The following is a 56185-nucleotide window of genomic DNA, read 5'->3' as shown; positions in this document are numbered from 1 at the left end:
TTGCGAACGCACATCGGCCTCGACCGTGGAGGCAGCTGCAAGCACCCGCGCGCCGGAACCGTCGATGATCTGGGCGTAGATATGGGAATTGGAACGGAACACAGTCAGACGAACCGCCTTCAGTTCCGCGATTTTGGCTCGGGTTTTACGAGCACGACGCAGACGAACCACTTTCTTGTTCATATCGAACCGCCCTTACTTCTTCTTGGTTTCCTTGAGCACGACCACTTCGTCCGAATAACGGACGCCCTTGCCCTTGTAGGGTTCGGGAGCGCGGTATGCACGCACTTCGGCCGCCACCTGGCCAACTTGCTGCTTGTCGATGCCCTTGATGACGATCTCGGTCTGGGAAGGCGTTTCGACCTTCACGCCCGCCGGCATCTGATGCACGACAGGATGCGAGAAACCGAGCGTCAGGTTGAGCTTGTCGCCCTGCGCCTGAGCACGATAACCCACGCCGACGAGGGTCAGCTTGCGCTCGAAGCCCTTGGTCACGCCGGTAACCATGTTGTTCACCAGCGCACGGACGGTACCCGACATCGCACGGCCATTCGCCGCGCCGGCAACCGCCGCGAAAAGCAGCGCATCGCCATCGCGTTGCACGGACACGGCATTGCCGATGTATTGCTTTACGGTACCCAGCGGCCCCTTCACGGAGACTTCGCCGCCCGCGACCGTCACATCGACGCCGCCGGGGATTGCCACCGGATTTTTAGCTACACGAGACATGAGACCCCCTTAAGCGACGTAACAGATGACTTCGCCGCCCACGCGTCCGGCGCGCGCCGCACGGTCGGTCATGACGCCACGCGGCGTGGAAACAATCGCCACACCCAGGCCGTTCATGACGCGCGGAAGATCGTCACTGCCCTTATAAACACGCAGACCGGGACGGCTGACGCGCTCGATGCGCTCGATGACCGGACGACCGGCGTAGTACTTCAGCACCACGTCCAGCTGCGCCTTGCCTTCGGCATCACGCACTGCATAACCGTCGATATAACCTTCATCCTGCAGCACCTTGGCGATCGCGACTTTCAGCTTTGAGCTGGGCATCGACACGCTCTGCTTCTGAGCCTGCTGGCCATTGCGGATGCGGGTCAGCATATCGGCGATCGGATCGGACATACTCATTCGATAATCTCCTTACCAGCTCGCCTTGGTCATGCCCGGCACTTCGCCGCGGAACGCGAGATCGCGCAGCTTGTTCCGGCAAAGACCGAACTTACGGAAAACGCCCCGCGGACGCCCCGTCAGGGCGCAGCGATTGCGCTCGCGAACCGGGCTTGCATTGCGCGGAAGCTGCTGCAGCTTCAGACGAGCAGCCATGCGCTCTTCTTCAGGCAACTTGAAATCGTTGATCTGAGCGATCAGCGCGGCACGCTTGGCGGCGAACTTCTCGACCGTCTTGCGGCGCTTCTCTTCTCTATTGATCAGAGCCAGTTTTGCCATAACACCCTCAATTCTTGAACGGGAACTTGAACGCCGCGAGCAGAGCTCGAGCTTCCTGATCGGTCTTGGCCGTCGTCGTGATGCTGATATTCATCCCCCGCAGCGCATCGATCTTGTCGTACTCGATTTCCGGGAAAATGATCTGTTCCTTGACGCCCAGGTTGTAATTGCCGCGACCATCGAAGCCTTTGCCGGCGATCCCGCGGAAGTCGCGGATACGCGGCATCGCGATCGTCACGAGACGATCGAGGAACTCGAACATCTTCTCGCCGCGCAGTGTCACCATGCAGCCGATCGGATAACCGTCACGAATCTTGAAACCCGCGATCGACTTGCGTGCCTTCGTAACGACCGCCTTCTGACCAGCGATCTTCTGCATGTCGCCAACGGCATGCTCGAGGATCTTCTTGTCGCCGACCGCCTCACCGACACCCATGTTCAGCGTGATCTTCGTGATGCGAGGCACCTCCATCACGGACTTGTACCCGAACTGCTTGAGCAACTCGGGAGCAATCGTTTCTTTGTAGTACTGCTGCAAGCGCGCCATCACCGCTCCTTACGCGTCGACCAGTTCGCCATTCGACTTGAAGAAGCGCACCTTGCGACCATCCTCAAGCACCCGGATACCCACGCGGTCGCCCTTTTGGGCCGCGGGGTTGAACAAAGCGACGTTCGAGATATGGAGCGGCATTTCCTTTTCGACGATACCCCCCACCTCACCCTTGAGCGGGTTCGGACGCACGTGCTTCTTCGCGCGATTCACACCCTCGACCACGAGGTGCTCATCACCAACCCGACGCAGCACGACACCGCGACGACCGCGGTCCTTGCCTGCCAGGACAACAACCTCATCACCTTTGCGGATCTTGTTCATCTCGACAACTCCTTAGAGCACTTCAGGCGCCAGCGAGACGATCTTCATGAACCGCTCGGTACGCAGCTCGCGCGTCACCGGCCCGAAGATACGGGTGCCAATCGGCTCGAGCTTGTTATTCAGCAACACAGCGGCATTGCCGTCGAACTTGACAAGCGAACCGTCGGGACGGCGCACGCCTTTCGCGGTACGCACCACAACGGCACTGTAGATGTCGCCTTTCTTGACGCGACCGCGCGGCGCTGCATCCTTCACGGTTACCTTGATGATGTCGCCAATGCTGGCATAGCGACGCTTCGAGCCACCAAGCACCTTGATGCACATCACCGAACGCGCACCCGTGTTATCGGCGACGTCCAGAATGGACTGCATTTGAATCATGAATTTATCTCCAACTTGCCCCGCTACAGCGGTCAGTCTTGGAACCCGTACGGGTAAGGAGCCCCGAAGAGCGAAAAGCAAAGAAAGAAAATTATAACAGCTTGGCAGTCACCTGCCAAGCTGTCCGCTGATAAACCGTACTTTTATCAGATAACGCGTGCTTTTTCGAGCACCTTTGCGACGCGCCACGACTTGGTCTTTGAAATCGGACGGCATTCCTCGATCTCAACCAGGTCGCCAGCAGCGGCGATGCCACCCTCGACGTGTGCGTGATACTTCGCCGAACGCGTAATCACCTTGCCGTACAGTTCGTGCTTGACGCGACGCTCGACCAGCACGGTCACCGTGTTCTGCATCTTGTCGCTGACGACACGACCAACAAGGGCGCGGCGCACTTTTTCGATTTGTTCGCTCATTTCTGCCCTGCCTTTTCACGCAGAAGGGTACGCACGCGAGCGATGTCGCGACGAACCTTTCCGAGTTGGCTCGTATTGCCGAGCTGCTGAGTAGCCAGCTGCATGCGCAGCGAGAACTGCGCCTTCAGCAGCTCAAGCAGTTCCTGATTCAATTCACCGGCGCTCTTTGCGCGGAGTTCACTCGCTTTCATGATTACCCCAACTGACGGTGAACAAACACGGTCTCGAGCGGCAGCTTCGCAGCAGCGAGGCGGAACGCTTCGCGCGCCAGCGCTTCGTCGACACCATCCATCTCGTACAGCACCTTGCCCGGCTGGATCTCGGCGACCCAGTATTCCGGGTTACCCTTACCGTTACCCATGCGGACTTCGGCAGGCTTCTTCGAGATCGGCTTGTCCGGGAAGATCCGGATCCAGATGCGGCCGCCACGCTTGATGTGACGGGTCATCGCACGGCGGGCCGACTCGATCTGGCGCGCGGTAAGACGACCGCGGCCGATAGCCTTGAGACCGTACTCGCCGAAGCTGACTTTCGCACCGCGCGTCGCAACGCCGGTGTTGCGGCCCTTCTGCTCCTTACGATATTTCCTTCTCGTCGGCTGCAGCATCATTCACCCCTGCTTTCTTGCGGCTGCTTGGCCTGGCCTTCAGCTCCACCCCTGCGAGCAGGACGGCGGCCGGGACGGCCCTCGCCACCTTCGGCACCACGCGGAGCACCGCGACGGCCACGGCGAGCCTCGTTTTCGTTCTCGACGACGACCGGACGCTCATTGCGGCCGAGCATCTCGCCCTTATAGACCCAAACCTTGATGCCGATGATGCCGTAGGTCGTGCTCGCTTCCGACACACCATAGTCGATGTCGGCACGCAGCGTGTGCAGCGGCACACGACCTTCGCGGTACCACTCGGTGCGGGCGATTTCCGCGCCGTTCAGGCGACCCGCGCTCATGATCTTGATGCCCTGGGCACCCAGACGCATCGCGTTCTGCATCGCGCGCTTCATGGCGCGACGGAACATGATGCGCTTCTCGAGCTGCTGGGCGATGGAATCGGCGATCAGCTTGGCGTCGACCTCCGGCTTGCGAACTTCCTCGATATTGACGTGCACCGGCACGCCCATGATCTTCTGCAGTTCGCGCTTCAGCAGTTCGATGTCCTCGCCTTTCTTGCCGATCACGACACCCGGACGCGCACTGAACAAGGTGATCCGGGCGTTCTTGGCCGGACGCTCGATGACAATGCGGCCGACGGACGCGTGCGCGAGCTTCTTCTTCAGGAAGTCACGGACCTTGATGTCCTCGTGCAGCATCTTGGAGTAGTCGCGGCTCCCGGCGAACCAGCGCGAACTCCAGTCACGGGTGACCGCAAGACGGAATCCGGTCGGATGAATTTTCTGACCCATAATTACCCCTTATTCCCCGACGGTCACGTAGACATGGCAGGTCGGCTTCAGGATGCGGTTGCCGCGCCCTTTCGCGCGCGCCGTGAAGCGCTTCAGCGACGTACCTTCCTCGACGTAGATCGTCTTCACCTTCAGGGTGTCGATGTCTGCGCCATCGTTGTGTTCGGCATTGGCGATCGCCGACTCGACGACCTTGCGGATGATCTGCGCGCCTTTCTTCGGCGAGAAGGCGAGAATATTCAGGGCCTGATCAACCGGCTTGCCCCGCACCTGGTCGGCCACCAGACGGCCCTTCTGGGCCGACAGGCGAACGCCACGGAGGATTGCTTTGGTTTCCATGGTGGCTCCTTACCTCTTTGCCTTCTTGCTCGCGGCGTGACCCTTGAACGTACGGGTCAGCGCAAACTCGCCGAGTTTGTGACCGACCATGTTCTCGGACACGAACACCGGAACGTGCTGGCGGCCGTTATGCACCGCGATCGTCAGACCGACAAAGTCGGGCAGCACCGTCGAACGGCGCGACCACGTCTTGATCGGACGCTTGTCGTTGCTCGCCCGGACGGCGTCGACCTTCTTGAGGAGGTGCGCGTCGACAAACGGGCCTTTTTTAATAGAACGTGCCATCTGTTACCCCTTAACGCTTGTGACGACGCTGCACGATCATGGTATCGGTGCGCTTGTTGCTGCGCGTGCGATAGCCCTTGGCCGGCTGGCCCCACGGGCTGCGCGGCACACCACCCTCGCCGGTGCGGCCTTCGCCGCCGCCGTGCGGGTGATCGACCGGGTTCATCGCCACACCGCGAACGGTCGGACGAATACCACGCCAGCGATTCGCGCCGGCTTTGCCGATCTTGCGCAGACCATGCTCTTCATTGCCCACCACGCCGATCGCGGCACGGCATTCGACGTGCACGCGACGGACTTCGCCGGAGCGCAGACGAATCTGGGCATAGGCGCCTTCACGCGCCAGGAGCTGCACCGAAGTACCGGCCGCACGCGCAATCTGCGCACCCTTGCCCGGCATCATTTCGACGCAGTGGATCGTCGAACCGACCGGAATATTGCGGATCGGCAGGACGTTGCCCGGCTTGATCGGAGCTTCGGCGCCGCTCATGACCGGCTGACCGACTTCCAGACCCTTCGGGGCGATGATGTACGCACGCTCGCCGTCCGCATAGCAGATCAGGGCGATGTTTGCCGAACGGTTCGGGTCGTACTCGATGCGCTCGACACGCGCGACGATCCCGTCCTTGTTGCGGCGAAAATCCACCAGGCGATAGTGCTGCTTGTGACCACCGCCCTTGTGACGGACGGTGATGTGACCGTTGTTGTTACGGCCGGCATTCTTCGACTGCTTTTCGACCAGGGATGCGACCGGACGGCCCTTGTACAGGTCGGCGTTCACAACCTTGACCATCGCGCGACGGCCGGCAGACGTGGGCTTGAGTTTTACCAGTGCCATGACTATTACTCCCCGGCCGCGAAGTTGATTTCCTGGCCCGGCTTCAGGCACACAAAGGCTTTCTTCCAGCCCTTGCGACGCCCCATCGTCTTGCCGAAGCGCTTGACTTTGCCCTTCACGTTCGCGATCTGGACCGACTTGACCTCGACCTTGAACAGCAGCTCGACCGCAGCCTTCACTTCAGGCTTCGTTGCGCACGACGCAACCTTGAACACGACCTGCTCGTTCTTGTCGGCAACATACGTTGCCTTTTCGGAGATCTGGGGCGCGAGCAGCACCTGCATCAGACGCTCTTGGCTAAATCCGCTCATTGCCAGGCCTCCTCCATCTTGGCCAGCGCACCCTTGGTCACGATCACGCGATCGTAGTGCACCAGGGACACCGGATCCGTCTCACTGACCTCGAGCACCAGCACCTTGTGCAGGTTGCGCGACGACAGGAACAGGTTCTCGTCGAACTGATCCGTGATCACGAGCACGGAGTCCAGCCCCATACCTTTCAGCTTCTGCGACAGAAGCTTGGTTTTCGGCGCTTCGACGCTGAAATTCTCGACCACCGCCAGACGATCCTCGCGAGCGAGCTGCGACAGGATCGACGCGACGCCAGCACGATACATCTTGCGATTCAGTTTCTGGGTGAAGTTCTCGTCCGGCGAATTCGCGAAGATCCGACCACCACCACGCCACAGCGGACTCGACGCCCTACCGGCACGCGCGCGACCGGTACCCTTCTGGCGCCACGGCTTGCGGGTCGACTTGGCAATTTCGGAGCGACCCTTCTGCGCACGGTCGCCCGAGCGCGCGTTCGCCATGTAGGCAACGACGACCTGGTGAATCAGCGCCTCGTTGTAGTCGCGCCCGAACAGCGCATCAGAAGCCTGCAGCGTCGCCGCCTGCACACCCTGATCGTTCAATAGTTTAAGTTCCATCACGTCCTCGCTCAGCCACGGGCCTTGACCGCGGGACGAACGATCACGTCGCCACCCTTGGACCCAGGAACAGCCCCCTTGACCAGGAGCAACTGACGCTCAACATCGACACGAACCACCTCGAGGCTCTGCGTCGTGCGGGTCACGTTGCCATACTGACCAGCCATCCGCTTACCCGGAAAAACACGACCCGGGTCCTGCGCCATACCGATCGAGCCCGGCGCGTTGTGCGACACCGAGTTACCGTGCGACGCGCGGTTCGACGAGAAGTTGTGACGCTTGATGACACCCGAAAAGCCCTTGCCGATCGACGTACCGGTCACATCGACCTTCTGCCCGACCGCAAAGAGCTCCACGCTGATCACGTCACCCGCCTTGAGACTGGCCAACTGCGCCGGCTCGACGGTGAATTCGCGGAGGGTGTGACCGGCTTCGACGCCAGCCTTGGCGAGATGCCCGGCGAGCGCTTTGTTGACGCGACTCGCACGGCGCTTGCCGAAAGCCACCTGAACCGCGGCATAGCCGTCGTTTTCAGGCGTCTTGACTTGGGTAACGCGGTTGTTGGCAACATCAAGCACCGTCACCGGGACGCTACGACCGTCCTCAGCGAAAATGCGAGTCATGCCAACCTTGCGTCCTACAAGGCCTAGACTCATTTTCTTCTCCTGATCCCCGGTTACGATTGACCGGGCCCTATCACATGAATTGCGCCAAAAGACGCAAAGGCCGGATTATACCGGCCTCTTTGAAACTTCCGCAAGCGCGGGAGATTACTGCAGCTTGATCTCGACGTCGACACCCGCAGGCAGATCCAGCTTCATCAGTGCGTCGACCGTCTTGTCGGTCGGATCGATGATGTCCATCAGACGCTGGTGGGTGCGAATTTCGAACTGGTCGCGCGAGGTCTTGTTGACGTGCGGCGAACGCAGAAGGTCGAAGCGCTCGATGCGGGTGGGCAGCGGCACGGGGCCACGAACGACAGCACCGGTACGCTTGGCGGTATCGACGATCTCGAGGGCCGACTGATCGATCAGACGGTAGTCGAATGCCTTCAGACGGATACGAATCTTCTGGTTTTGCATGTTGCAGTCCTTAAAAGAGCAAAAAACCCCGGGGCGAGTGACCCCGGGGAGATTAGTCGAAACGATTACTCGATGATCTTGGCGACGACACCGGCGCCGACGGTACGACCACCTTCGCGGATCGCGAAGCGCAGACCTTCTTCCATGGCGATCGGTGCCAGCAGCTTCACCGTGATCGACACGTTGTCGCCCGGCATGACCATCTCGGTGCCTTCCGGCAGCGCGATCGAACCAGTCACGTCGGTCGTACGGAAGTAGAACTGCGGACGGTAGTTGTTGAAGAACGGGGTGTGACGACCACCCTCTTCCTTCGACAGCACGTACACTTCACCCGTGAAGTGGGTGTGCGGCTTGATCGAACCCGGCTTGCACAGGACCTGACCACGCTCGACGTCTTCACGCTTGGTGCCGCGCAGCAGCACGCCGACGTTGTCGCCCGCCTGCCCCTGGTCAAGCAGCTTGCGGAACATTTCGACGCCGGTGCAGATGGTCTTGACCGTGGGCTTGATGCCGACGATTTCGACTTCTTCACCAACCTTGACGATGCCACGCTCGACACGACCGGTCACGACGGTGCCGCGGCCCGAGATCGAGAACACGTCTTCGATCGGCAGCAGGAAGGGCTTGTCGATCGCACGCTCCGGGGTCGGGATGTACGAGTCGAGCGCATCGGCCAGCGCCATGATCGCACCTTCGCCCAGGTCGCTCTTGTCGCCTTCGATCGCCTTCAGCGCCGAGCCCTTGACGATGGGAATGTCGTCGCCAGGGAAGTCGTACTTCGACAACAGTTCGCGCACTTCCATCTCGACGAGCTCGAGCAGCTCGGCATCGTCGACCATGTCGCACTTGTTCATGAACACGATGATGTACGGCACGCCGACCTGACGGGCGAGCAGGATGTGCTCGCGGGTCTGCGGCATCGGGCCGTCGGCGGCCGACACGACCAGGATCGCGCCGTCCATCTGCGCGGCGCCGGTGATCATGTTCTTCACATAGTCGGCGTGGCCCGGGCAGTCGACGTGGGCGTAGTGACGGGTCGCGGTTTCGTACTCGACGTGCGCGGTGTTGATCGTGATGCCGCGCGCCTTTTCTTCCGGCGCCGCGTCGATCTGGTCGTAGGCCTTCGCCTCGCCGCCGAACTTCGTCGACAGGATCGTCGTGATCGCCGCGGTCAGGGTCGTCTTGCCATGGTCAACGTGGCCGATCGTCCCAACGTTTACGTGCGGTTTCGTCCGCTCAAACTTGCCTTTTGCCATTGTGAGAATCCTCGCTTGAGTTCTATTACTTGCTACGATTGCTGATCACCGCCTCCGCAACGCTCTTCGGCGCCTCGGAGTAGTGCTTGAATTCCATCGAGTACGTTGCGCGACCCTGCGTAAGCGAACGCAGCTGCGTCGCGTAGCCGAACATCTCGGCCAGCGGCACTTCGGCCTTCACTTCCTTCATGCCGCCAGGCAGGTCGTCCATACCCTGAACGATGCCGCGACGACCGGAAAGGTCGCCCATGACGTTACCCATGTAATCCTCGGGCGTCTCGACAACCACCGCCATCATCGGCTCGAGCAGCACCGGACTAGCCTTGCGCATCGCGTCCTTGAACGCCATCGACGCGGCCATCTTGAACGCGTTTTCGTTCGAGTCAACATCGTGGTACGAGCCGTCGAACAGGGTGACCTTCACGTCGACCACCGGGAAGCCAGCCAGCACGCCGTTCGGCAACGTTTCTTGAAGACCCTTGTCGACCGCCGGGATGTATTCGCGCGGAACCACACCGCCCTTGATCGCATCCACGAATTCGTAGCCCTTGCCGGCTTCGTTCGGCTCGAGCTTGATCCACACGTGACCGAACTGGCCGCGACCGCCGGACTGCTTGACGAACTTGCCTTCCTGCTCGACCGCCTTGCGGATCGCTTCGCGGTAGGCAACCTGCGGGGCACCGACGTTCGCCTCGACGTTGAATTCGCGCTTCATGCGGTCGACGATGATCTCGAGGTGCAGCTCGCCCATACCCGAGATGATCGTCTGACCGGATTCCTCGTCGGTACGCACGCGGAAGGACGGATCCTCGGCAGCCAGGCGACCCAGTGCGATACCCATCTTTTCCTGGTCGCTCTTGGTCTTCGGCTCGACGGCCACGTGAATCACCGGATCCGGGAAGACCATGCGCTCGAGGATGATCGGCGCGCTCGGATCGCACAGCGTCTCGCCCGTGGTCACTTCCTTCAGACCCACGCAAGCAGCGATGTCACCCGCGAGAACCTCCTTGATCTCCTGACGCTCGTTGGCGTGCATCTGGAGAATGCGGCCGATGCGCTCCTTCTTGTTCTTGACCGAGTTCAGCACGGTTTCGCCCGACTGCAGAACGCCGGAGTAGACGCGCACGAAGGTCAGCTGGCCGACAAACGGGTCGGTCATCAGCTTGAATGCGAGCGCCGAGAACTTTTCTGCATCATCGGCCTTGCGCGACACCGGCTGATCGTCGTCGTCCACACCGGCGACCGGCGGGATATCGACCGGGGACGGCAGCAATTCGATGACGGCGTCGAGCATGCGCTGCACACCCTTGTTCTTGAACGCAGTGCCGCATAGCATCGGCTGGATTTCGCACGCGATGGTGCGAAGACGCAGACCGGCGTTGATCTTCTCGATCGGCAGATCACCGTTCTCGAGATATTCATTCATCAGATCTTCGCTGGCTTCGGCCGCGGCCTCGACCATCTTCTCACGCCACTCGGCAGCATCGGCCTGCAGTTCGGCGGGAATATCGCGATACTCGAACTTCATGCCCTGGCTGGCTTCGTCCCAGTAGATCGCCTTCATCCGGGCGAGATCGACCACACCCGCGAAGGACTCCTCAGCACCGATCGGAATCACGATCGGCACCGGGTTCGCCTTGAGGCGGGTACGCATCTGCTCGTACACCTTGAAGAAGTTCGCGCCCTGACGGTCCATCTTGTTCACGAACGCAAGACGAGGCACCTTGTACTTGGTCGCCTGACGCCACACGGTTTCCGATTGCGGCTGAACGCCGCCGACCGCGCAGTAGACCATGCAGGCACCATCAAGCACGCGCATCGAACGCTCGACCTCGATCGTGAAGTCGACGTGCCCCGGGGTGTCGATGATGTTGAAGCGATGCTCGGGGAACGACAGATCCATTCCCTTCCAGAAGCAGGTCGTTGCGGCCGAGGTAATCGTGATACCCCGCTCCTGCTCCTGCTCCATCCAGTCCATGGTCGCCGCGCCATCATGGACTTCACCGATCTTGTGGTTAACACCGGTGTAAAAAAGAATGCGCTCGGTCGTCGTTGTCTTGCCGGCGTCGATGTGAGCCGAGATACCGATGTTGCGGTAGCGCTCAATGGGAGTCTTGCGAGCCACGGTTTATCCTGCCTTCCAGAATTCGCGCAGGGCGCGAAAGTCCAAGTGTCGTATTACAAAACAATCGAGCCCTTGCCAGGGCCCGATTAACCGCCGCCTTAAACTTCTCAGAAGCGGTAGTGCGAGAAGGCCTTGTTTGCCTCGGCCATGCGATGCACTTCTTCGCGCTTCTTCATCGCAGAGCCGCGACCTTCCGCAGCCTCGAGGAGCTCACCAGCCAGACGCTGGGCCATCGACTTCTCGGCGCGCTTGCGGGCGGCTTCGCGCAGCCAGCGCATCGACAGCGCCATTCGGCGCGACGGACGCACTTCGACAGGAACCTGGTAGTTCGCGCCACCGACGCGGCGACTCTTGACCTCGACCACCGGCTTGACGTTCGCAACGGCCGACGAGAAGACCTCGAGCGGATCCTTGCCAGCCTTGCCCGAGATATGTTCGAACGCGCCATAGACGATACGCTCGGCAACGGACTTCTTGCCGGACTGCATGATCACGTTGATGAACTTGGAAACATCCTGCGAACCGAACTTCGGATCCGGCAGAATTTCACGCTTGGGTACTTCGCGACGACGGGGCATGACAACCTCTAGCTATTTCTGAATGCCGACAATTAGGATTTCTTCGGACGCTTCGCGCCGTACTTCGAACGCGACTGCTTACGATCCTTGACACCCTGAAGGTCAAGTGAGCCGCGCACGATGTGATAGCGCACACCCGGCAAGTCCTTCACACGACCACCGCGGATCAGGACCACGGAGTGCTCCTGAAGGTTGTGACCCTCACCACCGATGTAGGAGATCACTTCGAAACCGTTGGTCAGACGAACCTTGGCCACCTTACGCAGCGCGGAGTTCGGCTTCTTCGGCGTCGTGGTGTAGACGCGGGTGCAGACGCCTCGCTTCTGCGGGCAGGCGTCGAGCGCCGGCACTTTGCTCTTTACGACTGCAAGTTGCCGGGGCTTGCGGACGAGCTGATTAATTGTTGGCATAGCTTGAGAATTTTCCATTATACCGAGGCAGCCCCAAAGGCCGCCCCGGGCGGTTGATTCCGGCTGAGGCTGACTACGATTGGTCAGTCCACAAAAAGAGGCCGGATGTTATCCCGACAGGCCAGCGAAAGTCAACCGGCCTGCACATCTTGCGAGACGCCATCGGACACTTCCGACGGTTGTTCCTGCATCGCCGCCCATGCATGCTCGGCTGCGAGATCCTCGCCCGCCGACTGCGCACGGCGGTTGCGGTGGTACGCCATGCCGGTACCGGCGGGAATGAGCCGGCCGACGATGACGTTTTCCTTGAGCCCGCGCAGTTCGTCGCGCTTGCCCATGATGGCCGCTTCGGTCAGCACGCGCGTCGTTTCCTGGAAGGAGGCGGCGGAGATGAACGAATCGGTCGACAACGATGCCTTCGTGATACCCAGCAGGATGTTCTGATAGTGGCCCGCCAGCTTGCCGTCGGCTTCGACACGGTCGTTCTCGTCGAGCACTTCCGAACGCTCGACCTGCTCCTCGCGGATGAACTTGGTGTCGCCCGCGTCGGTGATGACCACGCGGCGCAGCATCTGGCGGACGATCACCTCGATGTGCTTGTCGTTGATCTTCACGCCCTGCAGGCGGTACACGTCCTGGACCTCGTCGATGATGTAGCGCGCGAGCGCCTCGATGCCCTGCAGACGGAGGATATCGTGCGGATCAGCCGGGCCATCGACGATCAGTTCGCCCTTATTCACGACCTGGCCGTCGTGCACCATCACGTGCTTGTCCTTCGGAATCAGGAACTCGTGAGCGGTACCGTCGGCTTCCGTGATCACCAGGCGCTGCTTGCCCTTGGTGTCCTTGCCGAACGAAACCGTGCCGGTGTACTCGGCCAACACGCCCGCATCCTTGGGCGGACGCGCTTCGAAGAGTTCCGCAACGCGCGGCAGACCGCCGGTAATGTCGCGGGTCTTCGCGGATTCCTGCGGGATACGCGCGAGGATGTCGCCAACGGAGACAATCTGGCCGTCCTTGACAGTGATCAGCGAGCCGACCTGGAAGGTGATCGCCACCGAATGGTCGGTGCCGGCGATCTTCACTTCCTCGCCGTTCTCGTCGAGCAGCTTGACCTGCGGACGCACACCCTTCGAGGACGAACCGGCCTTGCGCTTGCCATCGATGACGACCAGGGTCGACAGACCGGTCACTTCGTCGATCTGCTTGGCAACGGTCGCGCCTTCCTCGACGTTCTCGAACTTCACGGTACCGGAGTATTCCGTGACGATCGGACGGGTGTGCGGATCCCAAGTCGCGAGCATGACGCCGGCCTTGATGGCGGCACCGTCATCGACCAGCAGGGTCGCACCGTAGGGAAGCTTGTGGCGCTCGCGCTCACGGCCCATGTCGTCGGCAACGACGATCTCCGCCGAGCGGGCGATGATGACCTTCTCCCCCTTGGCGTTCGAGACGTAGCGCATATTGCCGGCAAAGCGGATGGTACCGGCGGATTTCGACTCGACACCGCTCGCGGCGGCGGCTCGCGACGCCGCGCCACCGACGTGGAAGGTCCGCATGGTGAGCTGCGTCCCCGGTTCGCCGATCGACTGCGCGGCGATGACGCCGACCGCTTCACCGACGTTGACCAGGTTGCCGCGGCCGAGATCGCGCCCGTAGCACTTGCCGCACAGGCCGTAGCGGGTCTCGCAGGTCAGCGCCGTGCGCACCTTGACCTCGTCGATGCCGAGGCTTTCGATCAGATCGACGGCGTTCTCGTCGAGCAGCGTGCCAGCCTCGATGACCGTTTCCTGCGAATCGGGGTTGACGATGTCCTCGGCGCAGACGCGGCCAAGAATGCGCTCGCGCAGCGGTTCGATGACTTCACCGCCCTCGATCAACGCCTTCATCACGAAGCCGTCACGCGTGCCGCAGTCGTCTTCGGTGACGACCAGATCCTGGGTCACGTCGACCAGACGGCGGGTGAGGTAACCGGAGTTCGCGGTCTTCAGCGCGGTGTCGGCCAGACCCTTACGGGCGCCGTGCGTCGAGATGAAGTACTGCAGAACGTTCAGGCCTTCACGGAAGTTCGTGGTGATCGGGGTCTCGATGATGGAGCCGTCCGGCTTCGCCATCAGGCCGCGCATGCCGGCGAGCTGACGGATCTGGGCGGCGGAACCGCGCGCACCGGAGTCGGCCATCATGTAGATGGAGTTGAAGGACTCCTGCTTGACTTTCTCGCCCTTGCGGTTGACGACGTCTTCCTGGCCGAGCTGGTCCATCATCGCCTTCGCGACCTGATCCCCAGCACGCCCCCAGATGTCGACGACCTTGTTGTAGCGTTCGCCGTCGGTCACCAGACCCGAGGTGTACTGGCGGGCAATCTCCTTCACTTCCTGTTCGGCCGCGTGGATCAGCGTGTCCTTCAGGCTCGGGACGAGCATGTCCTTGACCGCGATCGAGATACCGGCGCGGGTTGCCAGACGGAAGCCGAACTGCATCAGCTTGTCGGCAAAGACGACCGTTTCCTTCAGGCCGCAGCGACGGAACGACGCATTGATCAGCTTCGAGATTTCCTTCTTCTTCAGCGGCTTGTCGATGACGCTGAAGGGCAGCCCCGGCGGCAGGATCTCGGACAGCATCGCGCGGCCCGCAGTCGTGTTGTAGCGGGTGATCTTCTCACGGCGCTCGCCGTCGGCCCCCACCTCGATTTCCTTCAGGCGGACCGAGACGCGGGCGTGCAGCGACAGCTGCTTCGATTCGTAGGCGCGCTTGAGTTCGCCTACGTCTGAGAGCGCCATGCCTTCACCCACTACGTTCACGCCTTCGCGCGTCGCGTAGTACAGGCCCAGGACGATGTCCTGCGACGGGACAATGATCGGCTCGCCGTTCGCAGGCGACAGCACGTTGTTCGACGCGAGCATCAGCGTCCGCGCTTCCATCTGCGCTTCGAGCGACAGCGGCACGTGGACGGCCATCTGGTCACCGTCGAAGTCGGCGTTGAACGCGACGCAGACGAGCGGGTGCAGCTGGATCGCCTTGCCTTCGATCAGGACCGGCTCGAATGCCTGGATACCGAGGCGGTGCAGCGTCGGCGCGCGGTTCAGCATCACCGGATGTTCGCGGATGACCTCTTCGAGGATGTCCCACACCACCGGTTCCTGGCTCTCGACCATCTTCTTCGCCTGCTTGATGGTCGTGGCCAGACCCATCAGCTCGAGCTTGTTGAAGATGAAGGGCTTGAAGAGTTCGAGCGCCATCAGCTTCGGCAGGCCGCACTGATGGAGCTTCAGCTGCGGACCGACGACGATGACCGAACGGCCCGAGTAGTCGACGCGCTTACCGAGCAGGTTCTGACGGAAGCGGCCGCCCTTACCCTTGATCATGTCGGCGAGCGACTTCAGCGGACGCTTGTTGGCGCCGGTCATCGCCTTGCCGCGGCGGCCGTTGTCGAGCAGCGAGTCGACGGCTTCCTGCAGCATCCGCTTTTCGTTGCGGACGATGATTTCCGGGGCCTTCAGCTCCAACAGGCGCTTGAGGCGGTTGTTGCGGTTGATGACGCGGCGGTACAGGTCGTTGAGGTCCGAGGTCGCAAAGCGGCCGCCGTCCAGCGGCACCAGCGGACGCAGGTCCGGCGGCAGCACCGGCAGCACTTCGAGGATCATCCACTCCGGCTTGATGCCCGACTGCTGGAAGGCCTCAAGCACCTTCAGGCGCTTCGAAAATTTCTTGATCTTCGCTTCGGAATTGGTCGTTTCAAGGTCGCCGCGCAACTTCTCGATCTCGAGCTGGATGTCGAGCGTGCGCAGCAGGCCGCGGATGCCCTCGGCACCCATCAGCGCGTCGAATTCGTCGCCGTACTCCTCGACCTTCGCGAGGTAGTCGTCCTCGGTCAGCAGCTGGCCGCGGTTGAGCGGAGTCATACCCGGCTCGACGACGACGAAGGCTTCGAAGTACAGCACGCGCTCGATGTCGCGCAGGGTCATGTCGAGCACCATGCCGAGACGGCTCGGCAGGCTCTTCAGGAACCAGATGTGGGCGGTCGGGCTGGCGAGTTCAATGTGCGCCATGCGCTCACGGCGCACTTTCGACAGCGTCACTTCGACGCCGCACTTCTCGCAGATCACGCCGCGATGCTTGAGGCGCTTGTACTTGCCGCACAGACATTCGTAATCCTTCACCGGCCCGAAGATCTTGGCGCAGAAGAGGCCGTCGCGCTCGGGCTTGAAGGTGCGGTAGTTGATGGTCTCGGGCTTCTTGACCTCGCCGTAGGACCACGAGCGGATCTTGTCCGGCGACGCGAGGCCGATCGTGATCGCGTCGAACTGGTCTTCGTTCGGCAGGGTTTGCTTGAACAGGTCAGCGAGCAGGCTTTTCATTAATCACTCCGTCCGGGTGGCTTTATGGGCATTCACCCGGTTCAGTACGTGTCCAGATCGATGTCGATCGCGAGCGAACGGATTTCCTTCACCAGCACGTTGAAGGACTCGGGCATGCCCGCGTCGATCTTGTGCTCGCCCTTGACGATGCTTTCGTACACCTTCGTACGGCCGGTCACGTCGTCGGACTTCACGGTGAGCATTTCCTGCAGTGTGTAGGCGGCGCCGTAGGCCTCGAGCGCCCACACTTCCATTTCGCCGAAGCGCTGGCCGCCGAATTGCGCCTTGCCGCCCAGCGGCTGCTGCGTCACGAGCGAGTACGGGCCGGTGGAACGCGCGTGCATCTTGTCGTCCACGAGGTGGTGCAGCTTGAGCACGTGCTTGTAGCCGACGGTGACCTTGCGATCGAAGGCTTCTCCGGTACGGCCGTCGAACAGCGTGACCTGACCGCCGGACTCGATGCCGGCCAGCGCGAACATGGCCTCGATCTCCTCTTCCTTCGCACCGTCGAACACCGGCGTCGCGAACGGCACACCCTTGCGCAGGTTCGACGCCAGTTCGACCACTTCCTGATCGTTGAGGCTGTCGAGCGCCTCCGGTCGGCCCTTCGTGTTGTAGATCTGCTCGAGCAGGTCCCGGATCTCGGCGGCGGCGGCATTCGACCGGACCATCTCGCCGATCTTGTTGCCGAGCGCCTTCGCCGCCCAGCCCAGATGTGTCTCGAGGATCTGGCCGATGTTCATACGCGACGGAACGCCCAGCGGGTTCAGCACGATGTCGACCGGGGTGCCGTCTGCCATATGCGGCATGTCCTCGATCGGAACGATGCGGGACACAACACCCTTGTTGCCGTGACGACCCGCCATCTTGTCGCCAGGCTGCAGGCGGCGCTTCACCGCGAGGTAGACCTTCACCATCTTCTGCACGCCCGGGGGCAGTTCGTCCCCCTGGGTGAGCTTCTTCTTCTTGATCTCGAAGGCCTGCTCGAAGTCCTTGCGCGTCTTCTCCAGACCTTCGCGCACCGCTTCGAGCTGCGCCGCCAGCTCCTCGTCCGCCATGCGGATGTCGAACCAGTGGTAGAACTCGAGCGAATCGAGGTATTCGCCGGTGATCTCGGCGCCCTTCGCCAGCTTCTTCGGGCCGCCATTGGCCTTCTGGCCGGTGATCAGACGACGGATACGTGCGAACGCGTCGCGTTCGACGATGCGCATCTGGTCGGCGAGGTCGGTCTTGAAGCTGCGCAGCATGTCGTCAATGATCGACTGCGCGCGCTTGTCACGCTCGATGCCTTCACGCGTGAAGACCTGCACGTCGATGACAGTGCCGTTCATCCCCGAAGGCACGCGCAGCGAGGTGTCCTTCACATCCGAGGCCTTCTCGCCGAAGATCGCGCGCAGCAGCTTCTCTTCCGGCGTCAGCTGGGTCTCGCCCTTCGGGGTGACCTTGCCGACGAGCACGTCGCCGGCGTCGACTTCGGCGCCGATATAGACGATGCCCGACTCGTCGAGGCGCGACAGTTGTGCCTCACCCAGCGACGCGATGTCACGGGTGATTTCCTCGGGGCCGAGCTTGGTGTCACGCGCGACGACCGTCAGCTCTTCGATATGGATCGACGTGAAGCGGTCTTCGGCGACGACGCGCTCGGAGATGAGGATCGAGTCCTCGAAGTTGTAGCCGTTCCACGGCATGAACGCGACCAGCATGTTCTGGCCGAGCGCGAGCTCGCCCAGGTCGGTCGAGGCGCCATCCGCGATGACGTCGCCCTTGCCGATCAAGTCACCGACCTTCACGATGGGACGCTGGTTGATGTTCGTGTTCTGGTTCGAACGGGTGTACTTGATCATGTTGTAGATGTCGACGCCGACTTCGCCCGCGAGGGTTTCATCGTCATTGACACGCACCACGATCCGCTGCGCGTCGACATAGTCGACCACGCCACCACGCATCGCCTGCACTGCGGTACCGGAGTCGACCGCGACGGTGCGCTCGATGCCGGTGCCTACCAGCGGTTTCTCGGGACGCAGGCAGGGAACGGCCTGACGCTGCATGTTCGCGCCCATCAGCGCGCGGTTCGCATCGTCGTGCTCGAGGAAGGGAATCAACGAAGCCGCAACCGACACAATCTGACCCGGCGCAACGTCCATGTACTGGATCTGGTCCGCCGTCGCCAGCAGGAATTCGCCCTTGTGGCGGCAGGACACGAGATCGCCCAGCAGCGCGCCGTCCTCACCGACGTCGGCGTTCGCCTGCGCGATCACGTACTGGCCTTCCTCGATCGCGGAGAGGAAGTCGATCTGGTCGGTGACCTTGCCATCAGTGACCTTGCGGTACGGCGTCTCGAGGAAGCCGTGACGGTTGGTTTGCGCATACACGGCCAGCGAGTTGATCAGGCCGATGTTCGGGCCTTCTGGCGTCTCGATCGGGCACACGCGGCCGTAGTGCGTCGGATGGACGTCGCGCACCTCGAAGCCGGCACGCTCGCGCGTCAGACCACCCGGGCCGAGAGCCGACACGCGACGCTTGTGCGTGATCTCGGAGAGCGGGTTGGTCTGGTCCATGAACTGCGACAACTGGCTCGAGCCGAAGAACTCCTTGATCGCGGCCGAGATCGGCTTCGCATTGATCAGGTCGTGCGGCATCAGGTTGTCGGATTCGGCCTGCGACAGACGTTCCTTGACGGCGCGCTCGACGCGCACCAGACCGGCGCGGAACTGGTTCTCGGCGAGTTCGCCGACTGAACGCACGCGGCGGTTGCCGAGGTGGTCGATGTCGTCGATCTCGCCGCGACCGTTGCGCAGTTCGACCAGCACGCCCATCACCGCGAGGATGTCTTCGTTCGACAGTGTGGCGGGGCCCTCTTCACCACGGGCGCCTACCGCCTCGTAGAAGCGCTTGAGCCAGCCCGGCGCCTTGTCCTCGATCTTCTCCGGATACGCGCGGCGGTTGAACTTCATGCGGCCAACCGACGACAGGTCGTAACGCTCTTCCGAGTAGAAAAGGCCCTGGAACAGCGCCTCGACCGCTTCTTCGGTGGGCGGCTCACCCGGACGCATCATGCGGTAGATCGCGACGCGTGCGGCCCACTGGTCGGCCGTCTCATCGATGCGCAGGGTCTGCGAGATGTACGGACCGCGATCGAGGTCATTGACGTACAGGGTCAGCAGGTCCTTGACGCCGGCGTCGCGCAGCTTGCCGAGCAAGTCTTCCGTGATCTCGTCGTTGGCGCGTGCGAGCAGCTCGCCGGTCTCCGGGTCGATGACGTTGCGCGCAACGATGCGGCCCAGCAAGAAGTCGTCCGGCACGACCATGGTCTTGATGCCAGCCTGTTCGAGCTCACGGATGTGCTTGGCGGTAATACGCTTGTCGCGCGCGACGATGATCTTGCCCGAACCGTCGGTGATGTCGAACTTCGCGACGTCGCCACGCAGACGATCGGGCACCAGTTCGAAGGCGATCTCCTCGCCCTTCAGCTGGAAGGTATCGAAGTCGTGGAAGGTCTCGAGAATCTGCTCCGGCGTCATGCCGATCGCGCGCAGCAGGATCGTCGCAGGCATCTTGCGGCGACGGTCGACGCGGAAGAACAGGCAGTCCTTCGGGTCGAACTCGAAGTCGAGCCACGAACCGCGGTAGGGGATGATGCGCGCCGAGAAGAGCAGCTTGCCCGAAGAGTGGGTCTTGCCGCGGTCGTGCTCGAAAAACACGCCCGGCGAACGGTGCAGCTGCGAGACGATGACACGCTCGGTACCGTTGATGACGAACGAACCGGTGGAAGTCATGAGCGGAATTTCGCCCATGTACACTTCCTGCTCCTTGACTTCCTTCACCGTCTCCTTCGGCGCATCGCGATCGAGAATGACCAGGCGCACGCGGGCACGCAGCGGCGACGCGAAGGTCAGGCCGCGCTGCTGACATTCCTTGACGTCGAACGCCGGCTCGCCGAGCATGTACTGGACGAATTCGAGCCGCGCATTCCCGCTGTGGCTCACGATCGGGAAGATCGACGAAAAGGCGGCCTGCAAGCCCTGGTTCAGGCGCGACATCGGCGGCGTTTCAGCCTGCAGGAACGAGGCGAAGGACTCGATCTGGGTGGCGAGAAGGAAAGGGACGTTCAGCACTGCCGCGCGCTTGGCGAAGCTCTTGCGGATACGTTTCTTTTCGGTGTAGGAATACGCCATGGATGCTCCGGGTAGAGGTCGGACGTCAAAGAGACAGAACACAGCGCCCCGAGGAGTTCGGGCCAGGCGATAGGTTCGTAGACACCATATCTCGCGCTGGGTTCTGCCTTCTTGGATTTACAAAGCACGAAAGGGCTGGCGCCCGAACGAGCGCCAGCCCCGAGAGACAACTCGGTATTACTTGATCTCGACCTTCGCGCCAGCGTCTTCGAGCTGCTTCTTGATCGCTTCGGCGTCGGCCTTCGGTGCGCCTTCCTTGACCGTCTTCGGTGCGCCGTCGACGAGGTCCTTGGCTTCCTTCAGGCCCAGGCCGGTAGCAGCGCGCACGACCTTGATGACCTCGACCTTCTTCTCGCCGGCCGCGAGCAGCACGACGTCGAATTCGGTCTTCTCTTCGGCGGCCGGAGCGGCAGCGCCGCCAGCCGGGGCAGCAACCGCCATCGCGGCAGCGGAAACGCCAAACTTCTCTTCGAACGCCTTCACGAGGTCGTTCAGTTCCATAACGGTCATCGAGCCAACGGCTTCGAGGATGTCTTCTTTGCTGATAGCCATGTCAAATCACTCCTAAATCGAAACTTTTTCGGAAAACGGTCAGGCAGCTGCCTCTTCCTCGCGCTTCTTGGCGAGGGCGGCCATCGCGCAAGCGAAGCCGGAAACCGGCGCCTGCATGACGCCCAGCAGCGCGGCGAGCAACTCTTCGCGGCTCGGGATCGACGCGAGCGCCTGCACGCCGGCCTTGTCGAGCGTCTTGCCCGCGTAGGAACCGGCCTTGAGCACCAGCTTGTCGTTGCCCTTGGCGAAGTCGTTCAGCACCTTGGCTGCGGAAACCGGATCTTCCGAAATGCCATAGATCAGCGGACCGGTCAGCTGATCCGACAACCCGGCGAACGGGGTTTCGGCGATCGCACGGCGCACCAGGGTATTCTTCAGCACACGCAGGTACACGCCAGCTTCGCGGGCCTTCGCACGCAGCACAGTGAGATCACCCACTTCAATGCCGCGATACTCGGCCACCGCGATGGTCTGAGCGTTGGCCACCTGTGCCGACACCTCTGCCACTACGGCTTTCTTGTCATCAAGATTGAGACCCACGGGTCTTTCCTCCTTTCAAGTCCACACGTGAACCGCAAAAACGGCTCACACCCACGGCGACCTGGATCAGGAGCGCGGCCGACGAATCAGCCAAAATCCTGTTCTGGGCACACCGTCTGCGCAGGCCGTCCTTAAACGCTTAAACGATCGTCGAAACGATCGCACCTGCGGTCTTTGACGATCCGCTCCGCCGCTTGCACGGCGGAGCGTCCCAAAGTTCCTTGCTGCAGCCCGATCAGGCTGCGACGATGCTCGACGGCTCGACGCGCACGCCGGCACCCATGGTGCTCGACACGGCGACGCGGCGCAGGTAAACACCCTTCGAAGCCGCCGGCTTGGCCTTCTGCAGCGCCTCGATCAGCGCACCGAGGTTCTGCTGCAGCGCTTCAACCGAGAACGACGCACGGCCGATCGTGGCATGCACGATGCCGGCCTTGTCGGTGCGGTACTGGACCTGACCGGCCTTGGCGTTCTTGACGGCGGTAGTGACGTCCATGGTCACCGTGCCGACCTTCGGGTTCGGCATCAGGCCGCGCGGACCGAGGATCTGGCCCAGCTGACCGACGACGCGCATGGCGTCCGGCGTGGCGATGCAGAGGTCGAAATCAATATTGCCGGCCTTCACCTGCTCGGCGAGGTCGTCGAAACCGACGACGTCGGCACCGGCGGCGCGAGCGGCTTCAGCCTTGTCGCCCTGGGCGAACACGGCAACGCGCACGGTCTTGCCGGTACCAGCGGGCAGCACGACGGAGCCACGCACGACCTGGTCCGATTTGCGCGCATCGACGCCGAGGTTCACCGAAATGTCGACCGATTCGTCGAACTTGGCGGTCGCGCAGTCCTTCACCAGCGCGAGGGCCTCCGCGACGGAATAGACGCGGTTGCGGTCGACCTTGGCGCGCAGCGCCTGAACTCGTTTCGAAAGTTTCGCCATGATCAGAGGCCCTCCACCGTGATACCCATGCTGCGCGCGGAACCGGCGATGGTGCGCACGGCGGCGTCCATGTTCGCTGCGGTCAGGTCAGGCATCTTGGCCTTGGCGATCTCTTCGACCTGAGCACGCGTGATCGAGCCGACCTTGTCGGTATGCGGCTTCGGCGAGCCCTTCTGGATCTTCGCTGCCTTCTTGATGAGGACCGTCGCGGGCGGGGTCTTCATGATGAAGGTGAAGCTCTTGTCCGCGTAGGCGGTGATCACCACGGGAATCGGCAGACCGGGCTCCATGCCCTGGGTCTTGGCGTTGAACGCCTTGCAGAATTCCATGATGTTCAGGCCACGCTGACCGAGCGCCGGGCCGATCGGGGGACTGGGGTTGGCCTTACCAGCTGGCACTTGCAGCTTGATATAGCCGATGATTTTCTTTGCCATCGCGGCTAGCTCCTGTTATGAGTGCAAACGCGCCGGCAATTGCCGGCGCTCCTCGCTCTTGCCCGCTCTGCGCGGGCATTTTCGGGCCTTGCGGCCCACCTGCATCAGGTCTTCTCGACCTGACTGAAATCCAGTTCGACCGGCGTGGCACGACCGAAGATCGTGACCATCACGCGCAGCTTGCTCTTGTCGTAATTGACGTCTTCCACGGAGCCGTGGAAATCGGTGAACGGACCTTCCTTGACGCGCACCACCTCGCCGAGCTCCCACAGCACCTTCGGACGCGGCTTGTCGACGCCTTCCTGCATCTGCTGCATGATCTTTTCGACTTCCTTCTCGGAAATCGGCGTCGGCTTGTTGGCGGTACCGCCCACGAAACCGGTGACCTTGGGTGTCGACTTGACCAGATGCCAGCTCTCGTCGTTCATGTCCATCTCGACGAGCACGTAGCCGGGGAAGAACTTCCGTTCGGAAATGCTCTTCTGGCCGCTTTTCATCTCGATGACTTCTTCGACGGGAACAAGGATCTGCCCGAAGGAATCCTGCATCCCGGCACGCGCGATGCGCTCGACGAGCGCGCGTTGGACAGACTTCTCGAAGCCCGAATAGGCATGCACCACGTACCAGCGCTTCGTCATGATCACTTCCAGCCCAGGATAAGGTCGTAGAAGACCCACTCGAGGCTCTTGTCAGTCAGCCACAGAAAAACCGCCATCACCACGGCGAAGGCGAACACCATTCCGGTCGTCTGCACCGTTTCCTTGCGCGACGGCCACACGACTTTCTTCGCTTCGGTGATTGCCTCGCGCGCAAATTCGACGAAACGGCGCCCGGGTTCGGATTGCCACGCAACTGCGGTTCCGGCCGCAACACCGGCCAGGACCGATAGCACGCGGAACACCATCGCTTGCTCGGCAAGCAGGTAGAAGCCGACGACGCCGGCTGCAAGCAGGGCGAGAGCCAGCGCGAACTTGATCTTATCGGCCATCTAGATAGAAAGAACCACGAATTTGAGTGGCAGGGGCAGAGGGAATCGAACCCCCAACCTTCGGTTTTGGAGACCGACGCTCTGCCAATTGAGCTATACCCCTGCAGCAGAGACTACAAGGCGCCTCGGCCAGCGAGACGCCTTCGATCAGGCAATTGCTACGATTTCAGCGGCAATTACTCGATGATCTTGGCGACAACACCGGCGCCGACGGTACGGCCACCTTCGCGGATCGCGAAGCGCAGACCTTCTTCCATGGCGATCGGTGCCAGCAGCTTCACCGTGATCGACACGTTGTCGCCCGGCATGACCATCTCGGTGCCTTCCGGCAGCGCGATCGAACCAGTCACGTCGGTCGTACGGAAGTAGAACTGCGGACGGTAGTTGTTGAAGAACGGGGTGTGACGACCCCCCTCTTCCTTCGACAGCACGTACACTTCACCCGTGAAGTGGGTGTGCGGCTTGATCGAACCCGGCTTGCACAGAACCTGACCACGCTCGACGTCTTCACGCTTGGTGCCGCGCAGCAGCACGCCGACGTTATCGCCCGCCTGCCCCTGGTCAAGCAGCTTGCGGAACATTTCGACGCCGGTGCAGATGGTCTTGACCGTGGGCTTGATGCCGACGATTTCGACTTCTTCACCAACCTTGACGATGCCACGCTCGACACGACCGGTCACGACGGTGCCGCGGCCCGAGATCGAGAACACGTCTTCGATCGGCAGCAGGAAGGGCTTGTCGATCGCACGCTCCGGAGTCGGGATGTACGAGTCGAGCGCATCGGCCAGCGCCATGATCGCACCTTCGCCCAAGTCGCTCTTGTCGCCTTCGATCGCCTTCAGCGCCGAGCCCTTGACGATGGGAATGTCGTCACCAGGGAAGTCGTACTTCGACAACAGTTCGCGCACTTCCATCTCGACGAGCTCGAGCAGCTCGGCATCGTCGACCATGTCGCACTTGTTCATGAACACGATGATGTACGGCACGCCGACCTGACGGGCGAGCAGGATGTGCTCGCGGGTCTGCGGCATCGGGCCGTCGGCGGCCGACACGACCAGGATCGCGCCGTCCATCTGCGCGGCGCCGGTGATCATGTTCTTCACATAGTCGGCGTGGCCCGGGCAGTCAACGTGGGCGTAGTGACGGGTCGCGGTTTCGTACTCGACGTGCGCGGTGTTGATCGTGATGCCGCGCGCCTTTTCTTCCGGCGCCGCGTCGATCTGGTCGTAGGCCTTCGCCTCGCCGCCGAACTTCGTCGACAGGATCGTCGTGATCGCCGCAGTCAGGGTCGTCTTGCCATGGTCAACGTGGCCGATCGTCCCAACGTTTACGTGCGGTTTCGTCCGCTCAAACTTACCCTTAGCCATGCCAGTACCTCTTTGACAGAATCAGAAAACCGGACCGAACAGATCGACCACAACAACACGAAAAACTGTGGTGCCCATGACGTGGATTGAACACGTGGCCTCTCCCTTACCAAGGGAGTGCTCTACCACTGAGCTACATGGGCTCCGTAAAAACTCAAGCGCACCAAGCCTGGAGCGGGTGAAGGGAATCGAACCCTCGTCATAAGCTTGGAAGGCTTCTGCTCTACCATTGAGCTACACCCGCATACAACGCAGACGAAACGCTTTACACCCTGACCGACCCGAACAACGGGCCGATCACAGAAACTTGGTGGAGGGGGAAGGATTCGAACCTTCGAAGGCAGTGCCGTCAGATTTACAGTCTGATCCCTTTGACCGCTCGGGAACCCCTCCAAGCGGAAGACGCGCACTATAGGGGATGATTACGCGCGTGTCAAACACCATTGGAACTTTTTTTGAAAAGGGCAATTTCCGGGCTCCGATCTGCTCGGCGATGCGGCAGTGCGACGTGCCCAGACGTGGCAAATGGGCGAAGATGGCCGCCCCTTGCCTGGAGTCGACGCCGATGACGCCCCCCGCACCCGCTTCGCACAATCCGCTGCCTGCCGGTTTCGTCGATGCGTTGCGCGCACGCTTCAGCGAACGGTTCTCGATGGCGGAGGCTGTGCGGGCGCACCACGGACACGACGAATCACATTTCCCCGACATGCTGCCAGACGCGGTCGTGTGGCCGCACACGACCGCCGAGGTGGTCGAGATCGCGCGGGCCTGCCACGCGCACCGCGTGCCGATCGTGCCCTTCGGGGTCGGCAGCTCGCTCGAGGGACACGTGCTAGCGCTGCACGGCGGCCTGAGCGTCGATTTCTCGGCAATGAACAAGGTGCTCGCGGTCCATGGCGACGACATGGATGCGGTCATCCAGCCGGGCATCACACGCAAGCAGCTTAATGCGGCGTTGCATGGCACGGGCCTGTTTTTTCCGGTCGATCCGGGTGCGGACGCGAGCCTCGGCGGGATGGCGTCGACGCGGGCGTCGGGAACGAACGCAGTGCGGTACGGGACGATGCGCGACAACGTGCTGGCGATGGAGGTGGTGCTCGCGGACGGGCGCATCGTCCGCACCGGCGGGCGGGCGCGCAAGTCGTCGGCGGGCTACGACCTGACCGCGCTGATGGTCGGCTCGGAGGGCACGCTGGGTCTCGTCACGGAGCTCACCGTGCGGTTGCATCCGCTGCCCGAGGCCGTGTCGGCCGCGGTGTGCGCGTTTGCGGATGTCGACGATGCGGTGCGCACGGTGATCCAGACGATCCAGCTGGGAGTGCCGGTCGCACGCATCGAGCTGCTCGACACGCTGACGGTACAGGCGATCAATCGCTACAGCAAGACGAACCTGCGCGAGGCGCCGATGCTGTTCTTCGAGTTCCACGGTTCGCCGGCCGGCGTCGAGGAGCAGGCGCGGACAGTGCAGGAGATCGCGCGCGAGAACGGCGGCCAGGATTTCGAGTGGGCGACGCGCCCGGAGGACCGCAGCCGGCTGTGGGCGGCGCGCCACGACGTGTATTTCGCGTCGATCAACCTGCGCCCGGGGTGTCGCGGCGTGACGACGGACGTGTGCGTACCGATTTCGCGGCTCGCGGACTGCATTGCCGGCGCGCGTGCGGACATCGCGGAGAGCGGCTTCATCGCCCCCATCGTCGGCCATGTCGGCGACGGCAATTTCCATACGGTGATCCTGGTCGATCCCGACAGCCCGGACGAGATCGCGCGCGCCGAAGCGCTGAACCGCAGGATCGTGGAGCGCGCGCTGGCGATGGACGGCACCTGCACGGGCGAGCACGGCATCGGTTTCGGGAAACAGGATTTCCTCGTCGCCGAGCATGGCAGCGCCGCGGTCGACGCGATGCGCGCGTTGAAACTGGCGCTGGATCCGCACAACCTGATGAATCCGGGCAAGGTCGTTCCGGCTGGCTGACGGCAGTTTTCCGGTCGCCCCGCCGCCTTCGCCCGCCCACGATGCCCCCTGCGCTCCAGGCCCTGCTCGCCCAGATCGCCGGATGGGCATGTGCCGCCGCGCTGGCGCGCACGGGCTGGCTGCCGGCGGGGGTCTGGCCCTTCGTGGGCGTTCAGGCGCTGGCAGCGACCATTGCGGCGGCGATGCTGCGCAGCGCGCGCTGGTGGCTGCCGATCCACGCGACCTTTGCGCCCTTGCTGATCGTCGCCGGGCGGCTCGGCATTGCGCCGGGCTGGTATCTGGCGGCCTTCGCGCTGCTGCTCGCCGTGTATTGGACGAGCTTCCGCACCCAGGTGCCGCTGTACCTGTCGAACGGCGCGACCGTCGCGGCGGTCGCAGCCCTGCTCCCGGCTGGCCGGCCTTGCCGGCTCCTCGACCTCGGCAGCGGGACCGGCGCCCTGCTGCGGCCGCTGGGGAGCCGGTATCCCGAGAGCCGCTTCGAGGGCATCGAGGCCGCGCCCGCGCCGTGGCTGCTGAGCCGCCTGCTCGCGCACGGATCGGGTAACGTCAGCTTCCGTCGCGGGGATTTCTTCGCCGAACCGTGGTCGCGCTACGACGTGATCTATGCGTTCCTGTCGCCCGTACCGATGGCGCGCGTCTGGGCCAAGGCGGAGCTGGAACTCGCTGCGGGGGCGATCGTGATAAGCAACAGTTTTCCGATTCCGGGCCGTAAACCGGACGGGGTCGTCGAGGTCGGCGACCGGCGGGCGACACGGCTGTACGTCTATCGGGTGGCGGGCGGCCGGGCGGCGAAATAACGGGACTATCCGGGCGCTTTTTCGCCGCTTGCACGAGGCGCCCCGCGCCGATAATGCAATCGAGCGGCGAAGGGGCCGCGAGCGAGGAACACCGGCATGGCTGAAATCATCTGTGTGATCGGGAACAAGGGGGGGACGGGAAAGACCACCCTGTCGCACATGCTGTCGCAGGGCCTGGGCCTGTTGGGCCACCGCGCCGCATGCGTGCTGACCGACACATCGCGCGAACCGCTGAATCCGGCGGGGCGCCGTTACATCACGGCCGACGCGCGCACGCGCGAGGCGCTGACCAAGGTCGTCGACAAGCTGCGTTCGCTCGACGGCTGGCTCGGGGTGATCGACGGAGGCGGCAACCGCACGGAGATGGACCGCAAGCTGTACGCGATGTCGGACATCGTGCTGCTGCCGTTCCGCGAATCACACGAAGACATCCGCACCGTGGTGCGCGACCTGGAGATGTTTCCGCGCGCCTACGCGGTGCCGACGCAGTGGCCGACCAACGCATGGCAGCGCGAGGCGGTCGACCGCAGCGTCGCACAGCTGATGGGCGCCTACCGCCACCGCATCCTGAATCCGGTGCAGGCCTTGTCGGGGACCAAGCTGCTGCTGCAGAAGCAGATTCCCGAACACCTGCCGACCGCCGTCGCGAACGCGTGCCGCGCGCTCGCCCGGCAGGTGCTGGAGTTGATGAACCTCGATCACACGGACACCGCGGCGTCCCTGGATGATGACGACGAACCGCAGCTGAGCGGCCACCTGTCGCCGGCCGACATGCCGATGCGCCTGCAGGCGAACCGGCGTACCCACTGAGAGGCGCCACGCGGCGCCTGTCGCGGATCAGAGCCGCGGGCCGTGGCGGGCGATGACGATCAGGGCCTGAGCGCGGCTGCTGACGTTGAGCGCGCGGAAGATCGCCGACATGTGTACCTTCACGGTACCTTCCGACAGGCCGAGGAGATCGGCAATCTCGCGGTTGGTCTTGCCCTGGGCGAGGAGTTCCAGCACGCGCGTCTGGCCGGCGGTCAGGCCGAAGCGTTCGCTCACCGGGGCGCCGGCACGCTTTGCGGCGGCGTCGTTGCCGTTGTCCGGCGCGTACACGCCCCCCTCGAGAACGCAGCGCACGGCTTCGCGCAGCACGTCACCCGAGCTTGCCTTCGACACGAAACCCGAGGCGCCGCCCTTCATCGCACGCCGGATCGACGCAGGATCGTCGAGGGCCGAGACGACGATGGTGGGGATGTCGGGGAAGCGCTTCGCGAGCACGCCCAGCAGGGAAAATCCGTTCAGGTCCGGCAGCATGAGGTCGATCACCGCGAGGTCCCAGTCGGGACTTGCCTCAAGCTTGGCAAGCGCGTCCTCCGAGCCTTTGGCCTCGACGCACTCGACGCCGGGCTCGAGGCGCGCAAGGGTCTGCGCCAGCGCTTCACGAACAAGTGCGTGGTCTTCGACGATGAGGATCCGGGTCACGACGCGCTCCAAACGCTGCAGATGCAAAGCGGTTAGGATAGCACGTCGAAACTGTCACAAAAGGTCGCAGCTCGCCCCCTTCCTGCGAAGAAATGGGAGAAAATCACGCTGTTATATTCCGATCGCGAGTTATCCGGGGCTGCGCACGGACATCACGCATTGTCACGCCACCAGCCCGAAAATTATCATTACTCGATGAGCATACGAGTTTCGCATCCGAGCCCGGTTCGGCAGACGTTCGCCGCGGCGTCCGTGCGTGTCGGCGAAACCCGCAGTCCGGGCCCTTGCCCGGACAGAGGCCGGATCCGCGCGGCGCCGGCCAGGCCGCCCCGCTGAGCACCGATGTCGCACCACGGCCATCGCATCCTGCGCGCCCTGCTGCTGGCGCTCGTATTTGTCGCCAACTGCTGCGGCCAGGTGCTCGCGAGCCAGCGTGTCGTCGTGGTCACCACCGATCGGAGCGGTGCGTACGAGGAGACGCTCGTCGCGCTGCGCAGTGCGCTGGCGCCGGACGTTCCCGGCAGCGATTTCGCCGTGTACGGTGTCCGCGAACTCGAGCGCGGGGTGCTCGGCGATGCACGCGTGATCGTCACGATAGGCACGCAGGCCGCCAAGGCCGTCGCCGCCCGCACGCCGACGGCCCCGGTGCTGCACACGCTGATTCCCCGTGACGCGCTGGAGTTCGTCCAGTACGGCCCGCACCCGGAGCGTTACTCGGCGATCTTCCTCGACCAGCCCGCGCACCGGCAGATCGCGCTGCTGAACATTGCCCTGCCGAACAAACCGACGGTGGCCCTGCTCGCGAGTCCGGCCTCCTACGAGCTGGCACGCCGGCTGGCATCCGTGGCGCGGGAGCAGCAGCTCGACGCCAACATCGAGAAGATCTCGACGGTCGACGAGATCTACCCCGCGCTGGAGCGCCTCCTGGCCGAACCGGCGGTGCTGCTCGCCTTGCCCGACAGCACCCTGTTCAACAGCTACACGATCCAGAACGTGCTGCTGACAAGTTACCGGCGCCGTGCGCCGCTGGTGGGCTTCTCGCCCGCTTATGTCCATGCCGGAGCGCTGCTGGCGCTGTATTCCACCCCCACGCAGATCGCCCGCCAGGCCGCCGATGCGGTGCGGCGCGTGCTCGCTGGCGGAGGACTGCCGCCGCCCCAGGCGCCGCGCGAGTTCGAGGTCGCGACCAACCCTAGCGTTGCGCGCTCGCTCGCCATCGAACTGGAACCGGCGACGCGGATCACGGCCCGCCTGCGCCAGCGCGAAGGTGGCCAACTGGAGGCCAGACCATGATCGACGCATGGGGCGTCCGCGCACGCGTGATGCTGGTGGCCCTGCTGCCCATGCTGGTACTGGCCATCGTGCTCACGGCCTTCTATACCCGGTCGCGCGTTGCCGACCACGAGGAGGCTTACCAGGCGCGCGGACAGGCCTTCGCACGGCAGCTCGCGGCGGCGAGCGAGTATGCGCTGTTTTCCGGCAACCGCGACACGCTGCAACGGCTGGCGATGGCGATGCTCGCCGAGGATGACGTGACGGGCGTGCTGATCGTCGACCGCGGCGGCGAAACCCTGGCGCGCAGCGGGTATCTGGACAACACGCTGTCCGTGCTTTCCAGTCTGGCCGCTTCGCCGCGGCTGCTCGACACGCCGCGAACGCTGCGGGTGATCGAGCCGGTACTCCCGAGCACGCTCGATCTCGACGACGACATGTCCACGACCGCGCTCGGCGCCGCAGCGACGTCGGCGCCGCCCATGCTGGGAGCAGTGATTGTCGACATGTCGCGCGCGCGGCTCGAGGCGCGCCAGCGCGGGCTTCTGCTCACCGGCAGTGTCGCGATCGTGCTCGTCCTGGTCGGCAGCATGATGCTGGCGAACTACATGAGCCGCGGCGTGACCGGACCGATCCGGCAGGTCGCCGTGACGGTCGAGCGCATCGGACGCGGACAGTTCTCCGCACGCGTCCCGCCGATCGGTGGCGGCACCCTGCGCACGCTGGCAGACGGAGTCAACCAGATGGCGGCGCAGCTCGCCGGCGCACACGAGGACATGAGCCGCCAGATTGCCGAGGCCACCGCCGAGTTGCGCGCGAGCAGGGACGAGGCCGAACGCGCGACCCAATCGAAGTCGCGCTTTCTCGCGGCGGCCAGCCACGACTTGCGCCAGCCGATGCATGCGCTGGGGCTGTTCATCGCCGAACTGGCACAGCACGAGCATGCGCCGGACGCACAGCGCCTCGTGGAGCGCATCGGCGCCTCGGCGGCAGCCATGGGCAACCTGCTGGACAGCCTGCTGGACATCTCGCGCCTCGACGCCAACGTCGTGACACCGAACGTGCGCCCCTTCCCGCTGCAGCCGCTGCTCGACCGCATTGCGGCCGACGAAGGCCCCGGCGCCGCGGAGTGCGACCTCGAACTCAGGGCGCGGCCGACCGATGCGTGGATCAGCAGCGACCCCGTCCTGTTCGAGCGCATCCTGAGCAACCTCGTGAGCAATGCGGTGCGTTACACGCGCAAGGGGCGCGTGCTGGTGGTCTGTCGCAGGCGCGGCGACCGGCTGCGTGTCGAAGTGCGCGACAACGGCATTGGCATTCCGGCCGAATCGCACGAGGTGATCTTCCAGGAATTCACGCAGCTGCATAATCCGGAGCGCTCGCGCGACAAGGGGCTGGGGCTGGGACTGCCGATCGTGCGGCGCCTGACGGAGCTGCTCGGCCATCGCCTGACACTGCGCTCCAGTCCCGGGGCGGGCTCGGTATTCGCCGTCGAAGTGCCGCTGGCGAAGCCCGAGGCCGACCTGCCCGCCGCGGAGGCCGAGCGCCTGCCGGGCGATCTGGAAGGCCTGCGCGTGGCACTGGTCGACGACGACCCACTCGCGCGCGGCAGCATGGAGAGCTTGTTGACGTCATGGGGTTGCTGTGTGGCGGCGGCCGGCGATATCGACACGCTGATCTACACGCTGAAGCGGGACGAGACGGTTCCGCAACTGATCATCAGCGACTTCCGGCTCGATGGCCGGTGCAACGGCATCGAGGTGATCCGCAGCCTGCGCGCATGGAAGGGCGGGAACATTCCGGCGGTGCTCGTCACCGGCGACACCGGCCCCGACACGCTGCGCCAGGCGCAGGACGAAGGGCTGCCGCTGCTGCACAAGCCGGTCCGGCCGGCACGCCTGCGGGCGCTCCTGAATCGCCTTCCCGGCCAGGAGGAGTAAGATGAAAACGCATTCATATAAAGGGAGCGAGGCATGACGAATGACAACTCGGCGAAGGATCCGCTCGAATTCGTGCGCGGCATGTGGAACAGCATGGGTTTCTCCCTGCCCGGGATGATTACGCCGACACTGGATGTCGGCGAACTGGACAAGCGCATCGCCGACCTGAAGGCGGTCGAAAACTGGCTGAAGATGAACCTCAGCATGCTGCAGATGACGACGCAGGGGCTGGAGGTGCAGCGGGCGGCGATCGCCGCCGTGCAGGCGATGAGCGAACAGGCGCGCGAATCGGGGCGCTCGGCGCAGGGCGAAGCGCCGGTCAACCCCTTTGCGACGGCCGCGATGTGGCCGTGGGCCGCCATGAGCGGCGCCCAGGCCGGTGCTCCTCAGGCGGGTGCCGCGAGCCCCTCGGCAGCCGGCGCGACGGGAAACCCGCAGGCGGCCGCCGGCGGCAAGTAGGAACGCCCCGGCCGGGTGGCGGCCGCGGCGCCCGGCCCGCTGGCTCGCCCGCTCACAGCAGGTATAGCCACAGGGTCAGCGTAGGCACGGCCAGCAGCGTCGTTGCCGAAATCAGCCACGCCACACCGGCGCCGTCGCCCCCCATGCGCATCGCGAGGATGTAGGCGGAGCTCGCGCTCGGCAGCGCCGCAAACAGCACCAGCGTATCGAAGGCGATGCCTTCGACCCCCAGCGCACGGCCGATCTGCCAGGCCAGGGCGGGCAGAAGCAGCAGCTTCACGGCGACGATCCACGCCGAGCCGGACCAGCGCCCGCCGACCATTTCCCAGCGCAGCGCGGCGCCGACCGCGAGCAGCCCCAGCGCCACAGCCGCATCGCCGAGGCGCTTGAGGAAGGACGTGACGGGGCCGGGCAGATCCAGGCCGGTGAGGTTGAACAGCAGGCCCGCGAGCGTCGCAAGCACCAGGGGGTTGCGCGACAGTTCGCGCAGCAGGTTGCCCTGCCCGTGGCGTGCGAGCATGCCGACGGCCATCAGGTTCGCGAACGGCACCATCGCGCCACACAGGCCGCCCATCAGCGCGACGCCCGGCACGCCGTGCAGCTTGCCGGCGATGGCGATACCGATGTAGGTGTTGAAGCGATAGGTGCACTGCAGGCGCGAGGCGAAACCCATCGCGTCGAGTCCCATCAGCCCGCGCCCGATCCAGCCGAGCACGAAGCCCGCGAACATCGTGCCGAGCCCAGAGAGAAAAAGCGGCAGCGCCCGGCCGGGGTCGACGTCGGCGGTCGCCAGCGCGTTGAAGAGCAGCGCCGGGAAGAGCACGAAGTAGACCAGCTTCTCGACGCCGGTCCAGAAGCTTTCGCCGTCGACGAGGTGGCGGCGCAGGACGGCGCCGAGCAGGATCAGGCTGAAGTCGGGAAGAAGAAGGAGCAGGCTTTGCATCGGCGCAGCTTAACCTGCGGCGGGCAGCGCCGCGACTGCGGCTTCTACTCCCTGCCGCCCGCGGGGTCGACGCTCAGATCACGCCGGATGCGCGCAGACGCGCGATGGCCGCGTCATCGAGGCCGAGCGCCGTCAGCACGGCATCGCTGTCGGCGCCGGCCTGCGGCGCGGGGGTGAAGGGGCCGGGCTCGAAGCCGGACAGGCGCACGGGCGGGCCGAACTGGCGCACGCCCTCGACTTCGGTGACCATGCCGCGCGCGCGGAGCTGCGGATTCTCCAGGCTTTCCTCTAGGCGCAGGATGGGCGTCACACAGCAGTCGATGCCGTCGAAGATCACCGTCCATTCGGCCTGCGTGCGGCTGCGGAAGATCGCGGCGAGCTCGGCGCGCGCGCGGGCGCCCGCCGCTCCGGTCGCGAGATGCGCGGGCTTGAGGTCGGGGCGGCCGAGGGTATCGCACACGAGGTGCCAGAACTTCTCTTCGAGCGAGCCGACCGCCATGTGGCGGCCGTCGGCGGTCTCATACACGCCGTAGCAGGGCACGCCGCCGGTGAGGAGATCCTCGCCGCGCGGCTTCACGCCACCGTGCGCGAGCACTTCGGCGAGCGGAAAGATCGCGTGCGCCAGCGCGGCGTCGGTCATCGCGACGTCGACATGCCGACCCTGCCCGCTGGCGCGCGCGTCGAGCACCGCGGCGAGCAGGCCGAACAGCGCGGTCATCGTCCCGCCGAGGAGATCGCCGATCTGCAGGTTGGACATCGCCGGCGCACCGCCCGCCGTGCCGATCTGGTCCAGCACGCCGGCGTAGCCGATGTAGTTGATGTCGTGGCCGGCGCGCAGCGCGTAGGGGCCGGTCTGGCCGTAGCCGGAGATACTGCACACGACGATCTGCGGCTTGCGCGCGGCGAGCGCGTCGTAGCCGAGGCCCAGCTTGTCCATCACGCCGGGGCGGAAGCCTTCGACGACGACATCCGCGGTGTCGACGAGGCGCAGGAACAGCTCGCGCCCTTCGGCCTGCTTGAGGTCGAGGCGCACGCTCTTCTTGCCGCGGTTGCACACCTGGTAGAAGAAGCTCGTGTCGCCGTTCATCGCACCCATCGTGCGCGCGTAGTCACCGGCGCCGGTGTCCTCGACCTTGATGACTTCGGCGCCGTAGTCGGCGAGGTGCTGGGTCGCGAGCGGGCCGGGAAGGAGGCGCGTGAGGTCGAGGACGCGCAGGTTCGCGAGGGGCTTCTGTCTCATGCTGTCGGTATCGGTTCGTGGGGACGCGCGATTCTACCGTCCGCGCGACGCGATGCTCCGGAATGATGCCGCGCGGTCTTCAATCGTACTTGCGCACGTCGTCGATGACCTTGCCGTCGTTGGCCAGGCTGCCGGGCGCGCAGAAGCTCACCTCGCCGCGCAATTTCGTGAGTTCGCGGATGCTCGCGGCGATCGCGTCGGCGAGCGCTTCGCCGGACTGCGCCGTCTCGCAGTGCAGCGTCATGCGGTCGTTGAGGTCCGGGTTATCGACGACGAGACGCGCGCGCAGGATCTCCGGGTGGCGCTTCGCGACCGCAGCGATCTGCCCCGGATGCACGAACATGCCCTTGACCTTGGTCGTCTGGTCGGCGCGTCCCATCCAGCCCTTGATGCGCACGTTGGTGCGGCCGCAGGGCGAGGTGCCGGGCAGCACCGCGGAGAGGTCGCCGGTGCCGAAACGGATCAGCGGGTAATCGGGATTGAAGGTCGTGACGACGACTTCCCCGACTTCGCCCGGCGCGACCGGGTCGCCGGTACCGGGGCGGACGATCTCGAGGATCACGTCCTCATCGACGACCATGCCCTGGCGCGCGGAAGTCTCGTAGGCGATGAGGCCGATGTCGGCGGTCGCGTAGGCCTGCCAGGCGGAGACTCCTCGCGCGGCGAACGCCTCCTGCAGCGCAGGCGGGAAGGCCTCGCCGGAGACGAAGGCCTTCGTGAAGCTTGACGCCACGCCCAGTTCCCCGGCCTTGTCGAGGAGGATGCGCAGGAAGGACGGCGTGCCGACGTAGGCGTTCGGCCGCAGGTCGGCGATGGCGGCAACCTGCTGCTCGGTCTGGCCGACGCCCGCGGGGAACACCGTGCAGCCCAGCGCGTGCGCGGCGGTCTCCATCATCGAACCGGCCGGCGTGAAATGGTAGGAGAAGGTGTTGTGCACGAGGTCGCCCGCGCGGAAGCCGGCGGCGTGGAAGGCGCGGGCGATGCGGTAGTAGTCGGGCCGGGCGCTTTCCGGTTCGTACAGCGGGCCGGGCGACGCGAACACGCGGCGGCAGGTCGGGCCCCACTTCGTGGCGGCGAAGCCGCCGAAGGGGCGTGACGCCTTCTGCCGCTCGACCAGTTCGGATTTGCGCGTGACCGGCAGGCGGGCAAGCGCCTCGCGGCTCGTGACCGTCGCCGGATCGACGCCTTCCAGCAGCGCCGCGAAGGCCGGCGCGTTCGCCTGCGCGTGGGCGATGTGGGCGGGCAGGCGGGCCATCAGCTCCCGCTCGCGCTCGGCGGGGTCACGGGTTTCTCTGGCGTCGTAGTAGTTCATCTCAAGATTCCTGCACAGGCCGGGCCACTACCGACTCGGCACCCAATTTCCGTTCGGGCTGAGCCTGTCGAAGCCCTGCCCGGATCTCGCGTTTCGGCTGGCTCAGGGCGAACGGAGCCATTCGACTGAGCCGTTTTTACATTCCGGCGACACGGCGGTGACTTAGCCGCGGTCCGGGCCTGTTTCGTGCCGAGGCGTCCGCCACGCGCCAACGAGGCGCGAGACAGGCCCGGACCGCGGCGGGCACAGGCGTTTCGACCGCCAAGGGGAACTCACGACAACCAGCGCTTGCGCCTGCGGTAGTGCTTCACATCGCGGAAGCTCTTGCGGCCCTCGCCCGAGATGCCGAGGTAGAACTCCTTGACGTCCTCGTTATCCGCCAGGCTCTTCGCCTCGCCTTCCATCACGATGCGGCCGTTCTCGACGATGTAGCCGAAGTCCGAGTAGCGCAGCGCGACCATGGTGTTCTGTTCGGCGAGCAGGAAACTGACCTTTTCCTTCACGTTCAGGTCCTTCACGATCTCGAACACTTCCTCGACGATCTGCGGCGCCAGGCCCATCGAGGGCTCGTCGAGCAGCACCATGCGCGGGTTCGACATCAGCGCGCGGCCGATCGCGCACATCTGCTGCTCACCGCCCGAGGTGTAGGCGGCCTGGCTCGCGCGGCGCGTCTTCAGGCGCGGGAAGTAGGTATAGACCTTGTCGAGGTTGGCGGCGATCTGGCCCTTGTCCCGGCAGGTGTAGGCCCCCGCGAGCAGGTTTTCCTCGATCGTCAGGTGGGCGAAGCAGTGGCGCCCCTCCATCACCTGCACGACGCCGCGGCGCACCAGGTCCGACGGCGACAGGCTCTCGACGCGCTCGCCCTTGAGCTCGATCGTGCCCTTCGTGACCTCGCCGCGCTCGCCCTTCAGCAGATTCGACACCGCGCGCAGCGTCGTCGTCTTGCCTGCGCCGTTGCCGCCCAGGATCGCGACGATGCGGCCTTCGGGCACCTGCAGCGACACGCCCTTCAGCACCAGCGCGACGTGGTTGTAGATCACCTCGATGCCGTTCACATTGAGGAGGAGGTTCGACGTATCCATCGGTTCATCCGCTAAGTCGTTTTCGCTCCGGCCGCGCGGAGCGACCGGGTCTGCCTCATCCGCACACCACGGCCGGCCGGAGCCGGGCCGCGGCGTGCTTGCGGCGATCAGGCCGCGCAGTCGCTCGCGTCGCGACGCTTGATCTGCTTGTCGGTCGCGTACTTGTCCGCGGCCTCCTTCACCAGCGGATCGATCACGCTCTTGTCGGCCTCGTACCAGTCGGGCTGCATCTTCCACGTCGTGCCGTCCCACGAGTGGATTCGCACCGAAGTGGAACCCATGTGGTCGTTGCAGCTCGTCTTGATCGGACGGATCAGACCGGCCAGCCCCAGCTCGCCGATGCGCTTCTCGTCGACGTTGAGGTTCTCGAGACCCCAGCGCACCTGCTCGCCGGTCATGACCTTGCCCTTGCCGAACTTCGCCTGCGCGGTGCGCACCGCCTCGACCGACAGCATCGAGATCAACAGACCGCGCATGTAGAGCACCGAGCCGACCTCCTCGCGCGGGCCAGCGCCGTTGCCGGCGTCATGCACCTTCTTGAGGATGTCCTTGATCAGCACAGAGTCCGTGCCATGCGGGTTGAGCGCCAGCGCGCTGTAGCCCTTGGCGTTGGCGCCGACGTCCTTGACGTCCGGCTCCGCGCCCGACCACCATACGCCGAGCAGTTTCTCGCGCGGATAGCCGGTCGCGACGGCTTCCTTGAGCGCGGTCGAGTTCATCACGCCCCAGCCCCACAGCAGCGTGTAGTCCGGGCGCTGCTGCCGCACCTGCAGCCAGGTCGCCTTCTGCTCGACGCCCGGCGCGGTGACGGGCAGCAGCACCAGCTCGAAACCGTGCATCTGCGCGCGCTTCTGCAGCAGCGGGATCGGCTCCTTGCCGAAGGGCGAGTCGTGATACACGAGCGCGATCTTCTTGCCCTTGAGCTTGTCGAGCCCGCCTTCCTTCTTGCCCAGATGCTGGATCAGCGCGTCGGCCGCGGTCCAGTAACTTCCCATTAGCGGGAAGTTCCACTTGAACACGCCGCCATCCTGCGACGCGGCGAGGCCGTAGCCGAGCGTGACCAGCGGGACCTTGTCGACCGGCGCCTTGTCGGTGAGTGCAAAGGTGATGCCGGTGGCCTGGGGGTCGATCATCGAGGGCTTCTTGCTCTTCAGGCGCTCGTAGCATTCGACGCCCTTGTCGGTCGCGTAGCCGGTCTCGCACTCCTCCCAGCCGATCTTCACGCCATTGATGCCGCCGGTCGCGTTGATGTATTTGACGTAATCCTGCTTGCCGTTGGCCCAGGGCGTGCCGTTGGGCGCATAGGCGCCGGTGCGATAGACGAGCAACGGGAAGAACTGGTCGCCTTCCTGCTGCGCCGCGACGGGCGCGGACAGGGTGCCGGCACCGAATGCCGCCAGCGCGGCGACGAGTGCGAAAGCCTTGCGTTTCATGGTGTCTCCTCCTCTATTTTGGATGGCACTTGCGGCGTGCCTGCCGTTCTTTTGCGGTATCACGACTACGTTGAACCGGTAGCGACACCGGTCAGTGTGGGAAGGGCCACAGGCGCAGCTTCTGCTTGCCGATGCTCCACAGCTTCGCCAGGCCGTGCGGCTCGGCGATCAGGAAGAACACGATCAGCGCGCCGAAGATCATGTGCACCAGGTGCGAGGTCGTCGCCGTCGACAGCGGGATCCCGAGCAGATGCGGCACCTGGTCGAGGATAATGGGCAGGACCACGATGAAGGCCGCGCCGAAGAAGGCGCCCATGATCGAGCCGAGCCCGCCGATGATGACCATGAAGAGGAGCTGGAAGGAGCGGTCGATGCTGAACGCGGCCGGCTCCCACGCGCCCAGATGCACGAAGGCCCACAGCACGCCGGCGACACCGACGATGAAGGAGCTCACCGCGAAGGCGGTCAGCTTCGCATACACGGGGCGGATGCCGATCACGGCCGCGGCGACGTCCATGTCGCGGATCGCCATCCACTGCCGGCCGGTCGCGGTGCGGGTGAGGTTCTTCGCGGCCAGAGCGAACACGCACACGACCGTGAGGCAGAACAGGTATTTCGCGACCGGCGACTCGATCGGCAGGCCGAACACGTTCAAGCCCGCGACGCTCACCGAACCGGAGGTCGAGTTGTTCGTGAACCAGCTGATGCGCAGGAAAGCCCAGTCGGTGAAGAACTGCGCCGCCAGCGTCGCGACCGCGAGGTACAGGCCCTTGATGCGCAGCGACGGGACGCCGAACAGCACGCCGACGACCGTGGCCGTGAGCCCGCCGAGCAGCATCGCGCCGATCAGCGGCATGCCGTCGATGCGCACCATGAAGTTGTATGCGGCGTACGCGCCGACCGCCATGAAGGCGCCGGTGCCGAGCGAGATCTGGCCGCAGTAGCCGACCAGGATATTGAGGCCCAGCGCGGCGAGCGCGAGGATCAGGAAGGGGATCAGCACGGCGCGGAACAGGTACTCCGAGCCGGCCATCGGCATCACGACGAAGGCGACGAGGAGCAGCAGGCCGATCGCGAGGCGGTCCTGCGCGATCGGGAAGATCTGCTGGTCGGCCGCGTAGCTCGTCTTGAACTGGCCGTTTTCTCTGTAGAGCATGTGGAAACTCTCCCGGGAATTGCAGCCGCGTCAGACGCGGTCGATGATTTTTTCGCCGAACAGGCCCTGCGGACGCACCAGCAGGAAGCCCAGCGCCAGCACGTAGGCGAACCAGATCTCGATGCCGCCGCCGAAGAAGGAGCCGAGGTAGATCTCGGACAGCTTCTCGCCGACGCCGATGATGAGCCCGCCGAGGATCGCGCCCGGCACCGAGGTCAGGCCGCCCAGGATCACCACCGGCAGCGCCTTCAGCGCGACCAGCGAGAGCGAGAACTGCACGCCGAGTTTCGACCCCCAGATGATGCCCGCGACCAGCGCGGCGAAGCCCGCGACGGACCACACGATCACCCAGATACGGTTCAGCGGGATGCCGATCGATTGGGCCGCCTGGTGGTCGTCCGCGACCGCGCGCAGCGCACGGCCGGTCGTCGTCTTCTGGAAGAACAGCGCCAGCGCGAGCACCAGGCCTGCGGCGATGAGCGCCGCGACGAGATCCTCCTTGCTGATCAGCAGACCGCCCTGGAAGGTGCCTTCGAGGATCATCGCCGGCTCCTTGGGCATGCCGACGTTGATGCTGTAGATGTCGTTGCCGAACAGGGTCTGGCCGAGTCCGTCGAGGAAGTAGCTGATGCCCAGCGTCGCCATCAGCAGCGTGATGCCTTCCTGGTTCACCAGCTTCGACAGGCACAGCCGCTCGATCACCCACGCCAGCACCACCATCAGCGCCATCGCGACGCCGAACGCGAGCAGGTTCGCGAGGATCAGGTTGTCGAACCCGAGCCACTTCGGAATCCACTCGGCGAAGCGCGCCATCGCCAGCGCCGCGAACAGCACCATCGCGCCCTGCGCGAAGTTGAACACGCCCGAGGCCTTGTAGATCAGCACGAAGCCGAGCGCAATCAACGAATACAACATGCCGGCCATCAATCCGCCGAACAAGGTTTCAAGAAAGAATCCCATTGCGAAGCTCCCGCTCAGTGCGACGTGCCGAGATAGGCACGGATGACGTCCTCGTTGGCGCGCACCTCGTCGGGCACGCCGTCGCCGATCTTCTTGCCGTAGTCGAGCACCACGACGCGATCGGAGATGTCCATCACGACCCCCATGTCGTGCTCGATCAGCACGATCGTCGTGCCGAACTGGTCGTTCACGTCGAGGATGAAGCGGCACATGTCCTGCTTTTCCTCGACGTTCATGCCCGCCATCGGCTCGTCGAGCAGCAGCAGATTCGGTTCGGCGGCGAGCGCGCGGCCCAGCTCGACGCGCTTCTGCAGGCCGTAGGGCAGCGCCCCCACCGGGGTCTTGCGGATGTCCTGGATCTCGAGGAAGTCGATGACCTCCTCGACCTTCACGCGGTGCGCGATCTCCTCCTTCTGCGCGCGACCCCAGTACAGTGCATGCGCGAGCAGGCCGCACTTCATCTTCAGGTTGCGCCCGGTCATGATGTTGTCGAGCACGCTCATGCCCTTGAAGAGCGCGATGTTCTGGAAGGTGCGCGCGATGCCCTGCGCGGCCGCCATGTGCGGCTCCATCCTGCGGCGCTCCTCGCCGCGGAAGAGGATGCGCCCCTCCTGCGGGTGGTACACGCCGTTGATGACGTTGAGCATCGAGCTCTTGCCGGCGCCGTTCGGGCCGATGATCGAGCGGATCTCGTGCTCGCGCACGTCGAAGCTGATGTTGGTCAGCGCCTTCACCCCGCCGAAGGACAGCGAGATGTTCTGCAGGTCGAGGACCACGTCGCCGATCCGGCGTCCGCTCACTTGCGTCGGCTCCTGCGCCTGCACCGCCTGCGGCATGTCGTTCATCATCATCGCCTCTCCCCTCATGCCGCGTGCTTCGCCGCCTGCGGCGCGAAGGTCTTCACGTCCTCGATGCGCAGGTCGGCGCTGATGCGCCCCTCGCGCCCGTCCTCGTACTTCACGACGGTCTCGATGTGCTGCGTCGGCCTGCCCTCGAACAGCGCATCGATCAGCACCGCGTAGCGCTCGGCGATGAAGTTGCGGCGCACCTTGCGCGTGCGCGTCAGTTCGCCATCATCGGCATCGAGCTCCTTGTGCAGGATCAGGAAGCGCCGCACCTGCGAGCCGCTCATCTTCGGGTCGGCGGCGAGGTCGGCATTCACCTTCTCGACGCAGTCGCGGATCAGCTCATACACCGCCGGCTGCGACGCGAGATCGGTGTAGCCGGAGTACGGCAGGCCGCGCCGTTCGGCCCAGTTGCCGACCGCTTCGAGGTCGATGTTGATGAAGGCGGTGACGGCCTCGCGGCCGCTGCCGAAGGCGACCGCCTCCTTGATGTGCTGAAAGAACTTGAGCTTGTTCTCGATGTAGTTGGGGGCGAACATCGAGCCGTCCTTGAGCTTGCCGACGTCCTTGGCGCGGTCGATGATCTTCAGGTGGCCATCCGCGTCGAAGTAGCCCGCATCGCCGGTCATGAAGTAGCCTTCGGCGTTGATCGACTCGGCGGTGGCATCCGGGCGCTTGTAGTAGGCCTTCAGCAGCATCGGCCCCTTCACCAGGATCTCGCCGTTGTCGGCGAGCTTCACCTCGACGAAAGGCGCCGGCTTGCCGACCGAGTCGAACTTGATCGCGCCGTCGGGCTGCAGGCACACGTAGGCGCAGGTCTCCGTCTGGCCGTAGAACTGCTTGAGGTTCACGCCGATCGAGCGGTAGAAGCGGAAGAGGTCCGGCCCGATCGCCGCGCCCGCGGTATAGGCGACACGGATGCGGCTCATGCCCAGCACGTTCTTCAGCGGGCCGTACACGAGCAGATTGCCCAGCCAATACTGGAAGCGGTCGCCCGCCGACACCGGCTTGCCGTCGAGGATGTCGGCGCCGCAACGGCGCGCGACGTCGAGGAAGCGGTGGAAGAGCTTGCGCTTCAGGGCGTTCGCGTCCTCCATGCGGATCATCACCTGCGTGAGCAGGTTCTCGAACACGCGCGGCGGGGCGAAGTAATAAGTCGGCCCGATCTCGCGCAGGTCCGTCATCACGGTGTCGCCCGATTCCGGGCAGTTGATCGTGAAGCCCGCGACCATCGCCTGCGCGAAGGAGAAGAGGTGGTCGCCCACCCAGGCCATCGGCAGATAGGACAGGATGTCTTCCCGGTCGGTGAGCCCGTCGACCTGCATCGCGCCGGTCGCCGCGGCGATGAAGGCGCCGTGCGTCTGGCACACGCCCTTGGGCTTGCCGGTGGTGCCGGAGGTGTACAGCATCACCGAGATGTCGTCGCCCGCGCCCTTGTCGATCTCGCCGTCGAGGAAATCGGTGTGGTTGCGATCGTGGATGCCGCCCATCTCCTGCAGCTCGTCGAGGCCCATCAGCATCGGCTGGCTGTAGTGGCGCAGGCCGCGCGGGTCATCGTAGATCACGTGCTCGAGGAAAGGCACCTCGGGGTGGATCTCGAGCATCTTGTCGACCTGCTCCTGATCCTCGACCACCGCGAAGCGGATCTCCGCGTCCTGCAGCACGTAGGCCATTTCCGGCGCCACGGCGTCCTGGTAGAGCATCACCGGAATGCCGCCGAGGCATTGGCAGGCGGTCACCGACCAGTACAGGCGCGGGCGGTTGTCGCCGATGATCGCAAGCCGGTCGCCCCGCTTGAACCCCAGCGCCGCCAGCCCGCACGCAATCGCCCGCACGTTGCGCGCGACTTCGGCCCAGCTGTAGGTCTGCCAGATGCCGAACTCCTTCTCGCGCATCGCCGGCCGCGCGGGTCGCACGGCGGCGTGATGCATCAGCAGCCGCGGAAAGGTATCCAGGGCGGCCGGATGCGCGGCTTGCCCGTTCCTGTCGGACATACCACCTCCTCCTTTGGTTTTTATCCTGCGTCTCCACCCGGCCGGTGTTGTCGTTATCGGGTCCGGGGTCCGGCGCAATCGTGTGCGCCGCAGCGTCGGCGGCAGCATCGTGGCTGCCGCTCGCGCTTTTGTGTGCGTGCAGTCTCGCAAGCCATGTTTGCGCAACTGTTTGTGAAATGTAGTGAATCGTAACGACCGGGCGTAACACTGCCGCGCCCGGGCCGTGGACGAAAAAAAGGGGAGGTCGCCCTCCCCTTTTCCGTTACCGCTTCAGACCGCGATCAGCTGAAGAAACCCGTCACCACCAGCACCAGCAGCACGAGGCCGAAGGTGATCAGGGTCAGGCCGAGGACCACCGAGCCGACGTGCAGCTGGCGCGACGGCGCATCGACCAGGTACTTCTCCAGTTCGCCCGATTCGACCATGCGCTGGTATTGCGCCGGGTGCTCGCGGCGGAACTCTTCCAGCGACTGCGTACCGGTGAACATCACCACATCCGGCGGCGGCAGCTTGTCGGGACGGAAGTGGTTGTTGAAGAAGTGCACCGTGAAGAGGAACACTGCCGCAAGGAAGGCTTCCTCGCCATGCACCAGCGTGCCGACGTTGAACACCCAGCCCGGCAGGAAGCTCGCCGTCACGTGCGGGAAGGCCAGCATCAGGCCGCTCCAGCCGATGATGTTCACACCCCAGAACACCGCCCAGTAGTCGAACTTCTCGAAGTAGGTCCAGCGGTCGAACTGCGGCTTGGGCCCCTTGCCGAAGAACCACTTGAACATACCCCAGCAGTCGGCGAAGTCCTTCCAGTTCGGGATCAGCGAATCCGGGCCGAACCAGCGGAACTTGCGATTGCGGAGCAGGCGCGACATCACGTACACGAAGTGGATCATGAAGATGCCGACGAAGAGCGAGGCGGCGACGCGGTGGATGATGCCCATCACCTTCGGCCCGCCGAGCAGCGCGGCAACCTTCGGCGCCCACGCGCTGTCGGCAAACATCACCGTCGTGCCGGTCAGCACCAGGGTCATCGTCACCAGCGCAAAGCACAGGTGCGCAACACGCCAGCCCCAGGCGAAGCGGACGAAGTGCTTGCCCTCGTTCACACCCAGCTCGCCGGTGCGCACGTGCGGCACGGTCTTGCGCTCCTTGCGCTCCTGCCATTCACGGTAGTACCACAGGCCGCTGTGCAGCCAGAAGAAGGCGAACACGCCGATCAGCAGGGCCGTCATGAACTTGCCGGCGATCCACATCTTCGGATACTTCTCGAAGTCGTGCGTGTTGGCGTGCGGCCCGAAGGTCACGAAGCCCGCCGTCGCCTTCACCATGCCCGGCTTCTTGTCGTCGTGGCACTTCTGGCAGGTCTTCAGGCGGTTGTCCGGATGCACGCGCGATTTCGGATCGTCGCCCGCCTTGATGCCGTGGCTGCCGTGGCAGTCCGCGCACTTGGCGGTGTAGACGAAGCCGAGACGGTTCACCTGCCCGTGGTAGGTGTCGCGGTAGCTGTGCAGCTCTTCCGTGTGGCAGTCGCCGCAGGCGAGCACGTTCTTGAGCTTGAAGAGTTCCGTCGAGGTGCCACGGATCTCGTGCGTCGTGTGGCAGTCGATGCACACTGCGCCCTTGGGGTCGCCCTTCGCGGTCAGTTCACCGTGCACGGACTCGGCCAGATCCTCCAGATGGTCCTCATGGCACGAGGTGCCGCAGGTCTCGGGAATCGTCAGGCGCCACTGGTCGCGCTCCGGCGTACCGGCGGGCGGCACGGCGAAGTCGTGCGTCGCGTGGCATTGGTGGCACGCGGCCTTCGGGCGATCCGGATAATCCGCGTCCGGCCGTGCGTGGAAGGATTCCTTGTAGGCGGCGATGTTCTCGACGACGACGCCCAGGCGCGGCTTGTCGGCCGCCTGGTTGTTCTTCTTCGCCTCGTCCCACAGCTTTTCGTGGCAACCGGCGCAGTCGGGCTTGACCGCGTTCGGCGCCTTCTCGTGCTTCTCCTTCGCGTCGACGATATCGGTGTGGCAGGCGACGCAATCGAGCTTGGCGTGCACGCCCTTCGCCACCTTGGCGGGATCGACCGGCGCCAGCTTGATCTTTTCGCCCTCGGCGTCCTCGATCTGGATCGCGGGCTTGCCACTCTGGTGGCAGTTCAGGCAGGTCGCATTGTCGAGCTTGGCCGGCGCCGCGCCCTCGCCCGCCGCCAGGCCTGACAACGGCCAGAGCAGCGCCACAGACGCGGCTGCGGCCAGCAGACCTCGAATGTTGCGTATCTTCACTTGTAAATGCTCCCATGCTCGGCGCGGCCTCGCGCCATGAAAAAAAGGGGGCCGGCACGTTGCGCGCCCACTGGCTGACGCGATGCGCCAGATGCGCCCATGCCTCCCCCTGGTCCGGCGACTCCCGGTCTCCGGACTGAACCGGGCCGCCTCCGGCCCGGTCGTTGCTGCCGTTGAATCAGAACGCGTGCGAGACGCTCACCGCAATGATGCGGGTGATCTGATCCGGATTCACCAGGACGCGCGTTCCATCCGAGTAAGTCCAGTTCGACCACGTGAAGTCGTCCAGCTCGCGCCGATCCCAGACATAGTCTAAACGAATAGCCGTAGCCTTTGTAATGGCATATCTTGCGAAGAGCCGCAGCGTGTTGAGCGTGTACTCGGTGTCCGGCAGGATACCCGCTCCCTGGCGGATGGACGAGAAGGTGCCCGCGTCCGCGAAGCTGATGTCGTACTCATTCACGTCGCGGCTGTACAGGTATTGCCCGCCGACCGACAGCTTCGAGTTGATCTGGCCGTCGAAGCCGGCACCAACCGCGTTCGAGCTGAGCTTGAGCTTGGCGCCCCAAGGCACGCAGGTGTTCTTGATCCTGTCTGCGGTGTTCCCACCCGAGCCGTCACACAGCGAACCGAAGGTACTGTTGAGCGACTTCTGCTCGATGTCGTTGGTGCTGTGAGAGGCCCACATGTTGGCCCTCCACCTGTCGTTGAAGCGGTAGGAGGCATCCACCGAGAACAGTTCCGAACGTCCCTTGTTCAGGCCGATGTCGAAGACACGCGTCTTGTAGTCGTCCAGCCCGTACTCGTAGGCGAACTGCACCGACAGCGGATCCACCGGCGCCCAGTCGACCAGCGCCTTGACCTTGTCACGCTCGCGATCGGAGAACTGCGTCGGCGCGGTCCAGTGCAGGCCGACCGCGTGCACGCCGTCATTCACAAATGACGGAGTACTACCCCATCTCGAACCGTCGCGCTCGCTGTGCGCAAGCGTCAGGCTGCCGTTGACGGTGTCGCCGAAGGACTTGCGCACGTCGACACGGTAGGTCTGCTCCGTGACCTCATCACGGAACAGCTCTTCCATGCCTTCGTACTTCCGGAAGTCGTAGTCGTAGCCCGCCGTCAGGTTGTAGCCCTGGGGCAGACGGTAGCTCGCCTCGAACTTGCCGCGATGCGTCTTCTGCGACTCGGGGTTGTTTTGAATGAGCGCGCCGCCGTGAGCCACATCCACCACGTAGCCGGTCTGTGGCGTGCGATCGTCGCGGTCCTCGTACGCCCACGACGCCAGCAGGTTGAGCTTGTCGGTGAGGCGCGAGGTCAGCGATCCGAACACGTTCGTCGTCTCGACCTTGCCGCCGAGATCCCTGCGCGTCATGGAGGACAGGTAGGGCACGAGCGGCGAGTTCGGCAGGAAGTCGTCGTCCTGTTTCGCGAAGCTCTTGCTCACCTTGAAGTTCGCGCGCGTGTCGCGGCTCCAGTTGTAGCCGCCCGCGAGCGCGAACTGGTGCGCCTGGTTGTCGGGCGCGAGCGACAACGGGCTCATCTGCGTCGGGGTCGCAGCGGTCGCGACGGGATTGCCGCCGAAGAGTCCCGCCGGAGTGCCGTAATTGACGAACAACCCCTTGCCCGCCTTGTTCTCGAAGAAGCTGCCGTAGTAGCTGCCCGAGACGTAGAACTTCTCGGTCGCATAATCGAGGGAGGCCTCGATCTGCTTGTGGTTCGAGTCGATCGGCTCGGGCGCGAACAACTGCCCGACGAAACCGTTCGCGCTGCCGTTGGCGCCGAACAGGCGTTCGCCCTTCTTGTCCTCGTTCTTGAAGATGACGTTCGCCTGCAGGTTGCGACTGATGAACTTGGTGAGGGTCAGCGAGGTCGCGGTGCGCTCGGTCTTCAGGTCCTTGTCGTCGAAGACATTGCCGAGGTTCAGCGTGTCATGGCCGATGCCGGTCACCCGTGTACGCGCCACGAAAGGGGCGAAGCGCGGGATCTGGTTGTAGTCGATCCCCAGTTTCCAGTCGCCCTGCTGCTCGACCGAAGCGTTGAACTCCTGCGTGCGCAGGCCCAGGTCGCGACCCTCGAGGCGCATCCAGCGCCCCTCGTCGGAGCGACGGATGAGCTTCAGGTCGGCACTGCCGTTCACGCCGTCGTTGTTGAGGCCGTAGTACTGGCGGTACAGCGGATTGACGTCGTTGAGGTACTGCAGCTTGACGCCGGCCTCGGCCTCGCTCGGGCTGATCAGTTCCGCGACGTCCTCCTGCGCCAGGGCGGAAGAGACGGGGAAGGCCATCGACACGGCCAGTGCGAGCACGGTCCGCTTGAAATAACGATTCTTGTCCATTTCGTTCTCCCTGACTCTTAACGCCAGAAGCGCACTGCCTTGGAGGCATTCGCCGGGTTGTTGCTGCCGTGGATCTCGGTGTGGCAGTTCAGGCAGCCGCGGCCCTGGGTGACGCCGACCGAGTTGAGGGCATTGTTCTGAACTGCGGCCTGACCGGGGATCACGGTCCCATTGACGTTACGACTGAGATCGGTGTTGCCAGCGACGCCCGGGATCGTGCCGAGGTGGTTGGCCGGGTCATGGCACTGCTGGCACAGGAAGGGCGGACGGGCCTTGAGCATCGCATCGGCGACGGTGCCGTGCGGGTTGTGGCAGTTGGCGCAATCTTCGGTGACCGGTGCGTGGTTATGCACGAACGGGCCGCGCTTCTCCGCATGGCAGGTGAAGCAGGTGGCGTTAGTGCTGTCCTTCACGAGCAGCTTCGGACCGGTGGTGCCATGGGGGTTGTGGCAGTCCGAGCAGGACATCTTCCCTTCGGGAATCGGGTGGTGCGACGGACGGTTCACCTGCGTGCGCTGCTCCTTGTGGCAGGCAAAGCACACTTCCGCCTGGGTGCGCTTGTCGCGGACCTTGTCGTTGGCGGTATGGGTGTCGTGGCAGGAGCTGCAGGCGACGTCGCGGCGCTCGTGCGTACTGCCGGCCCACAGGTGGCGCTTGGGATCGGTCTGGTGACAGGACAGACAGGCCGCGTTGCGCTCGGCAACGGGCGTGGCCGACTTCTTGTCGAAGGTGCGGTCGGGCTTGGGCGGCTTGTCGCTGCCCTTGTAATTGACGTGCTTCTCGCTGTCGCCGTGACAGTCGCTGCAGGTCGGCGTGCGGCCGTCGGCGCGCGTGCCGTGCTTGGTCTTGCCGATGTGCAGCACGCCCGGGGCATCCGCCTCGTCGTGACAGGACGTGCACTTGGCATCGCCCTTGAGCACGATGTCCTTGGGCGCCTCTTTCGGCGCATCCGCGGCGTATGCCGCCCCGGCGCAGATGCTGCCGATACAGGCCAGCACTGCAAGCAAGCTTCGCATTTTTTTCATGTTACCCCCTTGGCTCGAACTTCCATTTGCCGCGCCGCCGGCCGGGCGGCGCGATTCAGAACAGGCTTATTGCGAAAGAATCCACTGCATCAGGTTCTTGATCTGGGCTTCATCCTTCGTGTTGATGATCTTGTGATCCTCTTCGGTGCCGTCCTCGAGCTTCACCTTCGGGCCGGTCGTGATGTTCTTCTTGATCTTCTCGAAGCCTTCCGCCTCCTTGCCCTGATACTTGGCGGCGATCTTCTTGTACGACGGGCCTTTCTTGGTCTTGTCGATGGCGTGGCACTTGAAGCAGTCGTTCTCCTTCGCGAGCGACTTGGCGGCGTCGGCATCGACGGCCCACGACGGCGAGGAAGCGAGGATCGCGGCGGTGGCGGCCACGAGCAGCGAAGCGCGGTTGAAACGGAATTGCATTTGGGCTCTCCTGTTGAAGCTGAAATTTCGTCGTTTCGGCCACACCGACGGCGCGGCCCGACGTGACGAAATTTTCACGAATTCGCGCAAGACCACATATCGGACAGGGTTTAAATTCCGTGTAGGAAAATTCCTAATGCGGAGGTGGTCCGCGAACACGCCCGATGACGCGCGCGAGCCGGACGCACGCCGGCGCACCGCGGCCTTCACGGCGCGGCGACAGGCTCCGGCGGGGCCGGAGAGGGGGAGGGAGAGCAGGCGGGAGAGCAGGCGGGAGAGAGGACGCGAGCGGCGCCGCGCGAGGGCGGCGCCGGCTTACACGTCGGTGGACTTCACGAGGTGGTGCGCGACCGCGTAGCGGATCAGCTCGGAGGTGTTCGCCATCGCCATCTTCTGCAGGATGCGCGTCTTGTGCGTGCTGATGGTCTTGACGCTGAGCGAGAGCTCGTTGGCGATGTCGGTGAGGCCCTGCCCCAGCACGAGCCGGTGGAAGATCTGGTATTCGCGGTCCGACAGGGCGGTGTGCGGCAGTTCGTTCGCGGCCGGCATCAGGCCGCGCGCCATCAGCTCGGCGACGGTGTCGCTGACATACACGCCGCCGCGCGCGACGCGGCGGATCGCGTGCACGAGCAGGTCGGCGTCGCTCTCCTTGGTCAGGTAGCCGGACGCGCCCGCATGCAGCGCGCGCACCGCGTACTGCTCCTCGTGATGCATGCTCAGGATCAGGATCGGCAGCTTGGGCTTCTCGTCGTGGATCAGGCGGATGAGGTCGAGGCCGCTGCGGCCGGGCATCGAGATGTCGAGCACGACGACGTCCCAGTCCTGTTCGCGCACGAGCAGCAGCGCCTCGTTGCCGTTGGCCGCCTCGCCGCACACCGCGAGGTCGTCGGTATCGGCGAGGATCTGCTTCAGACCGTCGCGGATGATGGTGTGGTCGTCGGCGAGCAATACCCTGAGTTTTTCCATCTTGCCTTCCTCATTGCCCGGCCGGGACGGTGGCATCTATCGCCGTGCCGTCGCCGGGCGTGGAATGGATTGCGAAGGTCCCCTGCACCAGGCGGATGCGCTCGCGCATGCCGAGCAGGCCGAACCCGGCCTGGTTCGCCGCGTCGAGCACGAAGCCGACGCCGTCGTCGCGCACGCTCAGGCACCAGTCATCACCATCGCGCCGGTACGCGACCCACACCGTACTCGCTTGCGCGTACTTCGTGACGTTGGTGAGCGATTCCTGCAACACGCGGAACAAGGTCGTCGCTTCGGCACTGCCCCGCTCGGGTTCGTCGTCGTCCATGTCCAGCACCAGTTCGATGCCGGTGCGCCTGGAGAAGTCGTCCGTGAGCCACGAGATCGCCGCACGCAGGCCGAGGTCGTCGAGGATCAGCGGCCGCAGCTCGTAGGTGATGCGCCGCACCGAGGCGATCGTCTGGTTGAGCTGCTCCTTGATGGCGCCCACCTTGTCCTGCAGGTCGGCGCGCTCGCCCGGCAGGCGGCCGCCGAGCCAGGAGAGTTCGAGCTTGATCGCGGTGAGCCGCTGCCCGAGCTCGTCGTGCATTTCACGCGCGATGCCGGCGCGCTCGTCCTCGCGCACCCGCTGCAGCGCGGTGGACAGTTCCTGCAGCTGGCGGTTGGTTTCGCGCAGGTGGGTTTCGATGCGCTTGCGCTCGGTCAGGTCGCGCAGCACCACCGTGAGGAAGCGCCGGCCCTGGGTTTCGGTGGACGAGAAGGTGGCGTCGGCGGAGAACTCGCGGCCGTCGGCATGGCGCGCCGTCAGCTCGGCGCGGCCGCGACGGGCATGGGGCTCGCCGGAATTGCGCCGCCGGCCGACAATGGCGTGATAGGCGCCGCGCGATTCGCCCGCCAGCAGCCGGTCGAAGGGCTTGCCGAGCGCATCGTCGGCCTGCACGCCGAACATGTGCTCGGCCGCACGATTGAACAGCACGACGGACAGGTCCTCGTCGATCGTGACGATCGCGTCCATCACCGATTCGACCATCCCGCGCAGACGTTCCTCGCTGTCCTCCAGGGCTCTCGCCATCAACGCGCGCCGGCGCATGCTCCACAGCACCCCGCAGGACGCGGCCAGCAGCAGCACCGCGACGATGCCGGCCCCCAGCACGATGGGACGCGCCGTCATCGGCCAGGACACCAGCGCCGAATCCTGGTCGACCACGACGCCGATCAGGAACGGGTAGCGCGGCACGGGATGGTAGGCGACGAAGCGATTCACGCCTTCGACGGTTTCGGTGACGACCACCGTGCCCGCCGGATCCGCCGCCCCCGGGAAGGTCGGCGCCCCCTTCACCGGCTGGTCGACCCTGTCCATGTCGCTCGGGAAGCTCGCGACGAGGTTGCCGCGCGCGTTGATCAGCTGGATCTGCTTGCCGAAGCGCAGGTCCAGCCGGCGGTAGAAGGATTCGAAGTAGTTGACGACGACCGCCGCCGCGACGACGCCGCGGAAGTTGCCGCTGCGGTCGGCGAGCCGCGCGCTGAGGTAGAAGGTCCATTCGCCATCGAACCGGCGGCGGTAGAGCTGGCTCACGATGACGCCCTCGTCCTGGCGCGCGAGCGTCGTGAAGTAGTCGCGGTCGGCCTCGCTGAAGCCCGGCCGCGTGCCGAGCAGGGTCGAGTTCATGACGACGCCGCTGGTATCGAGGACGAACATCGACGAGTACTGCGGCAGCCCCTCGGCACGTGCCTTGAGCAAGGCCATGACGGGGAAGCTGTCGAGTTCGAGTTGCTGGCCGATCTCGTCGGACAGCCGGTCCTGGGCGCCGCGCAGGGCCATCGTGACGCCGTCCAGCGTGCGGGCCGTCTGCTCGGCGAGGATGCGGCTCAGGGTCGAGATCTCGCTGCGCGCGTATTCGAGCTCGCGCTGGCGCATGTCGTACATCAGGAACGCCGTGCCGCCGGCGAGCACCGACAGCATCAGCGCGGTCAGCAGCAGCACCGCGCGCACGGGCGGCTCGAACCAGAACTTGCGCAACAGGGCTGTCATTCGGCGATTCCCGCGAGAAAGTCGGCGCGGCCCGTCGGACGCGATTGATCAGGGTAGGCCATTGCGCCGCGCAATATAGAAGGCCCGGCCGTGGGGGGCAAGTTTGAACGCATCATTTCATCGTATCGTTTCCTGCAACAATCGGCTGCCGAAACGCACGGTTACGCTATCGGTGCATGCAGTTGCCCTTGCAGTCCGGGCAGCGGCGCAGGCCTCGGGTAGAATCGCAGACTTTCCCGTCCCTGCATCCGCCCATGGAATTTCTCGCCCCGCTGCTCGACATCGTCCTGCACCTCGACAAGCACCTCGAGGCGCTTGTCGCCGCCTACGGCATCTGGATCTACGCGATCCTGTTCGCGGTGATCTTCAGCGAGACCGGGTTCGTCGTGACGCCCTTCCTGCCGGGCGACTCGCTCCTCTTCATCGCCGGCGCGCTGGCGGCGCTGGGCAACATGGACATCTCGCTGCTGATCCTCACGCTGACGGCGGCGGCGGTGATCGGCAACACGGTCAATTACTCGATCGGCCGCTATTTCGGGCCCAGGGTCTTCCACTGGGAGAACTCGCGCCTGTTCAACAAGGCGGCGCTGATGAAGACGCACCTCTTCTACGAGAAGCACGGCGGCAAGACGCTGGTGATCTCGCGCTTCCTGCCGCTGTTCCGCACCTTCGCGCCCTTTGTCGCCGGCATCGGCAGCATGAGCTACGCGCGCTTCACGCTCTTCAACGTCGTCGGCGCGGTGGCCTGGGTCGTGTCGCTGACGCTCGCCGGCTACTGGTTCGGCAACATGCCGTGGATCAAGCAGAACCTCACGCTGGTCATCGTCGGCATCATCGTGCTGTCGCTGCTGCCGGTCGTGATCGGCGCACTGAAGGCGCGTTCGACCGCATCCTGATCGCAGCAGCGGCGGCGCAAAGTTGCGCCGCCCCGTCATGGGCACTAGGATGAAAATGCCGATGACGCAAAACGCGCTCCGGCACGGCCAGCACAAGACCCGGCGGCACCCGTCGGGGAATAGAACGCCGAGGAGACCGGCATGAGCTATGCCGAACGCGCCCTGCGCACCCTGAGCGCAGGCAACCGCACGCTGCTGCGGGCACAGGACGAACAGACGCTGCTGCAGGAGATGTGCCGGGTCATCGTCGAGCTCGGCGGTTACCGCATGGCATGGGTGGGCTACGCCCAGCACGACGAGGCACGGACCATCCGTCCGATGGCCCACCTCGGGTTCGACGAGGGCTTCCTCGAGCTCGGCCGCTTCACCTGGGCGGAGGGGGAATCGGAGGAGTCGCGCGGCCCCACGGCGCAGGCGATCCGCAGCGGCAAGCCCGCCGTCGTCCAGGACACGACCAAACTCGCCGGCACCCAGCTCCCGATTCCGCTCGCCGAGACGCTCCGGCGCGGCTACGCATCGATCGCGGCCTTCCCCCTGATCATCGAGCGCGAGGCGATCGGCAACCTGACGATCTTCGCCGCCGAACCGGACGCATTCGACGAATGCGAACGCAATCTGCTGGCCGAAATGGCCGATGACCTCGCCTTCGGCATCGCCACGCTGCGCATGCGCGAACGGCATCGCGAGGCGGAGGAGACGATCCGCCACATGGCCTATTTCGACGCCCTGACCGACCTGCCCAACCGCAGCTCCCTGAACGCGCGGCTCGCCGCGGAGATCGCCCAGGCGCAGAAGGAAAACCAGTCCATGGCGGTGCTGCTGATGAAGGTGGGGCGCTTCCAGGAGATCAGCGACACGCTCGGCTACCTGGAGGGTGACCACCTGATCGTGGAGATGGGCAAACGCCTGCTGCACATCGCCGGCCCGAACAAGTCGGTCGCGCGCGTCGGCGAGGACGAATTCGCGATCATCATGCCGCACGCGAGCGCCGAAGCGGCGTCACGCGTCGCGCACCATGCGATGCGCGACGTGTGCGATCCGGTGAGCTTCGCCGGCCTGGCGATGGACCCGCATGCGTATATCGGCATCTCGCTGTTTCCGGGCCACGGCAATACGCCGGAAACCCTGCTGCGGCGCGCCAAGATCGCTGCCGTGCAGGCGCGCAGGACGGCGTGCAAATACACGCTGTACAAGGGCACCGAGGACCGCGAGAGCACCCAGCGGCTGGCGCTGATGAGCGAGCTGCGCAGCGCGATCGACCAGAACGAGCTGCTGCTGTACTGCCAGCCCAAGGTGGCGATCCGCAGCGGCGAGATCTGCGGCGCCGAGGCGCTGGTGCGCTGGCAGCATCCGCAGCACGGCATGATCGCGACGGGCGACTTCATCGCGCTCGCCGAGCGGGCGGGCCTGATCATGCCGCTCACGCGCTGGGTGCTGGAGGCCGCTTTCCGCCAGTCCTACGCATGGCTCGAGCGCGGCATCCGACGGCCGCTGTCGGTGAACCTGTCGGCACAGGATCTGCGCGACCCGCGCCTGATCGACCGCATCAGCGGGCTGTTCGCGACCTGGGCGCTGCCGCCCGAGCTGATGCAGTTCGAGCTCACGGAGAGCGCGTTGATGGAGGATCCGGCCGGCGCGCTGGAGACGCTCGGCCACCTCAAGGATCTTGGC

General features: G+C 64.5%; 55 protein-coding genes and 4 tRNA genes (2 of these 59 only partly in view). 8 read left to right on the top strand and 51 right to left on the bottom strand.

Annotated features, from left to right (window positions below):
• The 35 genes from rplR to GPA22_RS09310 all read right to left on the bottom strand — a co-directional run.
• Window positions 1-183, bottom strand: partial view of a 50S ribosomal protein L18 gene (gene rplR, locus GPA22_RS09480; protein WP_121430159.1) — the 5' portion only. The gene continues 171 nt to the left of window position 1, outside the view; 183 of the gene's 354 nt are visible here — the first part of the coding sequence; it begins with the start codon at window positions 181-183; the stop codon falls past the left edge of the window.
• Between the two features lie 12 nt (window positions 184-195).
• A complete protein-coding gene (rplF, locus tag GPA22_RS09475; RefSeq protein WP_169255831.1) occupies window positions 196-729 on the bottom strand; it encodes a 50S ribosomal protein L6 in 534 nt (177 codons plus the stop codon).
• 9 nt (window positions 730-738) lie between these two features.
• Window positions 739-1134: a 30S ribosomal protein S8 gene (gene rpsH, locus GPA22_RS09470; RefSeq protein WP_076603152.1), complete on the bottom strand. Its 396-nt coding sequence runs from the start codon at window positions 1132-1134 to the stop codon at window positions 739-741.
• Window positions 1135-1146: 12 nt separating this feature from the next.
• On the bottom strand, window positions 1147-1452 hold the full coding sequence (gene rpsN / locus GPA22_RS09465) for a 30S ribosomal protein S14 (protein ID WP_121430162.1): 306 nt from the start codon (window positions 1450-1452) through the stop codon (window positions 1147-1149).
• Between the two features lie 7 nt (window positions 1453-1459).
• On the bottom strand, window positions 1460-1999 hold the full coding sequence (gene rplE / locus GPA22_RS09460) for a 50S ribosomal protein L5 (RefSeq protein ID WP_169255830.1): 540 nt from the start codon (window positions 1997-1999) through the stop codon (window positions 1460-1462).
• Between the two features lie 9 nt (window positions 2000-2008).
• Window positions 2009-2326, bottom strand: a complete 318-nt coding sequence (gene rplX / locus GPA22_RS09455) for a 50S ribosomal protein L24 (protein WP_169255829.1) — start codon at window positions 2324-2326, stop codon at window positions 2009-2011.
• 12 nt (window positions 2327-2338) lie between these two features.
• Window positions 2339-2707 carry a 50S ribosomal protein L14 gene (gene rplN, locus GPA22_RS09450; RefSeq protein ID WP_121430165.1) on the bottom strand — a complete coding sequence of 123 codons (369 nt, stop codon included), beginning with the start codon at window positions 2705-2707 and terminating at the stop codon, window positions 2339-2341.
• A gap of 146 nt (window positions 2708-2853) precedes the next feature.
• The gene (rpsQ, locus tag GPA22_RS09445) at window positions 2854-3123 is read right to left on the bottom strand and encodes a 30S ribosomal protein S17 (protein ID WP_018987831.1); all 270 of its coding nucleotides are present in this window, start codon (window positions 3121-3123) and stop codon (window positions 2854-2856) included.
• Window positions 3120-3314: a 50S ribosomal protein L29 gene (gene rpmC, locus GPA22_RS09440; protein WP_121430166.1), complete on the bottom strand. Its 195-nt coding sequence runs from the start codon at window positions 3312-3314 to the stop codon at window positions 3120-3122. Before rpmC ends, rpsQ begins: the two co-directional genes overlap by 4 nt.
• Window positions 3315-3316: 2 nt before the next feature.
• Entirely contained in the window at window positions 3317-3730 is a 414-nt protein-coding gene (gene rplP / locus GPA22_RS09435) for a 50S ribosomal protein L16 (protein WP_121430950.1), read from the bottom strand.
• The gene (rpsC, locus tag GPA22_RS09430) at window positions 3730-4524 is read right to left on the bottom strand and encodes a 30S ribosomal protein S3 (RefSeq protein ID WP_169255828.1); all 795 of its coding nucleotides are present in this window, start codon (window positions 4522-4524) and stop codon (window positions 3730-3732) included. The genes rplP and rpsC overlap by 1 nt, the downstream gene beginning before the upstream one ends.
• Before the next feature lie 9 nt (window positions 4525-4533).
• Complete coding sequence (gene rplV, locus GPA22_RS09425; protein WP_018987827.1) at window positions 4534-4863, bottom strand: 50S ribosomal protein L22; 330 nt, start codon at window positions 4861-4863, stop codon at window positions 4534-4536.
• A gap of 9 nt (window positions 4864-4872) precedes the next feature.
• Window positions 4873-5148 (bottom strand): 30S ribosomal protein S19, encoded by a 276-nt coding sequence (rpsS, locus tag GPA22_RS09420; RefSeq protein WP_053420931.1) that lies wholly within the window; start codon window positions 5146-5148, stop codon window positions 4873-4875.
• A gap of 10 nt (window positions 5149-5158) precedes the next feature.
• Window positions 5159-5986, bottom strand: a complete 828-nt coding sequence (gene rplB, locus GPA22_RS09415; protein ID WP_169255827.1) for a 50S ribosomal protein L2 — start codon at window positions 5984-5986, stop codon at window positions 5159-5161.
• A 5-nt stretch (window positions 5987-5991) separates the two neighbouring features.
• The gene (rplW, locus tag GPA22_RS09410; protein WP_121430170.1) at window positions 5992-6297 is read right to left on the bottom strand and encodes a 50S ribosomal protein L23; all 306 of its coding nucleotides are present in this window, start codon (window positions 6295-6297) and stop codon (window positions 5992-5994) included.
• Window positions 6294-6914, bottom strand: coding sequence for a 50S ribosomal protein L4 (rplD, locus tag GPA22_RS09405; protein WP_169255826.1), 621 nt, complete (start codon window positions 6912-6914; stop codon window positions 6294-6296). The genes rplW and rplD overlap by 4 nt, the downstream gene beginning before the upstream one ends.
• Window positions 6915-6925: 11 nt before the next feature.
• On the bottom strand, window positions 6926-7570 hold the full coding sequence (rplC, locus tag GPA22_RS09400) for a 50S ribosomal protein L3 (RefSeq protein ID WP_169255825.1): 645 nt from the start codon (window positions 7568-7570) through the stop codon (window positions 6926-6928).
• Between the two features lie 114 nt (window positions 7571-7684).
• Window positions 7685-7996: a 30S ribosomal protein S10 gene (gene rpsJ / locus GPA22_RS09395; protein ID WP_018987821.1), complete on the bottom strand. Its 312-nt coding sequence runs from the start codon at window positions 7994-7996 to the stop codon at window positions 7685-7687.
• A gap of 65 nt (window positions 7997-8061) precedes the next feature.
• A complete protein-coding gene (tuf, locus tag GPA22_RS09390) occupies window positions 8062-9252 on the bottom strand; it encodes an elongation factor Tu (RefSeq protein WP_169255816.1) in 1191 nt (396 codons plus the stop codon).
• 25 nt (window positions 9253-9277) lie between these two features.
• Window positions 9278-11377, bottom strand: a complete 2100-nt coding sequence (fusA, locus tag GPA22_RS09385) for an elongation factor G (RefSeq protein WP_169255824.1) — start codon at window positions 11375-11377, stop codon at window positions 9278-9280.
• A gap of 107 nt (window positions 11378-11484) precedes the next feature.
• On the bottom strand, window positions 11485-11955 hold the full coding sequence (gene rpsG / locus GPA22_RS09380) for a 30S ribosomal protein S7 (protein WP_169255823.1): 471 nt from the start codon (window positions 11953-11955) through the stop codon (window positions 11485-11487).
• Window positions 11956-11987: 32 nt separating this feature from the next.
• Window positions 11988-12365 (bottom strand): 30S ribosomal protein S12, encoded by a 378-nt coding sequence (rpsL, locus tag GPA22_RS09375; protein WP_018987817.1) that lies wholly within the window; start codon window positions 12363-12365, stop codon window positions 11988-11990.
• A 131-nt stretch (window positions 12366-12496) separates the two neighbouring features.
• Entirely contained in the window at window positions 12497-16723 is a 4227-nt protein-coding gene (rpoC, locus tag GPA22_RS09370; RefSeq protein ID WP_169255822.1) for a DNA-directed RNA polymerase subunit beta', read from the bottom strand.
• Between the two features lie 41 nt (window positions 16724-16764).
• A complete protein-coding gene (gene rpoB, locus GPA22_RS09365; protein WP_169255821.1) occupies window positions 16765-20898 on the bottom strand; it encodes a DNA-directed RNA polymerase subunit beta in 4134 nt (1377 codons plus the stop codon).
• A 177-nt stretch (window positions 20899-21075) separates the two neighbouring features.
• The gene (rplL, locus tag GPA22_RS09360) at window positions 21076-21450 is read right to left on the bottom strand and encodes a 50S ribosomal protein L7/L12 (RefSeq protein ID WP_169255820.1); all 375 of its coding nucleotides are present in this window, start codon (window positions 21448-21450) and stop codon (window positions 21076-21078) included.
• A gap of 39 nt (window positions 21451-21489) precedes the next feature.
• On the bottom strand, window positions 21490-21990 hold the full coding sequence (rplJ, locus tag GPA22_RS09355; RefSeq protein ID WP_169255819.1) for a 50S ribosomal protein L10: 501 nt from the start codon (window positions 21988-21990) through the stop codon (window positions 21490-21492).
• A gap of 235 nt (window positions 21991-22225) precedes the next feature.
• Window positions 22226-22924 (bottom strand): 50S ribosomal protein L1, encoded by a 699-nt coding sequence (rplA, locus tag GPA22_RS09350; protein ID WP_169255818.1) that lies wholly within the window; start codon window positions 22922-22924, stop codon window positions 22226-22228.
• Between the two features lie 2 nt (window positions 22925-22926).
• Complete coding sequence (gene rplK, locus GPA22_RS09345) at window positions 22927-23358, bottom strand: 50S ribosomal protein L11 (protein ID WP_076604504.1); 432 nt, start codon at window positions 23356-23358, stop codon at window positions 22927-22929.
• 104 nt (window positions 23359-23462) lie between these two features.
• Complete coding sequence (nusG, locus tag GPA22_RS09340; protein WP_076604503.1) at window positions 23463-23996, bottom strand: transcription termination/antitermination protein NusG; 534 nt, start codon at window positions 23994-23996, stop codon at window positions 23463-23465.
• Between the two features lie 2 nt (window positions 23997-23998).
• Window positions 23999-24346, bottom strand: a complete 348-nt coding sequence (gene secE / locus GPA22_RS09335) for a preprotein translocase subunit SecE (protein ID WP_169255817.1) — start codon at window positions 24344-24346, stop codon at window positions 23999-24001.
• A gap of 27 nt (window positions 24347-24373) precedes the next feature.
• Window positions 24374-24449: transfer RNA gene (locus tag GPA22_RS09330), tRNA-Trp, on the bottom strand.
• Window positions 24450-24522: 73 nt separating this feature from the next.
• Window positions 24523-25713: an elongation factor Tu gene (gene tuf / locus GPA22_RS09325; RefSeq protein WP_169255816.1), complete on the bottom strand. Its 1191-nt coding sequence runs from the start codon at window positions 25711-25713 to the stop codon at window positions 24523-24525.
• A 68-nt stretch (window positions 25714-25781) separates the two neighbouring features.
• Window positions 25782-25856, bottom strand: a tRNA-Thr gene (locus tag GPA22_RS09320).
• 27 nt (window positions 25857-25883) lie between these two features.
• Window positions 25884-25957: transfer RNA gene (locus GPA22_RS09315), tRNA-Gly, on the bottom strand.
• 64 nt (window positions 25958-26021) lie between these two features.
• Window positions 26022-26106: transfer RNA gene (locus GPA22_RS09310), tRNA-Tyr, on the bottom strand.
• A gap of 172 nt (window positions 26107-26278) precedes the next feature.
• On the opposite strand from GPA22_RS09310, the gene GPA22_RS09305 reads away from it, so the two are divergent.
• From GPA22_RS09305 to GPA22_RS09295, 3 genes are all read left to right on the top strand, one after another.
• Entirely contained in the window at window positions 26279-27685 is a 1407-nt protein-coding gene (locus GPA22_RS09305) for an FAD-binding oxidoreductase (RefSeq protein WP_169255815.1), read from the top strand.
• A 41-nt stretch (window positions 27686-27726) separates the two neighbouring features.
• Window positions 27727-28482, top strand: a complete 756-nt coding sequence (locus tag GPA22_RS09300; RefSeq protein WP_169255814.1) for a class I SAM-dependent methyltransferase — start codon at window positions 27727-27729, stop codon at window positions 28480-28482.
• Between the two features lie 96 nt (window positions 28483-28578).
• Window positions 28579-29292, top strand: a complete 714-nt coding sequence (locus tag GPA22_RS09295) for a P-loop NTPase family protein (protein WP_169255813.1) — start codon at window positions 28579-28581, stop codon at window positions 29290-29292.
• 27 nt (window positions 29293-29319) lie between these two features.
• On the opposite strand, the gene GPA22_RS09290 is transcribed toward GPA22_RS09295, so the two are convergent.
• Window positions 29320-29949 carry a response regulator gene (locus tag GPA22_RS09290; protein ID WP_169255812.1) on the bottom strand — a complete coding sequence of 210 codons (630 nt, stop codon included), beginning with the start codon at window positions 29947-29949 and terminating at the stop codon, window positions 29320-29322.
• Between the two features lie 342 nt (window positions 29950-30291).
• On the opposite strand from GPA22_RS09290, the gene GPA22_RS09285 reads away from it, so the two are divergent.
• From GPA22_RS09285 to GPA22_RS09275, 3 genes are read left to right on the top strand one after another with little or no spacing between them, the layout of a single operon-like run.
• On the top strand, window positions 30292-31242 hold the full coding sequence (locus GPA22_RS09285) for an ABC transporter substrate-binding protein (RefSeq protein WP_169255811.1): 951 nt from the start codon (window positions 30292-30294) through the stop codon (window positions 31240-31242).
• Window positions 31239-33161 (top strand): hybrid sensor histidine kinase/response regulator, encoded by a 1923-nt coding sequence (locus tag GPA22_RS09280; RefSeq protein WP_169255810.1) that lies wholly within the window; start codon window positions 31239-31241, stop codon window positions 33159-33161. The genes GPA22_RS09285 and GPA22_RS09280 overlap by 4 nt, the downstream gene beginning before the upstream one ends.
• A 33-nt stretch (window positions 33162-33194) precedes the next feature.
• Window positions 33195-33620: a PhaM family polyhydroxyalkanoate granule multifunctional regulatory protein gene (locus GPA22_RS09275; RefSeq protein ID WP_169255809.1), complete on the top strand. Its 426-nt coding sequence runs from the start codon at window positions 33195-33197 to the stop codon at window positions 33618-33620.
• Between the two features lie 52 nt (window positions 33621-33672).
• On the opposite strand, the gene GPA22_RS09270 is transcribed toward GPA22_RS09275, so the two are convergent.
• The 15 genes from GPA22_RS09270 to GPA22_RS09200 all read right to left on the bottom strand — a co-directional run bounded on the left by GPA22_RS09270 (window position 33673) and on the right by GPA22_RS09200 (window position 53618).
• Complete coding sequence (locus GPA22_RS09270) at window positions 33673-34563, bottom strand: AEC family transporter (RefSeq protein ID WP_169255808.1); 891 nt, start codon at window positions 34561-34563, stop codon at window positions 33673-33675.
• A gap of 73 nt (window positions 34564-34636) precedes the next feature.
• Window positions 34637-35803, bottom strand: coding sequence for a CaiB/BaiF CoA transferase family protein (locus GPA22_RS09265; RefSeq protein ID WP_169255807.1), 1167 nt, complete (start codon window positions 35801-35803; stop codon window positions 34637-34639).
• A 79-nt stretch (window positions 35804-35882) separates the two neighbouring features.
• Window positions 35883-37115 carry a phenylacetate--CoA ligase family protein gene (locus GPA22_RS09260; protein WP_169255806.1) on the bottom strand — a complete coding sequence of 411 codons (1233 nt, stop codon included), beginning with the start codon at window positions 37113-37115 and terminating at the stop codon, window positions 35883-35885.
• A 272-nt stretch (window positions 37116-37387) separates the two neighbouring features.
• Window positions 37388-38197 (bottom strand): ABC transporter ATP-binding protein, encoded by an 810-nt coding sequence (locus tag GPA22_RS09255; RefSeq protein ID WP_169255805.1) that lies wholly within the window; start codon window positions 38195-38197, stop codon window positions 37388-37390.
• 107 nt (window positions 38198-38304) lie between these two features.
• The gene (locus GPA22_RS09250; protein WP_169255804.1) at window positions 38305-39630 is read right to left on the bottom strand and encodes an ABC transporter substrate-binding protein; all 1326 of its coding nucleotides are present in this window, start codon (window positions 39628-39630) and stop codon (window positions 38305-38307) included.
• Window positions 39631-39721: 91 nt separating this feature from the next.
• On the bottom strand, window positions 39722-40786 hold the full coding sequence (locus GPA22_RS09245; RefSeq protein WP_169255803.1) for a branched-chain amino acid ABC transporter permease: 1065 nt from the start codon (window positions 40784-40786) through the stop codon (window positions 39722-39724).
• A gap of 30 nt (window positions 40787-40816) precedes the next feature.
• Complete coding sequence (locus GPA22_RS09240; RefSeq protein ID WP_169255802.1) at window positions 40817-41746, bottom strand: branched-chain amino acid ABC transporter permease; 930 nt, start codon at window positions 41744-41746, stop codon at window positions 40817-40819.
• A gap of 14 nt (window positions 41747-41760) precedes the next feature.
• The gene (locus GPA22_RS09235) at window positions 41761-42597 is read right to left on the bottom strand and encodes an ABC transporter ATP-binding protein (protein WP_169255801.1); all 837 of its coding nucleotides are present in this window, start codon (window positions 42595-42597) and stop codon (window positions 41761-41763) included.
• 11 nt (window positions 42598-42608) lie between these two features.
• The gene (locus tag GPA22_RS09230) at window positions 42609-44585 is read right to left on the bottom strand and encodes an AMP-dependent synthetase/ligase (protein ID WP_169255800.1); all 1977 of its coding nucleotides are present in this window, start codon (window positions 44583-44585) and stop codon (window positions 42609-42611) included.
• Window positions 44586-44866: 281 nt separating this feature from the next.
• Entirely contained in the window at window positions 44867-46849 is a 1983-nt protein-coding gene (locus tag GPA22_RS09225; protein WP_169255799.1) for a cytochrome C, read from the bottom strand.
• A 178-nt stretch (window positions 46850-47027) separates the two neighbouring features.
• The gene (locus tag GPA22_RS09220; RefSeq protein WP_169255798.1) at window positions 47028-49184 is read right to left on the bottom strand and encodes an MtrB/PioB family decaheme-associated outer membrane protein; all 2157 of its coding nucleotides are present in this window, start codon (window positions 49182-49184) and stop codon (window positions 47028-47030) included.
• 17 nt (window positions 49185-49201) lie between these two features.
• The gene (locus tag GPA22_RS09215) at window positions 49202-50200 is read right to left on the bottom strand and encodes a DmsE family decaheme c-type cytochrome (protein WP_169255839.1); all 999 of its coding nucleotides are present in this window, start codon (window positions 50198-50200) and stop codon (window positions 49202-49204) included.
• 75 nt (window positions 50201-50275) lie between these two features.
• Window positions 50276-50623, bottom strand: coding sequence for a c-type cytochrome (locus GPA22_RS09210; protein ID WP_169255797.1), 348 nt, complete (start codon window positions 50621-50623; stop codon window positions 50276-50278).
• A gap of 315 nt (window positions 50624-50938) precedes the next feature.
• On the bottom strand, window positions 50939-51589 hold the full coding sequence (locus GPA22_RS09205) for a response regulator (protein ID WP_169255796.1): 651 nt from the start codon (window positions 51587-51589) through the stop codon (window positions 50939-50941).
• A gap of 10 nt (window positions 51590-51599) precedes the next feature.
• Window positions 51600-53618, bottom strand: a complete 2019-nt coding sequence (locus GPA22_RS09200) for a PAS domain S-box protein (RefSeq protein ID WP_169255795.1) — start codon at window positions 53616-53618, stop codon at window positions 51600-51602.
• Between the two features lie 254 nt (window positions 53619-53872).
• On the opposite strand from GPA22_RS09200, the gene GPA22_RS09195 reads away from it, so the two are divergent.
• Both GPA22_RS09195 and GPA22_RS09190 read left to right on the top strand, forming a co-directional pair.
• Window positions 53873-54514, top strand: coding sequence for a DedA family protein (locus GPA22_RS09195; protein WP_169255794.1), 642 nt, complete (start codon window positions 53873-53875; stop codon window positions 54512-54514).
• Window positions 54515-54655: 141 nt separating this feature from the next.
• Window positions 54656-56185, top strand: partial view of a putative bifunctional diguanylate cyclase/phosphodiesterase gene (locus GPA22_RS09190; RefSeq protein ID WP_169255793.1) — the 5' portion only. Its footprint extends 360 nt past the window's final position; the window shows 1530 of its 1890 coding nt (coding positions 1-1530); it begins with the start codon at window positions 54656-54658; its stop codon lies off the right edge, out of view.

The sequence above is a fragment of the Aromatoleum toluvorans genome (assembly GCF_012910905.1).
Lineage (GTDB): Bacteria > Pseudomonadota > Gammaproteobacteria > Burkholderiales > Rhodocyclaceae > Aromatoleum > Aromatoleum toluvorans.
Note: the sequence above shows the minus strand (reverse complement) of the source record. Positions and strands in the feature narration are given on the sequence as shown.

Bases quoted from the DNA above. Each gene is read 5' to 3' on its own strand.
- rplF (WP_169255831.1), bottom strand. From the start codon at position 729: ATGTCTCGTGTAGCTAAAAATCCGGTGGCAATCCCCGGCGGCGTCGAT.
- rpsH (WP_076603152.1), bottom strand. From the start codon at position 1,134: ATGAGTATGTCCGATCCGATCGCCGATATGCTGACCCGCATCCGCAAT.
- rpsN (WP_121430162.1), bottom strand. From the start codon at position 1,452: ATGGCAAAACTGGCTCTGATCAATAGAGAAGAGAAGCGCCGCAAGACG.
- rplE (WP_169255830.1), bottom strand. From the start codon at position 1,999: ATGGCGCGCTTGCAGCAGTACTACAAAGAAACGATTGCTCCCGAGTTG.
- rplX (WP_169255829.1), bottom strand. From the start codon at position 2,326: ATGAACAAGATCCGCAAAGGTGATGAGGTTGTTGTCCTGGCAGGCAAG.
- rplN (WP_121430165.1), bottom strand. From the start codon at position 2,707: ATGATTCAAATGCAGTCCATTCTGGACGTCGCCGATAACACGGGTGCG.
- rpsQ (WP_018987831.1), bottom strand. From the start codon at position 3,123: ATGAGCGAACAAATCGAAAAAGTGCGCCGCGCCCTTGTTGGTCGTGTC.
- rpmC (WP_121430166.1), bottom strand. From the start codon at position 3,314: ATGAAAGCGAGTGAACTCCGCGCAAAGAGCGCCGGTGAATTGAATCAG.
- rplP (WP_121430950.1), bottom strand. From the start codon at position 3,730: ATGCTGCAGCCGACGAGAAGGAAATATCGTAAGGAGCAGAAGGGCCGC.
- rpsC (WP_169255828.1), bottom strand. From the start codon at position 4,524: ATGGGTCAGAAAATTCATCCGACCGGATTCCGTCTTGCGGTCACCCGT.
- rplV (WP_018987827.1), bottom strand. From the start codon at position 4,863: ATGGAAACCAAAGCAATCCTCCGTGGCGTTCGCCTGTCGGCCCAGAAG.
- rpsS (WP_053420931.1), bottom strand. From the start codon at position 5,148: ATGGCACGTTCTATTAAAAAAGGCCCGTTTGTCGACGCGCACCTCCTC.
- rplB (WP_169255827.1), bottom strand. From the start codon at position 5,986: ATGGCACTGGTAAAACTCAAGCCCACGTCTGCCGGCCGTCGCGCGATG.
- rplW (WP_121430170.1), bottom strand. From the start codon at position 6,297: ATGAGCGGATTTAGCCAAGAGCGTCTGATGCAGGTGCTGCTCGCGCCC.
- rplD (WP_169255826.1), bottom strand. From the start codon at position 6,914: ATGGAACTTAAACTATTGAACGATCAGGGTGTGCAGGCGGCGACGCTG.
- rplC (WP_169255825.1), bottom strand. From the start codon at position 7,570: ATGAGTCTAGGCCTTGTAGGACGCAAGGTTGGCATGACTCGCATTTTC.
- rpsJ (WP_018987821.1), bottom strand. From the start codon at position 7,996: ATGCAAAACCAGAAGATTCGTATCCGTCTGAAGGCATTCGACTACCGT.
- tuf (WP_169255816.1), bottom strand. From the start codon at position 9,252: ATGGCAAAAGGCAAGTTTGAGCGGACGAAACCGCACGTAAACGTTGGG.
- rpsG (WP_169255823.1), bottom strand. From the start codon at position 11,955: ATGCCCCGTCGTCGCGAAGTACCCAAGCGTGAAATTCTGCCGGATCCG.
- rpsL (WP_018987817.1), bottom strand. From the start codon at position 12,365: ATGCCAACAATTAATCAGCTCGTCCGCAAGCCCCGGCAACTTGCAGTC.
- rpoC (WP_169255822.1), bottom strand. From the start codon at position 16,723: ATGAAAAGCCTGCTCGCTGACCTGTTCAAGCAAACCCTGCCGAACGAA.
- rpoB (WP_169255821.1), bottom strand. From the start codon at position 20,898: ATGGCGTATTCCTACACCGAAAAGAAACGTATCCGCAAGAGCTTCGCC.
- rplL (WP_169255820.1), bottom strand. From the start codon at position 21,450: ATGGCTATCAGCAAAGAAGACATCCTCGAAGCCGTTGGCTCGATGACC.
- rplA (WP_169255818.1), bottom strand. From the start codon at position 22,924: ATGGCGAAACTTTCGAAACGAGTTCAGGCGCTGCGCGCCAAGGTCGAC.
- rplK (WP_076604504.1), bottom strand. From the start codon at position 23,358: ATGGCAAAGAAAATCATCGGCTATATCAAGCTGCAAGTGCCAGCTGGT.
- nusG (WP_076604503.1), bottom strand. From the start codon at position 23,996: ATGACGAAGCGCTGGTACGTGGTGCATGCCTATTCGGGCTTCGAGAAG.
- secE (WP_169255817.1), bottom strand. From the start codon at position 24,346: ATGGCCGATAAGATCAAGTTCGCGCTGGCTCTCGCCCTGCTTGCAGCC.
- tuf (WP_169255816.1), bottom strand. From the start codon at position 25,713: ATGGCTAAGGGTAAGTTTGAGCGGACGAAACCGCACGTAAACGTTGGG.
- GPA22_RS09305 (WP_169255815.1), top strand. From the start codon at position 26,279: ATGACGCCCCCCGCACCCGCTTCGCACAATCCGCTGCCTGCCGGTTTC.
- GPA22_RS09300 (WP_169255814.1), top strand. From the start codon at position 27,727: ATGCCCCCTGCGCTCCAGGCCCTGCTCGCCCAGATCGCCGGATGGGCA.
- GPA22_RS09295 (WP_169255813.1), top strand. From the start codon at position 28,579: ATGGCTGAAATCATCTGTGTGATCGGGAACAAGGGGGGGACGGGAAAG.
- GPA22_RS09285 (WP_169255811.1), top strand. From the start codon at position 30,292: ATGTCGCACCACGGCCATCGCATCCTGCGCGCCCTGCTGCTGGCGCTC.
- GPA22_RS09280 (WP_169255810.1), top strand. From the start codon at position 31,239: ATGATCGACGCATGGGGCGTCCGCGCACGCGTGATGCTGGTGGCCCTG.
- GPA22_RS09275 (WP_169255809.1), top strand. From the start codon at position 33,195: ATGACGAATGACAACTCGGCGAAGGATCCGCTCGAATTCGTGCGCGGC.
- GPA22_RS09270 (WP_169255808.1), bottom strand. From the start codon at position 34,563: ATGCAAAGCCTGCTCCTTCTTCTTCCCGACTTCAGCCTGATCCTGCTC.
- GPA22_RS09265 (WP_169255807.1), bottom strand. From the start codon at position 35,803: ATGAGACAGAAGCCCCTCGCGAACCTGCGCGTCCTCGACCTCACGCGC.
- GPA22_RS09260 (WP_169255806.1), bottom strand. From the start codon at position 37,115: ATGAACTACTACGACGCCAGAGAAACCCGTGACCCCGCCGAGCGCGAG.
- GPA22_RS09255 (WP_169255805.1), bottom strand. From the start codon at position 38,197: ATGGATACGTCGAACCTCCTCCTCAATGTGAACGGCATCGAGGTGATC.
- GPA22_RS09250 (WP_169255804.1), bottom strand. From the start codon at position 39,630: ATGAAACGCAAGGCTTTCGCACTCGTCGCCGCGCTGGCGGCATTCGGT.
- GPA22_RS09245 (WP_169255803.1), bottom strand. From the start codon at position 40,786: ATGCTCTACAGAGAAAACGGCCAGTTCAAGACGAGCTACGCGGCCGAC.
- GPA22_RS09240 (WP_169255802.1), bottom strand. From the start codon at position 41,746: ATGGGATTCTTTCTTGAAACCTTGTTCGGCGGATTGATGGCCGGCATG.
- GPA22_RS09235 (WP_169255801.1), bottom strand. From the start codon at position 42,597: ATGATGATGAACGACATGCCGCAGGCGGTGCAGGCGCAGGAGCCGACG.
- GPA22_RS09230 (WP_169255800.1), bottom strand. From the start codon at position 44,585: ATGTCCGACAGGAACGGGCAAGCCGCGCATCCGGCCGCCCTGGATACC.
- GPA22_RS09220 (WP_169255798.1), bottom strand. From the start codon at position 49,184: ATGGACAAGAATCGTTATTTCAAGCGGACCGTGCTCGCACTGGCCGTG.
- GPA22_RS09215 (WP_169255839.1), bottom strand. From the start codon at position 50,200: ATGCGAAGCTTGCTTGCAGTGCTGGCCTGTATCGGCAGCATCTGCGCC.
- GPA22_RS09210 (WP_169255797.1), bottom strand. From the start codon at position 50,623: ATGCAATTCCGTTTCAACCGCGCTTCGCTGCTCGTGGCCGCCACCGCC.
- GPA22_RS09205 (WP_169255796.1), bottom strand. From the start codon at position 51,589: ATGGAAAAACTCAGGGTATTGCTCGCCGACGACCACACCATCATCCGC.
- GPA22_RS09200 (WP_169255795.1), bottom strand. From the start codon at position 53,618: ATGACAGCCCTGTTGCGCAAGTTCTGGTTCGAGCCGCCCGTGCGCGCG.
- GPA22_RS09195 (WP_169255794.1), top strand. From the start codon at position 53,873: ATGGAATTTCTCGCCCCGCTGCTCGACATCGTCCTGCACCTCGACAAG.